Here is a 55,326-nt window from a genome sequence, read left to right as displayed (position 1 = left end):
TACCGGACCGACGACTTCGCGGAGGGACCCCCGACGGCCGTGGAGAACCCGGTCCCGCCCGCCCGCTTCGTGACGCCGGACGACCGCGAGACGGTCGGGGCGGAGGACGACGACTCCCTCGCGTGGGTGACCGGCGAGGACCTCGCGACCGGTGAGGCCGCCGCGCTCCCCGCGGAGTTCGTCCGGTTCCCGCCCCACGAGCGTCGCTTCCGCCCGTCGATCACGACGGGGCTCGGACTCGGCAACTCGGGCGTCGAGGCGGTGCTTTCCGGGCTCTACGAGACGGTCGAGCGCGACGCGACGATGATCGCGTGGTACTCGACGCTCGACCCGCTCGAACTCCGGATCGAGGGGGACGAGGACCCGGCCTTCGCGGAGCTCCGTGCGCGGGCGAACGCCGTGGACCTCTCGGTGACGCCGCTGCTCGTCACCGCCGACGTGGACGTGCCCGTGGTCGCGGTCGGCGTCCACCGCGAGGGCGACTGGCCGCGGTTCGCCGCCGGCTCCGCGGCGGATCTCGACCCGTACGCGGCCGCCCGCTCCGCGCTGTCGGAGGCGCTTCAGAACTGGATGGAACTGCGCGCGATGGGGCCCGATGCCGCCGCCGAGCAGGGCGCCGCGATCGGGGACCACGCCGACTACCCGGCGGAAACGCGCGCGTTCTTCGACGCGGACGCGGCGGTGCCGGCCGAGGGGCTCGGCGTCCCGGACGCGGCCGGAACCGCCGAACTCGACGCGGTGCTCGACAGACTCGCCGATGCGGACCTCGACGCCTACGCGGCGCGGACGACGACGCGGGACGTGGCGGCGCTCGGGTTCGAAGCCGTCCGCGCACTCGTGCCGGCCGCGCAGCCGCTGTTCACCGGTGACCCCTTCTTCGGAGAGCGGGCACGCGAGGTCCCCGCGTCGATGGGGTTCGAGCCCCGCCTCGATGCGCCGTACCACCCGTTCCCGTAGCGCCGCGTGGGGCGGACGTCGCCCCGCGGCACTCATCACGACCCGCTCGTCTCGACCGGGCTCACGCGTCGTCGCCGTGCTCCCCCTCCTCGTCTTCGGGCGGCTTCGCGGCCCGGTCGCGCTCCTCGGCGGTCTCCGCGACCGCCCGCCCGTCGGCGTCGACGCGCGCCACGCCGGAGGTGTCGTCGAAGACGAGATGGCGGTGGGGGTACGCCATCTCCACGTCGGCGTCCGCGGTTATCTCTCGGATGCGGATGTTGACAGTCGACTGGACCTTGTTCAGCTTGTAGGGCTTTTTCACCCAGTACCGGAGCCGGAGCAGGACGCCGTTGTCGCCGAACTCGTGGACCCGGCAGTCGGGGCTGGCGACGTAGCGCGCGGCGCCGATCCGGATGTCGGGCCCGCCGGAGACGACGGCCTCGCAGCCGCGAGCGGCGCGCTCGATCAGCCGCCGTGCCTCGGTCACGTCGGACTCGTAGGTGACGAGCACGTCGAGCGAGCGGCGGGTCCGCTCGTCCTCCGCGGAGTAGTTGGTCACGTCCCGCTCGCGGACGTTACCGTTCGGGATGACGAGGAAGGTGTTGTCGAGCGTGAGGATCTTCGTGTAGCGGATGGTGATGTCCTCGACGAACCCCATCGTGCCGTCGTCGAGTTCGATCAGGTCACCGATCTCGAACGGCTGGTCCCACAGGACGAAGAAGCCGCTGATGACGCTCCCGATGAGCGGCGCGAGGATCACGCCGGCCACGGCCGAGAACACGGCGGCCGACACGACGAGGCTCGGGAGCTGGACCCCCGCGATGGAGAACCCGGCCGCGGCCGCGCCGACGATGATCGCCACGCGGACGCCACGGAGCACGGTCTGGGCGACGCTCTGTCGCTCGAACCGCCGCGCGACCGGGCGGCCGATCAGCCGGATCGTCAGCTTCGAGACCCAGACGCCGAGCGCGAGGATGAGGAGCGCGATCCCGAGACGGACTCCCGGAACTGCGAGCCAGTCGGGGAGTCGGTCCCCGACCACGCCTCCGGCCTGTGCCAACGCGTCCATGCACCTCCCGCGTCCCCCACTCGAAAAAGCGTTTCCTCCGGCGGCGGGAGTCCGGCTCGCCTCGGACCGAACGGCTAAGAGCGCGCCTGCTGAACGTGCGTCCATGTCCGGGACGTTCCGCCAGTCGCCCGCGTTCGAGGTATCCCACGACTCCACACCGAGCGACGTGTTGCTGGCCGGCTTCTCAGCCTACGGGCTGGCCGGCCTGACCGCGGTCGACTATCTGGTCGACCATCTCGACCTCGAACCGACGGGTCACGTCCGCACGGAGGGGCTCCCGACGATCACGCCGTTCACGAACGGTGAGCCGAGACACCCGACGCGGCTGTTCTCGCGGCCCGACCTCGACGTGACGGTGCTCGTGGGCGAACTGTTCGTCCCAGTCCAGCTGGGCGAGGCGTTCGCGGACGCCGTCATCGACTGGACCGAGGCCGAGGGCGTCGAGGAGGTGGCCGTCCTCGCCGGCGTCCCCACAGCGCACGCGCCGGACGACCACCGCACCTTCTACGTCGCGACCGAGGACTACCGCGCCACTCGGTTGACGGACGGCGACGTGCCGCCGATGGGATCCGGGTTCCTCGACGGGACGAACGCGGCGCTCATCGAACGCGGCATCGAGTCGCCGCTCGGCGCAGCGGTGTACGTCACCCCGGTCCACGCGCAGGTCCCCGACGTCGAGGCGGCGGTACGGCTCGTGGAGACGGTCGAGACGGTGTACGACCTGGACGTGGACTCCGGTCCGTTGCGGGCGTTCGCCGCGGAGGTCGAACAGCACTACGCGGAACTCGCCGAGCGGATGGAGCGCAGGGAGTCGGACGCACCGGACGACCGGATGTACATGTAGGTCGGCGCCGGGGAACCGAACGGGAGCTGTCCGAGCTGACGAACCGGGTTTCGGAACCGGGTGCAACTCGGCTCATAGTAAATAACTTACGTCCCGGGCGGAATGAGGAAGACATGACCGACGACCTTCGCGGGACGCTCGAACGCGTCGGGGACCGCTTCAACCTCGGCGAGTACGAGATCGACGCGTACCTCGCGGTGCTGGAACACGGCGAACTCACCGCCAGCGAGATCGCCGACCGAACCGACATCCCGCAGCCGCGGGTGTACGACACCGTCCGGAGCCTCTCGGACCGCGGGCTGGTGGAGCTCCGCGAGTCGCGCCCGATGAAGATCGTCGCGGTCGATCCGGACGACGCGTTCGGCGAGATACAGACCTCCTTCGACCAGCTAGTCGACGAGTTGGAAGCCCGCTACACGGCCCCGGCCCGCGAGACGGAGGCCGTCTCCCTCGTGAAGTCGCGGTCCACGATCCTCCGGTATCTGGAGGAGGTCATCGAGTCTGCGGAGTACGAGCTGGCCGTCTCGCTCACGCCGGACTTGCTCCGGCGGTTCGAGGACCTGCTCGCGGCGAAGGTCGACGACGGCGTCAGCGTCGAACTGCTCGTGACGCCGGCCAAGCGCGCGCCGAACCCGGCCGAGTACGACTACCTCTCGGTGGCGACCATCGCGCGCGCTCGCCGCGGCATCACGACGCCGGTGCTGGCGGTCGGCGACGGCAGCTACTCGGTGTACGCGACGCAGGACGCGATCCGCGACGACCAGGAGCGGTACGGCGTCATCTTCAACCGCTCGGCGCTGGGGTTCCTCGTCTCCGGGTTCTTCGGGACGGTCCTGTGGACGACGGCGGAGACGCTGGCCGCGGACGGGAAGGACCGGCCGTTCCCCCGACGCTACGCGTCGATCCGCCGCGCGGTCAAGGACGTGCGCGAACTCGACGGCGACTTCTACGCCACGGTCGAGGGGCGAGACATCGAGTCGGGTGACCCCGTGACGGTGCAGGGCTCCGTCGTCGACGTGGCCTTCGAGGACTCCGAGGAGGTCGCGTCGCTGGTCGTCGAGACCGAGGCGGGCGAGCGCGTCGAGATCGGCGGGCGCGTCGCCGCGCTGGAGGACGTGGAGGGACAGGAGATCGTCATCGGTCGCGACGAGCCGGCGGCGCTGTAGCCGCCGCTCGCGGCCCGGCTTCAGCCCCCCGGTGCTGGCGCGACCGACTCGGGTGCCGAGATCCGGGAGTCCCGGCGGGACGAGTCGGCCTATTCGGACTGTGGGTGTCGACCGGCGCGACACCGCGAACGCCCGGGCGAGGCTGGTCCCGGCATCCGTCAAAAACCCTCGGACGGCGACGCGCGTCGTGTCGGCACCTGCAACCGCGCGTGCCGCCCGCTACGTTCTGCGCGCGGTCTCCTCCGCGACCCGCGGGAACAGCAGTGTCGCGACCAGGGCGAGGAGGAACGCCAGCACTCCGGCGAGGAGGGGAACGCCGACCGCGGACGCGACCCCGACCGCGCCGACCGTCGCGGCCAGGAGAACGGCGTTGTAGTAGCCGGCCCGCAGCGCGAGAAGGGCGGGGGCGTAGGTGACCCAACCGCGCGTTTCGGACGCGAGTGGCGGGACCCAGCCGCCCCGCAGGAGCGTCGCCGTCCCCGCCATCGTCGCCAGCGCCACCAGTCCCGCGAACTTGTAGCTGTACGTCCCCGTGGGCGGGAGGTCCATCAGAGAGACCAGCACGGGCAGCGAGAACACCGCCACGTCCGCGTACGCGGTCACGGCGTCGTGGAGCAGGAGCCCGACGGGGTCCTTCTCACCCCGCTCGGTCGTCCCGTACCCGCGCCAGCCGCGTCGCTCGCGGGACTCGGCGGCGTCCGTCGCGCGCCCCGGCGGGCCGTTCCGGCGAGAGGGAGCCATCGCTCGGGAGTCGGTTCGCCGGTGCTTAAAAATCACCCCCGTCACTCCGCGTCGGCACCCGTCACTCCGCGTCGGCCTCGGCCGCCCGTTCGGCCGCGGTCTCGCGGAACTCGTGGACGACGGTGTCGCAGTCGGCGCACGCGAGCACCAGCCGTCCGGGCTTGCGCTGCGTGGACCCGGGGCCGCCACAGCAGTTTCGGAGCGTCGTCTCGCGCACGTCGCCGCCGCAGACCGGACACGTCCCGAGGAGGGTCCGGAGCGGCTCCGCGGCGGGCACGCGAACCGACTCGGGGACGTCGCGCTCGGCGAGCGTCTCGATGGCCGCGACCTCCGCGATCGCGACCGCACGCGAGAGCCAGTTGTCGCGGTCGCCGTCGAGCAGGATCCGGTCGCCGTGCGCGCTCGCCGTCACGCCCGGGGGCGCGGCATCGCCCACCCGGTCCGCCAGCGCCGGGTCCGAGAGCGTCCGGACCTCCGCCATCCGGTCCGTCCAGTCCGCGCGGAACGTCTCCTCGAGCGCGATGTCGCCGTCGGCCGCCTCCACCAGCACGCCCGCATCGAACAGGGCGGCGAGGAGGTCCTCGGCGTCGGCGCCGTCCGCCAGCGAGTTCGAGTCGACGCCGTCGTCGGTCGCGTGGCCGAACTCCCACGGGAGGTACGCGGCGACCTTCGGGCCGAATTCGGGGGTGTAGGGCACGACGTAGCCCCGGAGATAGACGAGCGCGAGTCCGCCCGCCAGCACGAGGGGGCCGGCGAACGGGAACAGCCCGGAGACGAGCGCCGCCGCGAGGAGGACGGCGACGAGGTTGATGGCGGTACACGGCCAGCACCGGTTCGCCCCGGTGTGCTCGGGGCGCGCGAGCGCGGCGAGAGGGTTCACGGTCCCCCGTTCGTCCCCGCCCTCAAAAGCGTGTCCGAGCGGCGCGCCGCGAGGGGCCGGGCCGCAGTACGGCCCCGGAGCGGCGACCGCCGTCACTCCCGTGCGACCATCACCAGCCCGACCATCGAGAAGACGTCCTCGCCCACGCGGTCGTCGTCCGGGTCGGCGGCGTCGGCGACCGCGGTCGTCGTCCGGGCGTGGACCAGTCCGCGGTCCGCCGTCTCGGGAACCGTCTCGACGATCTCGGTGCGCGCCCGGAGGGTGTCGCCCGGTCGGACCGGCGCGTACCAGCGCAGTTCGTCGACGCCCTTCGCGCCGAGCGCGGCGGTCTCGGAGAGCAGGTCGTCGACGAGCAGCCGCATGGTCATCGCCGCGGTGTGCCAGCCGGAGGCGATGAGGCCGCCGTACATCGACGCCGCGGCCGCCTCCGGGTCGACGTGGATCGACTGGGGGTCGTACCGCTCAGCGAACTCACGGACCTCGGGTTCGTCCACCGTTCGGGTCCCGTGGTCGAACGTGTCGCCGACCGAGAACGTCGAGAAGGTGCGTGGCATGGTCGAACCCAGCGCGGGGCTCGGCTTATCTCCGGTGGTTCGGTCCGACTCAGGCGTCCGCGTCGCGCGGGACCCTGGCGTCGACGACCCGCCGCACCGCGTGCCGCTCCACCACGAGGAACCCGGCGAGGATGACGAGGAAGCCGACCATCGCCCGGCTCTCGATCAGGTGCCCGAGCACGAGCCAGCTGATGAGCGCCGCGGTTATCGGCTCGGCGTAGCCGACGAGGTGGAGCTGTGCGGGCCCGACCTCGTCGAGCAGCGCGAAGTAGATCAGGAAGGCGATGACGCCCGACAGCAGCGTCAGGTACGCCAGCGTCGTCACGGTGGTGGCGTTCCAGACGACCGCGGCCGGTGACTCGCCGCGGACGCCGGCGCCCGCGAACAGCACGACCGCGCCGACGACCATCGCCCAGCCCTGCATGGGGACGATCGAGAAGTCGTTGCGGAGCGGCCGCAACAGGACCGCGCCCAGCGCGAACGTCGCCGCCCCGGCCAGCACCAGCCCGGCGCCGAACAGCTCCGTCGAGCCGCCCGACAGCAGCGTTTCGAGGGAGGGGTCGGCGACGACGACGACCCCCACGACGCCGAGCAGGAAGCCGCCGAGCTCGACCGGCCCGAGCCGCTGGCTCGGGAGCAGCGCGGCGGCGAAGGCGGCGGTCAGCACCGGCGAGAGGCTCACCAGCACCGCCGCGACCGCGCCCGAGATGTGCAGCTCGCCGACGTACAGCAGCGCGTGGTACGCGGCGATGACCAGCGTGCCGGCGACCGCGACCGCGCCCCACTCGGTGCGGTCCCGCGGGATCCATCGGTCGGAGACGACCGCGGCGTACCCCAGCACGACGAGCCCCGCCAGCAGGTAGCGCACCCCCGCGAACAGCAGCGGAGGGAAGAAGTGCAGTCCGGCCTCGATGGCGACGAACGACCCGCCCCACAGCACGGCGAGCGTCAGAAACGCCGTGACCGACACGGCCGGATTTGAGAGGGAGAAATCTCGCGTCATTGGTTGTTCGTTCGAAATCCTCCGAGACTCTTAAGACTGACTCCAAGATCATCGGATTACCCGGATGAACGACCGGACATATGTTTCTGGTCCGAATCTACCGCCGAATTCTCCGCGGAGGTTGAACTCTGCTCCAAGTCTGTCGGGCGACAGATACATGCAGAACCGGGAACGACGTGGGTGTATGGACGAGCGCGACGTGCGACTGCTGAAGGCGATTTCGGACCTGGGGACCGGCAGCCCGGAGGCGCTCCACGAGGAGACGGACATTCCGGTGTCGACGATCCATTACCGGCTGAACAACCTCCGCGAGGCCGGCGTGATCGAGAACGACCTCTATGACCTCGACCACGAGAAACTGGGGCTCGGCGTCACCGTCATCGTCGAGGTGCTGGCCGACTACGAGGGCTCCTACGAGGAGTTCGCGGAGGAGTTGATGGCGGTCGAGGGCGTCACGCAGACCTTCTTCACGATGGGCGAGACGGACTTCATCGTGCTCGCGCGGCTCCCCTCCTCGGACGCCGTCGAGCGCCTGATCGGCGACTTCGAGGCGATCCCGGAGGTCGAGCGCACCAACTCGACGTTCGTCATCGCGACCGCGCAGGACGAGCCGCGAGCGCCCGCGACCTACGACCTCGAGTCGCTCGTCGCGGCGCTGACGGATTAGCCGAGGAACGAGTCGTCGCTCTCCTCCGTTCGCCGTTCGACGAGCAGCAGGCTCACCAGCCCGAGGATCAGGACCGCGTACGCGAGCGCCGCGAGCAGCGCGTCGAGCACCGTCGCGTACTCCGTCGTCCGGAAGATGATCGCCTTCCGGACCATCGCGATGACGCCGGTGTAGACGACGAGCCGGACCACCGTGCGCGTGGACCGCCCCTGCACGTACGCGACGACCGTCTCGTACACCTCGACGATGATCAGCAGCAGGAGCCCGGTCTCCACGAACCCGATGACGACGAGGGGGTCGGTTATCTCGCCGGTCGGGACCGCACGCGCGATCTGGATCGCGAGATCCACCACGCCGATCCCGAAGAGCAGCGCGAACACCGCGGCCGCGGCCAGTTCGACGAGGTGGACGAACCGGTCGGTCTCGGCGGCGAACCGGTCGGCGAGCGTCGCGTCGGCGCGCCTCGGGGAGGCGTCGCGGTCCTGGCCCGCCTCCGCGTCCTCCTCGTCGGCCGTCGGGTCGGTGTCTGAGCTCACGCGAACGGACCGGGATTCTCCCCCCGACTACTTACCTTCTGTCACGGGTGGCCGTCGGCAGCCTGCCGCCGACCTCGCGACGGCCGCCGGCCGAGCGCCCGGTCACGACCGCTTGCCGATCTCCTCGCGCAGCACCGCGGAGACGACCTCGCCGTCCGCCTTCCCGCGGAGCGCGCCCATCGCCTCGCCCATCAGGCCGGAGAAGGCGCCCATGCCCTCCGCCTCGACCTGCTCGGCGTTGCGCTCGACGACCTCGACGACCGCCTCGCGGACCGCCTCCTCGCTCACGCCCGCGAGGCCCGCCTCCTCGACGGCCGCCTCAGGGGACATGCCGGGGTTCTCCGCGAGCACCGTCAGCACCTCGTTGACGCCCTCCTTCGCGAGGTCGCCGTCCTCGACCAGCGCGAACAGGCCGAGGAACTGCTCGTCGGTCAGGTTCTCTACCGGGACGCCGTCCCGACGGAGCTCGGTCGTGGTGGACTCCAGCGTCGCGGCCGCGAAGGTCGGGTCGACGCCCGCCTCGACGGCCTCCTCGAACAGCGGGAACCGGTGCCCGAACGCGACCTGTTCGGCGAGGCCCTCGTCGAGCCCGAACTCCGCGACGTACCGCTCGGCCTTCTCGTCGAGCAGTTCCGGCGTCTCCACGTCGCTCGGGTCCGGCTCGACCGGCGGCACGTCGGTCTCGGGGTACATCCGCGCCGCGCCCGGCAGCGGGCGCAGGTAGCGAGTCGTGCCGTCCTCGTTGGCGCCGCGAGTCTCCTCCGGGACGCCCTCGACGGCCGACTCGGCGCGGTCCGCGGCCGCCTCGATGGCCAGGTCTGCGGTCTCGGGGTCGGCGGCGACGATGGCGACCGCGTCCCCCTCGCCGGCGCCGACCGCCTCGCGGAGATCCGCCACCTCGGCCGCCGTCACGCCGTAGGCCGGCAGCTCGTCGGTGTGGAAGATGCCGCCCGCGCCGTGGCGCTTCGCGTGGTCCGACAGCTCCGTGCCGAGCCGGCGGTCCGCCTGTATCTCGCGCCCCACGAGCCCGTCGAAGCCGTACAGCGGGACGGCGGTCACCTTGCCGCCGGAGTCGAGCGCGCCGCTGATCACGCCGGAGTCGGTGTCCGCGAAGACCGCGGTCACGTCCTGCACGTCGCCCACGGCGGCGTCGCGCTCGCGGAGTTCCTCGGCGATCTCGACGAGTTCGGCCTGCCGGCGGACCTCGCCGCGGACGATGTCCTCGATGCCCTGCAGGTCCTGGACGCCCTTCACCTCGACGCGGGCGCCCTCCGCGATGGAGACGTTCACGTCCTGCCGGATGGTGCCGAGTCCGCGCTTGACCGAGCCGGTCGAGCGGAGGAGCATCCCGATGCGCTCGGCGGCCTCCTTCGCCTGCGCGGGGCTCCGGATGTCCGGCCCGGTGCCGATCTCCACGAGGGGGACGCCGAGGCGGTCGAGCGAGTAGACGACGCCCTCGTCGGTCTCCTCGACGCGCTGGGCGGACTCCTCCTCAAGCATCAGGTCGACGACGGAGACGGGGCCCTCGCTCGTCGAGATCTCGCCGTGCTGTCCGACCAGCATCGTGCGCTGGAAGCCGGAGGTGTTCGACCCGTCGATGACGAGCTTCCGCATGACGTGCGCCTGGTCGACCACGGTGAGGTCCATCAGGTCCGCGATCTGGAGCGCGACCGAGAGCGCCTCCTCGTCGACGCGACGGGGCGGCTCGTCGTCCTCCTCCACGAGGCAGGTGGTGTCGTACGCGAGGTAGGTGAACTCGCGGTCGACGCGGCTCTCCTCGACGGCCGCCTGGTCGAGCTCCCCGAGTTCGCTCTTGGTCGGGTGGAGGTACCGCGTCAGCTCGCGGTCGGCCGCCTCCGGCTCGCGCTGCACGGTCGGGGAGTCACAGAAGAGCTTCGTCGCGGTGTCGAGCTGCTGGTGGATCTCCAGCCCGGCGACGAGGCCCAACTCCTCGTAATCGTAGTCGTGGTCGGTCATTGGGAGAGGTTCCGGCGCGCCGGGACAAAAAGGGTGGCAGTTCGAGGGATGCGGTGACCGGTCGCTGTACGTTGATGGTTGTGTGAACAAGCGTCCTGCTGCTTGAGACAGCAACACTTAGAAAGCCCTCGACCGCTCGCTGTACGCCGGCATTTGATCGGTCAAGCGCCTTGCTACGCTTGTTGCCAACATCCAGAAAGCCCTCGACCGCTCGAGCCCTCTCAGCGGGATATCTGCGCTCTCAGCACCGCCCGCGCAGATAGGGCCCGTCTGAGAGGGCGCGACCGGCCTCGCCCTTTCAGTCCGCCAGGGCGCGGTCTTTCGAATCAGTCGTCGCCGCGGATTGTTCGATGGGTCTCTACCTCGGCTGTCGAGGCAAGCGTGGCCTCACACCTCCCCAGCCTCAGCCGCCCGCGGCCTCCGCGTTGCTCCGGCCGCGGCCGGGCTTCCCTCGCGCGCGTCGAGGTCGCGCGCGCCAGACGTTGGACAGCCGGCGGGGCGATGCCCCGCGATCGGCGCGACAGAGCTGCACTCACGGCGGGAGTTCCGCCCCATCCGCGAAAAACGTCCGTCGGCGTGCGGTGCTGTGGCGGAGCGGTGCGGTTGGCGCGCGCCGCGGCGACCGCGAAGCGTGTCGCCGCGACCGCGCGAGGGAGACGGCGGCGCGGCCGCACTGCGGTGCGGTCTCGCGGCCGCGGCGCCGTCGAGGCTGGGGAGGGATGAGGCTGCGGTGCTGTGCGGTCGCAGTGCGGGGCGGTGGGTGGGACTGAAAGGGGCAGCCGGCTCGATCCGGCCCCGGCGCCTCAAGCACTCGCGCCGGGCGGTGTGGAGAGGCGCGAGCGCGCAGAGTGTGCGGCGGCCGGTCGAGCCGGCTGGGGCTTTCTGGGTGTTGCTGTCCCAAGCAGCATAAGCAGCAGAACCAGGTCAGTAGCGAGGAATGCCGGTTGGTACCCTCCGGAGGTTACCGCCCAGTGCGACGATATCTACATCCGAGACAGAAACGGTAGCATCTCCCACTGCTCCCAGAATCACTGATCGCGAGCTTCCGAACACGGATCGACCGGCGTAGAAGCGAAAACCGCCGTACGGAACCGCTTACTTCTCGCGCTGTGAGGAGTCGGTCGCGATCGGAGAAACACCCTTTCGGCGGGCGTCGAGCTCCGAGAGCCCGTAGACGAGGCCGACGAGCGCGAGCGCGCCCAGCGGGAGCCAGACGAACGGCGTGACGCCGGTGACCCCCCACGCGAGCAGGACGGCGATCGCGACGACGACGACGGTCACGGCGTAGTAGAGCTGCGTCCGCACGTGGTCGATCAGGTCCGCGCCCGTGAAGGTCGCCGAGAGGACGGTCGTGTCGGAGATGGGCGAGGTGTGGTCGCCGAAGATGGCGCCCGAGAAGACGGCGCCGACCACGGCCGCGACCATCGTGTGGTCGCCCGTCACCGACCACGCGACCGGGATGGCGACGGGGGTGATGATCCCCATCGCGCCCCACGAGGTGCCGGTCGAGAAGGCGACGAACGCGGCGAACAGCAGGACGACGACCGGGAGCACCGCGGCCGGGAAGCCCTCGCCGATGAAGCCCTCGACGTACTCGGCGGTGCCGAGCGCGGCGACGACCTCGCCGATGGACCACGCCAGCACCAGCACCGTCACCGCGGTGAGCATGATCCCGAAGCCGTCGATGGTGGCGTCCGTCGCCTCGCCGAAGTCGAGGATGTCGTAGGCCTTCCCGAGCGCGAAGCCGGACAGCACCATCGCGAAGGAGCCGTACACGAGCGCGCCGGCGTAGTCCGCGCCGGTCATCGCCTCCCAGAGCGCGCCGAGGGGGTCGGCCGCGAACCCGCCCGCGGTGAGGCCGCCGGTCCACAGCGCGGCGCCGAGCGTCACCGCGATCAGGACCGCGACCGGCGCGAAGAAGTTGACCAGCCGGGGGTTCTCGGCGTGGGGTTCGCCGAGGTCGTCTTTCACGTCCTGCATCGGCACCGCGTCCTCGCGGTTGACGGCGCCGGTCGTGTACGAGCGGTGCTCGGCGTCGAGCATCTCCCCGAAGTCGCGCCGCGACGCGACGACGATGAGCACCATGACGATGGCCAGGAGCGAGTAGGCGTTGAACGGGATCGAGCGCACGAACACCTCGAACGCGCTCGGGGCGTTCTCGACACCGAGGTTGCCGTACGCGTCCGAGATCAGCCCGATCTGGAACGCGACCCACGAGGAGATGCCCAGCGTCGCGACGGGCGCGGCCGTCGAGTCGACGATGTACGAGAGCTTCTCGCGGGAGACGCGCAACTCGTCGGAGACGTCCTTCATCGAGGAGCCGACGATGGCGGTGTTGGCGTAGTCGTCGAAGAACATGATCAGTCCCAGGACCCACGCCGCGAGGCCCGCCTTGCGCTGGGTGTCGAGGTGCTCGATCGCCCAGTCGCGGACGGCGTAGGAGCCGCCGAGGTTCCACACCATGGCGACGCCCGACCCGAGCAGCAGGGTGAAGACGATGATCGTCGCCTGGAAGCCGTCGTCCGCGATGATCGCCGCGACGATCCAGTCGAACGTCTGTACCACGCCGAGCCCGCCGGTGAAGATGACGGCGCCGGCCCAGACGCCGACGAACAGCGACGGGACGGCCTTGCGCGTGACGATTGCCAGTCCGATCGCCAGGAGCGGTGGAACCAGCGACAACGCGCCGAACGTTTCTGCTGCCATGCCCGTTCGGTTCCGGGGCCAGACGCTTAAGGGTGGCCTCACGAAACCGCGGCTTTCGGGGTCGAACGACCGCTCCGGTGAGGAGTTCTCGGCGGATGTGCTCGCTCGGCGGCGGTCCCTCGGCGAAACTCGGATATCGCCGAGAGGGCGCCACGAGCGGCGGATTCGGTCGCTATCCGAACGCACTTACGTCCCTGCGACCCAACCACACGCAATGTCCGTACGAGTCGGCATCCTCGGCGCAACCGGCGCCGTGGGCCAGCGATTCATCCAGCTGCTCGACGACCATCCGACCTTCGACCTCGCGGCCGTCACCGCGAGCGACGAGAGCGCCGGAAAGACCTACCGCGAGGCGGCCAAGTGGCGCGTCGACACGCCCATTCCCGAGGACGTGGGGAAGATGGAGGTCGGCGCGACCGACCCCGACGCGGTCCCCGACGACGTGGACCTGCTGTTCTCCTCGCTCCCCTCGGGCGTCGCTGCGGACGTCGAACCCGCGTTTCTGGAGGAGGGGTACGTCGTCTCCTCGAACTCCTCGAACGACCGCATGGCCGACGACGTTCCCCTCACCATCCCCGAGATCAACCCCGACCACCTCGATCTGATCGAGGTCCAGCGCGACGAGCGGGGCTGGGACGGCGCCCTCGTCAAGAACCCGAACTGCTCGACGATCACGATGGTCCCGACGCTCGCCGCGCTCGACGAGTTCGGCCTCGAGACGGTCAACGTCTCCACGCTGCAGGCAGTCTCCGGCGCGGGCTACTCGGGCGTCACCTCGATGGAGATCATCGACAACGCCATCCCGCACATCGGCGGCGAGGAGGACAAGATGGAGACGGAGTCCCGGAAGCTCCTCGGCGAGTTCGACGGCGCAGAGGTCGCGCTCCACGAGGCCGCCGTCTCCGCCTCCTGTAACCGCATCCCGACGCTCGACGGCCACCTGGAGAACGTGTTCGCGGAACTGGCCGAGGACCCGAGCGCGGGCGAGGTCCGCGAGGCGATGCGCTCCTTCGAGGGCCGCGGCGACCTCCACAGCTCGCCCGACCAGCTGATCCAGGTGTTCGGGCCCTCCGAGCCGGACCGCCCGCAGCCCCGCCTCGACCGCACTTACGCCGGCGGGATGGGCATCTCCGCCGGCGGCGTCGCCACGACCGCCGACGGCGTCCAGTACAACTGCCTCGCGCACAACACCGTCCGCGGCGCGGCCGGCGCCTCCCTGCTGAACGGCGAACTGCTCGTCGAAGAGGGCTGGGTCTGAGGCGGCCGACACCGCTCGGCGCGGGCGCTCCCCCTCGAGTCGAACCGACCGAAGAGAGAGCTCCGCACCGGCTGTAGGGTGGCCAACGGGGCGAGCGGGCGGACGGTCGTCTCGCCGATCGAGGACGAGCGAGGTGCCGGAGGTGCCGAAGTGCGCCGGCGATCGCTATCGGCGTTCCGGTGCCCCGAACGCCGACCGCTCGAAAAGCAGGGTGAGCAGTTTTCGCTCCGCGGTGCGGATGTGTTCGGCGAACGTCGCCGAGGAGATCCCCAGTTCGTCGGCCACCTCCTCGCCGCTACATTCGCGCGGCCACTCGTAGTACCCCGCCTCGAGGGCGGTCACGAGGACCTCGAACTGTCTGTCCGTGAGTCGCGTGCGGAGCACCTGCTGGACGCCCGACACGGTGAAAAGCGGCGTCACCGACTCCTTCCCGCGCTTTGCGGTCAGATCGGCCGCGGGAACGGCCGTGAGGAACGCCTCGATGACCGCGCCGGTGTCACGGCCGGCCGGGATGTCGGCGACGATGCGGCCCGTCCCGTCGGTGGCCTCCACCACCTGCGGGAGGGCGCCGAGCTCCGCGAGCCGGTGGGCGGGGCAGTTCCCCCGAACCTGAAACTCGAACAGCCCCCCGCGGTCGTACTCCGTGAGGAGACGCACCTCGGCCGTTTCGTGCTCCTCGGCGAGCGAAGCGATGCGCCCCGGATCCGCGTCGGTGACGCTGAAGTACTCCGTGTGCCCGCCCTCGCTGCGCGGCACCATCTTCGCGAGTTCGAACGTGCATTCCTCGACGGCCGACCCCCTGAGGAACGGGTAGCTCCCCTCGCGAAGCGAGAACTCGACCTCGGCGACGGGGGCGGCCGACCCCGGCTGGTCCGGTGTGGACATGGTTCTCGGAGGATTGGTCCATCAGCAGTATGACTTTTGCGTATGGGTGCCACGATCGCGGACCGATTCGCTCCTCGGAGCGTCAGTCACGGATCGGCGCGGCTACCGTCGGCGGACAGCGCGGCGGCGAGCTTCTGAATCGGGTGCGGCGGATGGTCCGCCCCCTCGCGGTCGCCCAACTGGGTGCGACAGGAGCCCCCGGGCGCCGTGACCGTGTCTCCGGGACTCTCCGCGACCTCGTCGAACAGCAGGCGGCCGATGGCCCGCGAGAGGTCGTAGTGCTCGCTCTCGTAGCCGAACGAGCCGGCCATGCCGCAACAGCCCGAGTCGAGGGGGTCGACCTCGTAGCCCGCCCGCCGGAGCACGCCGACCGCGTGGTGGTCCTTCTTGAGCGCCTTCTGGTTGCAGTGGCCGTGATACGTCAGCGTCTCCGCGGGCGCGTCGAAGGCGAGCCGCTCGTCGACACGGTGAACGTCGAGGTACTCCAGGACCCCGAAAGCGGCCTCCGAGACGACCGCACCGTCGCTCGCGGTCGCCTCGCCGACCGCCTCGGGGGTCAGCAGGTCGCGGTACTCGTCCTGGAACACGGCCGCGTCCGAGGGCTCGACGAAGACGACCGCCGCGCCCTCCCGGACACGGGGCGCGAGCGCCTCGACGTTCTCGACCGCGCGCTCGCGGGCCACGTCCAGAAAGCCGCCGGAGTAGGCCGCGCGCCCGGAGGGAGCCAGGTCTCCCGGAATCTCGACGCGCACGTTCGCGGCCTCGAGCACCGCCACCGCGGCCTTCCCCGCGGCGGGATAGCTGTAGGTCGTGTACGTGTCCGGGAACAGCAGGACGGTCGCGGCCGCGTCCGCCTCCGGGACCGCGGGGCCGCCCCGCGCCGCGAACCAGTCGCGCAGGCTCTCGCGGCGGAACGGCGGCAGGTCCCTGTCGGGAGCGACGCCGAGGACGCGGTCCATGAGCGCCCGCGCGCCGGGGACCTTCGCGGCCGCGTTCGAGAGGGGCGCGAGCCGACTCCCGAGCGCCGAGAGCCGGTCGATGTCGCGGAACAGTTTCTCGCGCAGGCCGGCGCCCGTCTCCTCGTGATGGTCGTGTTTCACCTCGGCTTTGAGCTTCGCGAGGTCGACGCCGGTCGGGCAGTCGCGCTTGCAGCCCTTGCAGCCGACACAGAGGTCCAGTACCTCCTCCTGAAACCGGTCCGAGTGGATCTCCCCCTCCGGGAGGTCGCCGCTTATCGCCGCGCGGAGCATGTTCGCGCGTCCCCGCGTCGACTGGACCTCCTCGCGGGAGGCTCGGAAGGTCGGACACATCGTCCCGCCGGACTCCCGCTCCCGGCAGGTGCCGCAGCCGTTACACAGCTCCACGAGGTGCGAGAAGCCGCCCTCCGCGGAGAAGTCGAGCGTCGTCGTCGGCTCGACGCTGCTGTAGGCGGGGCCGTAGCGCAGGTGCTCGCGCATGTCCGTGTCGGCGGCCGTCTCGGGGTAGCCCTCCGCCGCGGCCGTCTCGCCGTCGACGTAGACGACTTTCCCGGGATTCATGCGCCAGTCGGGGTCGAACGCCGACTTCAGGTCCTGGAACGCGCCCCACAGCGCCGGACCGTACATCTTGGGGTTGAACTCCGTGCGCGCGAGGCCGTCGCCGTGCTCCCCGGAGAAGGCGCCGTGGTGCTCCAGCACGAGGTCCGTCACCGCGTCCGCGATGTCGTGCATCGTCTCGACGCCCCGCTCCTCCTTCAGATTCAGAATGGGGCGGATGTGGAGCGTTCCGGAGCCGGCGTGCGCGAAGTACGCGGCGGAGGTGCCGTGGTCGGCCAGGACCTCCTCGAACTTGCCCACGTACTCGGCCAACTCCGCGGGCGGAACGGAGGCGTCCTCGATGAATGGGTACGGCTTCGGGTCGCCCCCCATGCTCATCAGGAGGGGGATGGCCGCCTTCCGGAGCTTCCAGAGGTCCGCCTGCGCGTCGGAGTCGTACGCCTCGATCACGTCGAAGGCGTCGCCCTCGTCCAGGAACGCCGCGGAGGTCTCCGCGACCGCGGCCGCGAAGTCGTCGACGCACTCGTCGTCGAACTCGACCATCAGCGCCGCCGCGGCGCGGTCGGGGATCGGCTCGGCGTACGCCGCGAACTCCTCGGAGCCGGCCGCGAGCGCGAACACCTCGTCGTCCATCAGCTCGACCGCGCTCACGGGGAACTCCAACGCTTCGGGGACCGCCCGCATCGCGTCGACGAGGTCGTCGAAGCAGTAGAGCGCGAGCGCCGTCTCCGCGGGCCGGCTCACCAGCGACAGCTCCGCCTCCACGACCACGCCGAGGGTCCCCTCCGCGCCGACGAACAGCTTCGAGAGGTTGAGGACCGCCTCGCCGTCCTCGTTCTCCCGCACGACCTTGTGGAGGTTGTAACCCGAGACGGAGCGCTTCAACTCGGGGTAGCGCGCCTCGATCTCCGCCTCGTGCTCCGCGACGAGTCCGCGGACGGTTTCGTAAATGGCCGCCTCGCGGTCGTCCTTCTCGACGATCGACTCGTACTCCGGCGAGTCGACGACCACGTCGCGGGTGTGGATCAGCGACCCGTCCGCGAGCACGACCCGGAGCTCCTCGGTGTAGGCGTCGGTGATGCCGTACCGCACCGAGTGCGCGCCCGTCGAGTTGTTCCCGATGCCGCCGCCGATCGTCGCCCGGCCGGAGGAGGCCGGGTCCGGCGCGAACTTCAGCCCGTGCTCGGCCAGCCTGTCGTCGAGGTGGTCCTGCACGACGCCGGGCTGGACGACCGCGCGGCGCTCCTCCGGTCGGACCTCCAGTATCTCGTCCATGTGGCGGCTCAGGTCGAGGACGACACAGCCCGGCCCGACCGCCTGGCCCGCGAGCGAGGAGCCCGTGCCGCGCGGCAGCACGGGGGCGTCGTGCTCGGCGGCGACCGCGACCGCCGCGCGCACGTCCGCGACCGAGCGCGGGCAGACCACGCCCGCGGGCCGCGCCCCGTAGACGCTCCCGTCGGTGGCGTACAGCACCTGCGCGTACTCGTCGAACGCCACCTCGCCGGCCACGCGCTCGCGGAGGTCGGCCGCCAGCGGGGCGTACTCCGGGTCGTCCGGCCGGTCGTGCCCCAGAGAGGCCGCGGAGACGGCGTCCGGGTCGATGGCCTCGGCGGCGTCCGACTCCGCGGCCCCGCGGGCGTCGTCAACTCCCATGAACGTTCGTGATGGTCGCCCGGCGATAAGCGTGTGGGTCGGTTCAACACCCGCGGGCACGGCGGGTGGCGGTCGGCCGTCCCACGCCGTGACGGACCCGGGACCGACTCGTCCGGGACAGGCTCGTCCGCGACCGCCCCGTCCGCGACCGACGCCCTTTTGCTCGCGAGCGTGGCAGAAGGCCGCATGCGACGCGCGCGCCTGCTGACGCCCGACGGGCCGGTTGAGGGACGCTACGAGGACGGGGTCGTGCACGCCGCGGACGGCGAGTACGCGGTCGGTCGCGACGGCCGGCTGCTCCCGCCCGCGAGTCCCTCGGCGTGCTACTGCGTCGGGCGCAACTACGCGGAGACGCTGGACCAGATGGAGTACGAGCGCCCGGAGGAGCCGGACTGGTTCATCAAGCCGCCGACGAGCCTCGCGGCCCACGGCGAGCGGATACGGTACCCCGACTGGACCGACGAGCTCACCTACGCCGGCGAGCTCGTCGCGGTGATCGACGAGCGGTGCCGGGACCTCGACCCGGAAGACGTGCCGGAGGTCGTCCGCGGCTACACGGTCATGAACGACCTCGACGCGCTCGATCAGGTGGGTCGCACCGCCAGAAAGGCGTTCGACGGTTCCGGCCCGCTCGGCCCGTGGATCGAGACCGATCTGGACCCCCGGAGCATCGACATGGAGACGTACGTCGGCGGCGAGAAGCGGCAGGAGGCCAACACGGAGTTGATGCTGTTCGACCCCTACGAGCTGATGGCGCACCTCTCCGAGCGCGTGACGTTCGAACCGGGCGACTGCGTGGCGTTCGGCAGCCCCGCGAACCCCGGCCTCGTGGAGCCGGGCGAGACCGTCTCGATCACCTACGAGGGCGTCGGGACGCTGGAGAACGAGGTCGTCGCGCCGGACCGCTGAAGACGTCCGGGCGAGTGCGGTGCTGTGGCGGTGCGATTGCGCTACGGTTGCGGTGCTGCCGCGGTGCTGTGCGGTCGGCGCGCGCCGCGGCGACCGCGAAGCGTGTCGCCGCGACCGCGCGAGGGAGGCCGCGGGCCGGCCGCACTGCGGTGCGGTTTCGCGGCCGGCCCGCGGCCGAGGTTGGGGAGGCGAGAGGCTGCGGTGCTGTGCGGTCGCGGTGCGGGGCTGTGGGTGGGACTGAAAGGGGCAGTCGGCTCGATCCCGCCCGGACGACGCAAGCACCGCAGCGGGCTGTGTGGAGAGCGAGGAGCGCAGCGAGGGTCCCGCGAGGAACGAGCGGGACGACGGCAGTCGCAGCCCGGCAGCCCGCCACCGCAGGCAGCCCGGACCGTCTGCCGGAACCCGGCGCGGTCGAGCCGGCTGGGGCTTTCTGGGTGTTGTTGCCCAGATCAGCAGGATCTACAGCAGAAGCAGATCAGTAGTAGGGAGAGTCGGCTGGGGCTTGCTAGGTGTTGTTGACCTGATCAGCAGGATCGACAACAGAACGGTCAACGGAAGATCGATCAGGATCGGCGCGAACGACTGCGAAAAATCCTCAATTAACCCGGTTCTCGATCTCGGCGTCCGCCGGCCCGCCGGCCGCGTCGAGTTCGCGGACGTTCGCCGCGAGGATGTCGCCGCAGCGCTCGAAGTAGTCGGGCGTGTGGCCGGCGTTGTGGGGGGTGATGGTCACGTCGTCGAGCCGCCAGAGGGGGTGGTCCTCCGGCAGCGGCTCCGGGTCGGTCACGTCGAGCGCGGCGCTCCCGATGGCGTTCGAGCGGAGCGCCGAGACGAGCGCGTCGGCGTCGACCACCTTCCCGCGCGCGACGTTGACGAGGACGGCGTCCGCGCGCATCGTCCGGAACACGTCGTCGTCGATCAGGCCCGCGGTCGCGTCCGTGAGGGGGCACGCGAGGACGACGTACGCCGCGTCCGCCACCGCCTCGTGGATCCGGTCGAAGCCGTACACCTCGTCGGTCGGGCCGCCCTTCTCCGGCGAGTAGCGCACGCCGACGGTGTGCACGTCGAACGGCTCCAGCCGGTCCACGAGGGTCTCGCCGATGGCGCCGAGGCCCACGACCGCGACGGTCGACCCGTACACCTCCGTCGTCGGGTAGCTGTTCCACTGCCGGTCGGCCTTCTGGTCCCACGCCCGCGGGAAGTCCCGGGCGTGAGCGATCATCGACCCGAGGGCGTACTCGGCGATGTTCGGGCCGTGGACGCCCGAGGCGTTCGTCACCGCGACGCCGCGCTCGTCGAACGCCTCGAGGTCGAGGTGGCCCGTGCCCGCGTAGACGCACGCGAACAGCTCCAGGTTCTCCGCGGCGTCGAGCAGCTCCGGCCCCATCGAGAAGCCGGTCGCGACGCGCGCGTTTCGGACCAGTTCGCGCTCCTCGGCGGGCGTCGTCGCCAGCGCCACCTCGTGGTCGGGCAGGCGCTCGCGGAGGGCCGCCGCGTAGTCCGACGCGTCGAGGCCGTGGATCTTCTGTCGCAGGACGACGACGTCCGGGTCCGTCTCGGTCATGCGCGTCCGTTCGCGGGGCACCCCCAAAAGGTTCGGTCACGCGGCAGGCCGGACCGGTCGCGGTCGCTGAGACCCGCTTTGCTCCCTCTCGATACTCCAGCGAAAGTCGCCGGTATCCGAGCGATTAGCGCGGTGGCGCGTCGATGCGCCGACATGACTCACGGCCACGACGACCCCGAGGCGGCGGTGCGCGCGTACTACGACCACGTCGACGCGGAGGCGTACGAGGACCTGTTCGCGCTGTTCGCCGAGGACGTGGTCTACGAGCGCCCCGGACAGGGCGCCATCGAGGGGATGGAAGCGTTCCGCGAGTTCTACTTCGAGGGGCGGCCGCTGGAGGACGGGCGCCACGAGGTCCGGCGCGTCGTCGCGGACGGCGACGGCCTCGACGGGACGACCGTGGCGGTCCGCGGGACCTTCTCCGGCGTGCAGGACGGCGAGACGGTGTCGTTCGGCTTCGCGGACTTCCACGAGTTCGAGGACGGCCTGATCGCTCGTCGGGACACCTACACCGACCGCGACGAGGTGTGAGCATACGCCGCGGACGCGATGGGAGTCAGCTACGGCCGTCCGTTCGATCAACGATCGTGGCGGCGCGGTCGGCGCGCGCGAGCAACGCGCGCGAGGTCGCCGGCGCGCTACTGCACGCCGGCTGCTCGAAAATCTCCGATTTTCGGTGGAGGTCGCGGGCCGGCCGCCTGCTGTGCGGTGCCGTTCCGCGGCCGGCCCGTGGCCGAGGCTGGGGAGGTACGAGGCTGCTGTGCGGGGCGGTGCGGGGCGGGGCGGTGCGGGGCGGGGCGGTGCGGGGCGGTCGCGGTGCTGGGTGAGACTTTCTGAGTGTTGCTGGCCCGATTAGCGAGGTCTGCAGCAGAACAGTTTCTGTATCAGGGAGAGCCGGCAGGGGCTTTCCGGACGGTGCCGCCCCCAGCAGCATGAATCTGTGACAGAAACAGAACACGCGCCGTATCGGGAGCCGGCTGGGCGCTCGAGATGTCGCGTCCGAGCGCGGCCGGCTACTCGTGGTCCAGCGAGACGCCCTCGGCGAGCTGTTGTTCGAGCGTGCCCCGCTCCCAGTCGCGGACGCCCTCGCCCTCCACCTCCGAGCGGATCTTCTCCTCCAAGAGGTTGACGGCGACGGTGTTGGCGCCCTCCGGGATGATCAGGTCCGCGTGCTTCTTCGTCGGCTCGATGAACTGCTCGTGCATCGGCTTCACCGTCGAGAGGTACTGGTCGATGACGCCCTCCAGGTCGCGGCCGCGCTCGACCACGTCCCGCTGGATGCGGCGGAGGATCCGCACGTCCGCGTCCGTCTCGACGTACAGGCGGAGGTCGAGCATGTCGTTGACGGCCTCGTCGTACAGCGCGAGGATCCCCTCCAGCACGATCACGTCCGTCGGCTCGACCGTGATCCGCTCCGGCTTGCGGTTGTGGATCTCGAAGTCGTACTGGGGCATCTCCACGGACTGGCCCTCCAGAAGCGTTTCCAACTGCTCGCGCAGCAGGTCCCACTCGAACGCCGACGGGTGGTCGTAGTTGACGTCCGCGCGCTCCTCGTAGTCGAGGTGCGAGAGGTCCTCGTAGTAGTTGTCGATGGGGATCCGGGTGACGGAGTCGTCGACGTTCTCCGTGACGAGCCGGGCGACCGTCGTCTTGCCCGCGCCCGTCCCCCCGGCGATCCCGATCACGAACGACGGGATGGTCATGAACGCCTCTCGGAGAGGCCGAGGCTTGAAGCCTCTCTTTCGCGTTCGGCGGCGGCCGAGGAACTTGGCTCGCCGCGTTGATAACTGTAGTGGAGGCAAGTTTTACACCCTCCCGTCCGTCTCCCCGACTATGCAAGACGGTACCACTGTCCGCGACGTGATGCACAGGGCGTTCCTGGGCGTCAGCGAGTCCGACACGCTCGGCGACGCGGCCGAGCTGATGTTGGCGGAGGGGGCCGACTGCCTGGTCGTCGTCCGCGGCGGCGAGCCGGTCGGCTGCCTCTCCCCGCGGGACGCCCTCGGCGCGATCCTCGACGGCGCCGACCCCGGGGAGACGACGGTCGACGAGGTGATGGCGCCGCCGGCGCCGACCGTCCCCGCGGACAGCCGCATCGCTGCCGCCGAGGAGCGCCTCGTCGCGGAGGGGTCGAGTCGACTGGTCGTCACCCGGGACGGGGAGGCGGTCGGGATCCTCACGGAGCGCGACGTGCTCGCGGCCGGGACCACGCATCCGTCCGCCGGGGCCGAGCACGCCGTGCGGGGAAGTGCCGCCGACGTGGGGGCCGCCGAGGAGGCGGCGGTCGACGCCGAGAGCGCGGACGCGCCCACCGCGGAGGCGACCCAGAGCATCTGTGAAGTCTGCGGCACGCTGACGGCCGAGCTCTCGCCGTCGAACGGGCAGATGCTGTGTCCGGACTGTCAGGAGGTGTGACGGGACCGGACGAGGCGGGGGCGGGAACTCGGCGGCGGCGCGATGGTCGCGCGGCAGTTTTATATCCCCCTGCGTTATTTCTTGCCACATGGTACGTGGTATCCAACGGCGCGACTTCTTGAAAGGTGCAGCGACCGCAGGTGCGGTGGGCCTCGCCGGCTGTACGGGTGGCGGCGGTGGCGGACCGACGATCCGCTACGGCGTGTTGATGCCGGAAACCGGCGACCTCGGCAGTCTCGGGACGACGATGCGGGACGGCGGCCGGCTCCCGGCCCGGCAGATCGAAGACGAGATCGATTACTCGCTCGACGTCCAGACGGAGGACACGGAGACGAATCCGCAGGCGGGGATCTCCAGCGCCCAGTCGCTCGTCGACTCCGGCTATCCGGCCGTCGTCGGCCCGGCGGCGTCGAACGTCAACCTGCAGGTGACTCGCGAAGTGTTCATCCCGAACGAGACGGTCGGCATCTCGCCGTCGTCGACCGCGCCCGCGGTGACGGACCTGGAGGACGACGACTACATCTTCCGGACCTGTCCGAGCGACGCGCTCCAGGGGCCGGTGATGGCGCAGGTCGTCGTCGACGAGTTCGACGCGAGCACGGCCGCGACGCTGTACCTCAACGACAACTACGGACAGGCGCTCGAGGAGTCGTTCGTCAACGCCTTCGAGTCGGAACACGACGGCCAGGTTCCGAACCGGGTCTCCTTCGAGCCGGAGCAGTCCTCGTACGCCTCCCAGCTCGGCACGGCGCTCAACGACAATCCCGACGTGCTGATGGTCGTCGGCTTCCCGCAGTCCGGGATCACGCTGTTCCGCGACTACTACAGCAACTACGCGAGCGACTACGGCGGGTCGATCATCGTGCCGGACGGTCTGATCGACTCCTCGCTGCCCGAGGAGGTCGGCAACGACATGGAGGACGTGTGGGGGACCGCGCCGAGCGCGGCCGGCCCCGGCGCGGACTTCTTCGCCAACCTCTACGAGGAGGAGTGGGGCAACAGCCCGGAGGTGTTCAACGCGCAGTCGTACGACGCGGCCGCGGTGGCCATCCTCGCCAGCGTCGCCGCCGACGCCGACCAACCGGACGGCACCGCGATCCGCGACAACCTCCGGACCGTCGCCAACCCGGACGGCACCGAGGTCGGCCCGTCAGAGTTGGCCGACGCCGTGAGCATGGTCGCCGACGGCGAGTCGGTCAACTACGTCGGCGCGTCCTCCCCGGTCGACTTCGACGACAACGGCGACATGCGCGCGGTCAGCTACGACGTGTCTCGGTACCTGGACGGCGGCCTCGAGGTCCAGCGGACCATCGAGTTCGAGAACTGAAGCGCCGCGCCGTCACACTCGACTTTTTCGACGACTCACGCCACGAGCGGCGCGTTTCGGGGTCGACAGTCCTCCTGGATCAGGGATATTTGCGCCGACGCAGGAGGGGGTTCGCGCGTGACAGAAGGACGGCGACGTGACAGAAGGACGGCGGCGTAGGACGGCAACGTGACAGAAGGACGGCGGCGTAGGACGGCGGCGTAGGACGGCAACGTGACAGAAGGACCGAGACGGGGACGGCTATCCGCCGAGGAACTGCTGGCGCACGTCGTCGTCCGCGAGCAGGCGGTCGCCGGTGTCGGTGTAGCTGTTCTCGCCCTGCGCGAGCACGTAACCGCGGTCGCAGCGCCGGAGCGCCGCCTTCGCGTTCTGTTCGACCATCAGGATCGCCGTCCCGTCGTCGTTGATGCGGTCGATGCGGTCGAACATGTCCTGGACGAGGTCGGGGGCCAGTCCCGCGGAGGGCTCGTCGAGCAACAGGAGGTCGGGGTCCAACATCAGCGCCCGGCCCATCGCGACCATCTGTCGCTGGCCACCGGACATCGTGCCGGCCTTCTGGTCGGAGCGCTCTCGCAGCACCGGGAAGCGGTCGTAGATCTCCTCGATCCGCTCCTCGGGCACCTCGTCGAGGATGTACGCGCCCATCTCCAGGTTCTCCCTGACGGTGAGCCCGTCGAAGACGTTCTCGTTTTGCGGGACGTAGCTGATCCCCTCGTGGATGATCTCCTCGGGCGCGCGCTCGTGGATCTCGGTACCGTTGAAGGTGATCGTCCCGCCCATGTACGTCGTCAGCCCGAAGACGGACTTCATCACGGTCGACTTGCCGGCGCCGTTCGGGCCGACGATGGTGACGTACTCGCCGTCGCCCACGTCCAGGTCCACGTCGGTCAGGATCTGGAGGTCGCCGTAGCCGGCGTCGAGGTCGCGCACCTGCAACAGCACGTCGTCGGGGACGTTCGCGAGCGGGTCGCTCTCGGCGTCCACGTCGCGGTCGGGAGCGCCGCCGCCTTCCGACGCCTCGCCCGACGAGGCGGCCGCGTCCCCGACGGAGGCTTCGCCGCCCTCCGCGTCAGGGATGACCCCTGCGGGGGCGTCCTCGGGGGCGCTCATAGCTCGTCCTCCCCGAGGTAGGCCTCGACGACGCGTTCGTTCGACCGGATCTCCTCGGGCGGTCCCTCCGCGAGGACGGACCCCTGATGCATGACGATGACGTGTTCGCAGTTCTCCATGATGACGTCCATGTCGTGTTCCACGAGCAGGAACGTGTACCCCTGCTCGCGCAGCTCGTGGATGCGGTCGAGCAGCTTCTCCTCCAGCGTTGGGTTGACGCCCGCGAGCGGTTCGTCGAGCAGCAGCATGTCGGGGTCGGTCATCATCGCGCGGGCCATCTCCAGCAGCTTCCGCTGGCCCCCCGACAGCGTCCCCGCCTCCTGGTGGGCGAGGTGGTCGATCTCGAAGAAGTCCAGCGTCTCCCAGACGCGCTCGCGGATCTCCGCCTCCTGTTCGATCACGTCGCCGCGCGCGACCGGCGTCACCGACTTCCAGAGCTGTTCGCCGACCTGTCCCCTCGGCGCGAGCATCAGGTTCTCCAGCACGGTCATCTCCGCGAGCTCGCGGGCGATCTGGAACGTCCGGACGAGCCCGCGGTTGGCGATCGCGTCGGGGCGGAGCCCCGTGATCTCCTCGCCCTGGAACTGGACGGTGCCCGAATCGGGGGTGTGCGCCCCCGCGATGCAGTTGAACGTCGTCGACTTGCCGGCGCCGTTCGGCCCGATCAGGCCGGTGATCGTCCCGGCTTCCACCTCGAAGCTGGCGTCGTCGACCGCGACGATCCCGCCGAACGTCTTTCGCAGGTTGCGAACGCGAAGCGGGATCTCCGCGGGCACCGAGGCGGCCTGTTGCTCGACGGGCGAGTCCTGCGTTTCGGGCTCGTCGGGCGCCTCCACGTCCGCGTCCTCGGGCACGTTCGTCTCGGGTTCACTCATCGGTCTCACCCCCCGATCCCGAGCGGTGCAGGTCCACGGCCGCGGCCGTCTCCGTCCGGTGGCCGAGCACTCCCTCGGGGCGGTGCTGCATCAGCAGCACTAGCACGACGCCGAGCAGGATGAAGCGGAACGCCGAGATATTTCCGACCGTGTACGCCAAAAGCGGCATCGGGTCGAGCGACCCGAGCGGCGCGACGGCGGCCGGGAACGTCCCCGGCGACCCGCCGAGTTCCAGCGCGTTACCGAGGATGCTGCCGATCGTCCGCGGCCCCTCGAACAGCAGGCCGACGAACAGGATCGAGCCGACGACGCTTCCGGTGTTCGACCCGGAGCCGCCGACGATCACCGCGACGAACACGTAGAACGTCACGATCGGTCGGAAGGAGTTCGGGCTGACGAACCCCTGTGACCCCTGCCAGAGGATGCCGCCGAGCCCCATCAGCGCACAGCCCAGCATGAACACCTTGATCTTGAACCAGCGCGTGTCCTTGCCGAGCGACTGCGCGACGAGTTCGTCCTCGCGGATCGCCTTCAGCACGCGGCCGAACGGCGAGTTACCGACCCGCCGCAGCAGCCAGTAGACGAGGACGACGAAGACGGCCATCACCACGACCCACGCCGCGCGCCGAACGACCGAGGTCTGGACCAGCGGGAACGTCATGTCGAGCGGTCCGCCGGCCGCGAACAGCGCGTCCGTGGGCGTGTCCGGCAGGTCGAGACCGCTGCCGCCGCCGGTCCCGAAGCCGAACGTGGCGACGGTCCAACTCGACAGCGTCGCGGAGTTGAGCGTCAGCCGGATGATCTCCGAGAGCCCGAGCGTCACGATGGCGAGGTAGTCCGCACGCAGGCGGAGCGCCGGCAGCGCGGCGAGCAGGCCGACGACCGCGGCGAGCGCCATCCCGCCGACGACGCCGATCGGTAGCGGGAGCCCGAGTCCCATCCCGGAGACCGCATCCGGAGAGGTGGACAGGAGCGCCATGCCGTAGACGCCCATCGCCATGAACCCGGCCACGCCGATGTTGAACAGGCCGGTGTATCCCCAGTGGAGGTTCAACGCGAGCGCGAGCGTGGAGTAGGCCGCGAACAGGAACGTGAGCCGGACCCACGTGGACACGAGCGCGTTCACCGTGCGCGGGCCGACCCCTTCGGAGGCGATCGTCAACACGAAGAACAGGAGGTACATCGCGAGCATCGTCGCGCCGACGATCCGCAGGTCGGACTCCTGGAGGGCGCCCACGACGGCATCCGTCACCGTCGCCGGCTCCTCCCCCTCGGCGGGGCCGCCGCCGTCCGCGGCCGGGTCACCCCCGGCGTCGGTGGCGGCGCTCATGCGGTCGTCACCCCCCCGAACAGCCCCTCGGGCCGGTACAGCAGCACGAGGATCATGATGACGAACGCGGCGGCCGCGTTGAAGTCCGAGGAGATCCAGATCAGCGAGACCTCGTGGACGAGCCCGATGACGAGCCCGCCCGCGATGGCGCCGTAGATGGACCCGATCCCGCCGAGGATCACCGCGGCGAAGATGAACAGCAGGAGGAACCAGCCGAGGTTGAACTCGATGGTGCCGCGCTCGAGCACGTAGAGGTAGCCGGAAACCCCCGCGAGCGCGCCGCCGAGCACCCACGTCGCGGTGACGACGCGCTCGGTCGGGATCCCCGTCACCAGCGCGAGGTCCTTATTGTCGGCCATCGCGCGCATCGCCTTGCCGAGTTTGGTCCGCTGGAGCAGGAAGTGGGTCCCCAGCATCAACCCGATCGCGACGATCACGAGGGTTATCTCGTGGAGGTCGATGCTCACGCCGTAGAAGGGAACCCCGACCCCCTCCGTCGCGGTGACGCCCCGGTTGCGCGCCCCGTAGACGAACTGGATCGAGTACCGGAGCGCCAGCGCGACCCCGATGCTGGCGATCAGGAGCGGGATCCCCCCGCGGTCGCGCATCGGCTTGTAGACGATCCGGTCGGCCGCCACCGTGACGAGCACCGTCGCGACCGCCGCCACGATCACGCCCACCAGGATCGCGACGGGGGCCTGAACGACCGAGGCGCCGATGGCGTTCGGTCCCGCGCCGCTCCCGGCCCGGACCGACAGCAGGTGACCGGCGCTGGACCCGCCCCAGCCCGCGATCAGGAGCGCGGCGCCCCAGCCGGTGAACGCCCCCGTCGTCACCAGGTCGCCGTGTGAGAAGTTCGCGAAGTTGAGAATGCTGTACGTCATCGAGAGCCCGATCCCGGCCAGCCCGAAGATGAGCCCGACGACGATCCCGTTCCAGACGAGCCCGCCGAACCGGAGCGCCGACAGCGATCCGCCGAACGAGCGCTGGGCCGTGATCGGGACCTCGACGCCGGCGAGGCGAGCGAGGAGGTCCGCCAGCAGCACCAGCCCGGCGACCCCCGCGAGGAACAGAAACGGTTTCCCGCGGACGGCCGCCCGCCCGCGTTGTAGTGATTCATTGACACCCATGCGTGATAGTCACACGAAAAGGAACGGGCCTACCTAAATAACCCTTCGCTCCGCCGGTCGCGGTTCCGTCGGCGACTGCGGGCGAAACGGGGTGGGGGGGATCGGCCGGCTGAGCGTCAGGTCCAAATGCGGGCCCGCCGAACGACCCGAACATGGAGATCCTCCCCGCGACGACGGACGACGTCGACGCGGTCGCCGACCTCTGGGTGGACCTCGCGGCGGACCAGCGGGCGCACGGCTCGCACCTGCTCGCCGCCGCGAACCGCGAGGCCGTTCGTGAGACGGTCGCGCGGCGGGCCGTCGTCGACGTGCTGCTCGTGGCGCGGGCGTCGGACGCGGACGACGTCGACGGGAGCGAAGGGCGGGTCGCCTCCGAAAGCGGCGAGGGACCGATCCGCGGGTTCGTCTCGGCCGCGGTCGAGTCGGGGACCTACGAGCAGGACGTGACGCGGGGCGTCATCGACAACCTCTACGTCGAGCCCGACGCCCGCGACCGCGGCGTCGGCGGCGACCTGCTCGCGGCGGCGGAGGCTGCGCTCCTCGACGCCGGCGTCGATGCCGTCGCGCTGGAGGTGATGGCCGACAACGCGGCCGCCCGCCGCTTCTACGAGCGCCACGGCTACGAACCGCACCGCGTGGAGGTAGAAAAGCGATCGATCGAGAACGGCGGCCGTGAGGGGGGCGGACGTGGAGAAAACGGCCGGGACGTCGCCGCGGACGGCGACCGCTGACCGGTGGACGACGCGCGGCGGGTCGGCGTGGGACCGCCCGACCCGGAAGCGATACTGACTCAAAGGAGGCCCGCCAAGCCGGGGACGCGCCAGAGGAGCATGGGCGGTTCATGCACTCGACTTGTAATCGAGACTTCCGGGGTTCAAATCCCTGCTCTGGCTCTCTTCCTTCGGTTAAGTGTCCAATCGTTCCCAAGAGGTCCGTCTAAAGCGCGATGCGAACGCCATCAGTAGCAGCAGCGCGATACTTCAACCCCGGCAGAGTTCGTCTGAAACAAGCTCGGCCTCCGTGAGCCGCTCGCGTCGCGTGACGCTTCAACCCCACAAGGGTTCGTCTGAAACTGCCGCCGTCCGGACTCGACGGGTCAGAGGTCCGCGGCTTCAACCCCACAAGGGTTCGTCTGAAACACCTCGTGCCCAGCAACATCGACATGACCGCGGTCGCTTCAACCCCACAAGGGTTCGTCTGAAACCCTAAGCGCATCCCGCTTGAGTGTGTCAGCGAGGCCGCTTCAACCCCACAAGGGTTCGTCTGAAACCGGTGGTCGGAGAGTCATCTTGAGGACGGTAACGTGCTTCAACCCCACAAGGGTTCGTCTGAAACCGGGAGCTCGAACTCTGGGACATGCACGCCATCAAGCTTCAACCCCACAAGGGTTCGTCTGAAACATACGTCAGGTATGCCCAGCGACACCGACCAGGACGAGCTTCAACCCCACAAGGGTTCGTCTGAAACTTGACATCGGGCTGGTCGCCGTAGATACTCTCGTCAGCTTCAACCCCACAAGGGTTCGTCTGAAACGGGTTGGAGCGGTTCGTCCGCGAGGCCGCGCTCGAGGCTTCAACCCCACAAGGGTTCGTCTGAAACGAGACGCGCAGTCGGCTAGTGTGAATACTGACACGGGCTTCAACCCCACAAGGGTTCGTCTGAAACGCGCCGCACCGACGACAGCGGTAGCCGTCGCGACGGCTTCAACCCCACAAGGGTTCGTCTGAAACTCGTAGGGGTTCGGCCGCGGGGAGAGCGTAAAGCGGCTTCAACCCCACAAGGGTTCGTCTGAAACAGCCAACCGTCGCCCGCACTAACCCACGCACGCGCTTGCTTCAACCCCACAAGGGTTCGTCTGAAACGACGATCGCGGAGGTCCTCGAGGAGCGAGGGGTCACGGCTTCAACCCCACAAGGGTTCGTCTGAAACGCGACGGGACGCACTCGGGCGTAGGCGGTCCGAGGTGCTTCAACCCCACAAGGGTTCGTCTGAAACGATGCTGGTCGGTGTCGTCATCATCGGGGCGATACTCGGCTTCAATCCCACAAGGGTTCGTCTGAAACCTGACGGGTTGACCTCCTCACCGACCTCGAGCTCGGCTTCAACCCCACAAGGGTTCGTCTGAAACGCGACCTTCAGCCCCGCCATCGGCGTCGACGACCCGCTTCAACCCCACAAGGGTTCGTCTGAAACCGCCGTCTGCCGACGGATAAACCCGAGCGCGGACTGGCTTCAACCCCACAAGGGTTCGTCTGAAACGGATACCCCGTGTGAACTTCTCCAGCTTGAATCAGGCTTCAACCCCACAAGGGTTCGTCTGAAACATTCCGTTCCATCGCGATGCCTGACACGACATGGCGCTTCAACCCCACAAGGGTTCGTCTGAAACTGATGACGGATGTGACACTTGACGCGATGATGTTGCTTCAACCCCACAAGGGTTCGTCTGAAACCGTCCCGGATGCTGGATAGATCCTGCGGGACGATCAGCTTCAACCCCACAAGGGTTCGTCTGAAACTTTGGCATCTAGATCAGCCCTCCAAGGCCGGGGACGCTTCAACCCCACAAGGGTTCGTCTGAAACCTTCGTCGAGAATCCGGGTCGGTGGATCCGCGAAGCTTCAACCCCACAAGGGTTCGTCTGAAACGGCGCCCGCGCTTCGACTTCGAGTTCGACGAGCGGAAGCTTCAACCCCACAAGGGTTCGTCTGAAACGGGTCGTCTGGACCGTCGCCGCGAAGCTCGGCCTGCTTCAACCCCACAAGGGTTCGTCTGAAACCCCCAGGACCGTGTACAGGCGCGGCCTCTCGGCCGCCGCTTCAACCCCACAAGGGTTCGTCTGAAACTCGACACCGCTCCCGCGACTGCTCCGCCGCCCGACGTGAGCGCGCTTCAACCCCACAAGGGTTCGTCTGAAACCCGTCAGCGACCACCGCGGGCTCGTCGGGAGAACTAGCTTCAACCCCACAAGGGTTCGTCTGAAACGCTCGGGATCGAATGGACCGAGGTCGGATGTCACGAGCTTCAACCCCACAAGGGTTCGTCTGAAACCGTGCCGAATATGCGGCAGCCACCCAGGTAACGTGACCGTTTCCGGATGAATCTTTCCGTCGACCCTCGATAGTCCCTGAACCCCCGGGGGGTCGACAAGCGCTCGGCGGTCGGAGCCACGTCGGCCGCGTCGGCCGTGCTGATCGACTGCGTCGCGGCCGGCATCGAGAGAAGTCCGTCTCAGTGGCTCATCGCCGCGCCCAGTCGAGCAGCCGCTCGTAGAACGGCTCCGAGGCGAGCGCCTCCGCGTCGCCGACGAGCGTGAGCGCCTTCTTCGCCCGCGTGAGCGCGACGTTCATCCGCCGGTGGTCCTCGAATATCGGCCCGTCGAGGTCGCCGGTCGCGACGAGCGAGATCACGATCACCTCCTTCGAGGAGCCTTGGAAGCGGTCGACCGTGTCGACGGTTGCGTCCGTCCGGCGGCCGATCTCCGCGACCTGCGCGCGGAACGGGGCGATGACGCCGATGTCCTCGACGTCGACGCCGGCGTCGACGTACGCGTCGACGACGCCCGCGACGCGCTCCGCCTCGCGGACGTTCCTGTTCCCGTCCCGGTCGCCGTCGGGATCGACGAAGTTGACCCCGCCGCGGAGCGCCGGCGGGAGGTCGGCGGCGTCGGCGCCCAGGTCCGCGAGCGACTGGCCCGCGACCGCCGGCGTGGCGGGCCTGAGGTCGCCGTCGTAGAACTCCGCGGAGGCGAACGACTGGATGCGCTGACTCATGCGGTACTGCCGGTCGAGCATGACGCCCGCCTCGGGGTGATCCTCGATGAGCCGCTGAAACAGCGAGCGCTGCAGGTCGTTCTCCGCACGGACGACCGGCGGTAACTGCTTGTGGTCGCCCACGAGCACGAACCGCTCCGCGAGGTTCGTCGCCGCGAGCGTCCCCGGCTCGGTGAGCTGCGAGGCCTCGTCGACGACCGCGACGTCGAACGCCTGCTCGCGCATCACGCGGGAGCCGCAGGCCGCGGTCGTGGCCGCGACGACCGGCGCGTCGCCGAGCTCGCCGGCCTTCTCGCCGGGGTCGCCACGGCGCACCAGCCGCACGTCCTGCATGTCGCCGCGGACGCCCTGCTGGCTACCCACCCTGACGACGTCCTCGAACCCCTGATCGCGGAGGGCCTCGAGCGCGTTGTCGACCGCGCGGTTGGTGAACGCCGCCAGCAGGACGCGCTCGCCGGCGTCCACGAGCGCGCGGATCGTCCGCGCGATGGTGTAGGTCTTGCCGGTCCCCGGCGGGCCGTGGACGAGCGCGAAGTCCTCCGCGTCGACCGCGCGCGCCACGGCCTCGTCCTGCGCCTCGTTGTTGTCGATGAAGGGGTCGCGGTCGGCGGGCGCCGCGGAGAACTCGGGGTCTCGGCGCCCGAACAGCACGTCCTTCCGGCGCTCGTCGCCTTTCAGCACCGCGTCGTGGAGCGCGGTCAGCGATCGGTCGACCGAGATCTCGGAGGGGTAGACGTCGATCCGCCGCAGTTCGACCGGTTCGTCGGTCTCCACGACCACCTCGTCCTCGCCGAGGCTCGTGATCCGGCCGAGCTCCGCGTGGCCCGCGACGGGGTCGCCGTCGGAGGCGAGCGCCACGTCGCCCTCGCGGAGCTTCGAGACCGCGTCGCCGGGCGTTCCGGCGCGGAGCCGCCAGCGCCCGCCCTCGATCTCGGTCTGCCCGCGGGGGTCGAGGTCGATCAGCGCGCGGTCGTCCTCGGCGCGCTCGGCGGCGGTCTGCTCCCAGAGCTTCCTGTACTCGGCGTGGGTCTCGCGGCGCTCCTCCTCCAGCGCACGGTAGAACCGCGAGAGGTACGCGCGCTCCTCCTCGGGCAGGGGCTCGCCGATCTGGCCGGCCTTCGACTCCTGGTTCAGCCGGCCGGAGACGACCATGCAGGTGTCCTGCTCGAAGCAGTACTGACACTTGGCGTCCGCCTCGTAGCCGGTCGGGATGCCGGCCTCGGGGTCCGGGTCGTTGAGCGTCCGCCACTCCATCGCCGCGAGTTCGTTGCGCGTGCGGACGACGAACTTCAGAAGCCCCGTCCCGACCGAGAACTCCTTTGCCGGCGAGAGGTCGCCGGTCTCCTCGTTCCTGTCCAGCGCGGTGTTCTTGGTGTACAGCAGCGTCCCGGTGTCGGGCGTCTCACCGCGGTCGGCCAACATCAGCGCGTAGCAGGCCGCCTGCATCTTGTCGTGGAACCGCGGTTCGCGCTTGGTGTTCTTCCCCGTCTTCAGCTCCACGGGCGCGCCGCGCCGGAGCGCGTCCGCGCGGCCCTTCAGCCCGAACGTCGGCGAGATGAGCGTGTACTCAGAGCGCCACGTGTCCGTCTCCGTCAGCGTCCCCTGTTCGAGCCACCCCTCCACGGCGGCCGCGTTCCGGCGCACCTCGTCTTCCACCTCCGTCGGCTCGTAGCCGAGCAGGCCGAGTTCGAGGCCGGCTTCCTCGACGCGGTCCGCGACCGCCTCGTCGAGGTCGACGCCGCGCAGCAGGTCGCCGAACACCTCGTGGACGACGGTCCCCTTCACGACGGGGTAGTTCAGCGGGATCCCCGAGAGCTTGTTCAGGTAGTACATCCGCGGACACTGCACCCACGAGCGGACGCCCGTCACGTCCACGAGGAAGTCCGGTTCGAGGACGACCCACGACTCCTCCGAGGTGGTGTATCCCGCCTCGTCGCCGAAGTCGTCCTCCTCGGGGTCAGTCACCAGCAGCTCCATCCCGACCTCGGCGTGTTCGCCGGTGTGGGTCCACTTGCCCCACAGCGTCACCCGCACGGGGTCGCCGGCGCCCTCGTCGGGGCGCACGCGGAGCTCGCAGACCTCGCGGTCGCCGTACTGGGTCGAGACGGTGCGCACGTCGCCGACGTCCACGATGGGGCCCCGAAGCGTCACGGAGGGAGCCAGACGCCGGCCGCGAAAAACGCTGTCGGTGGCGGGACCGTGGGGGTGCGTCCGGACCCCGGCGGCCGCGCGCCGACACGGGGTCCGACGCCGCCCTACACCTCGTAAGCCGTCTCGCCGACGACCTCGCGGAACTCGCCGCGGCCGACCGACCGCTCCGGGTCGAACTCCAGAACGCGGACCGCGACGAGGCCGTCGAGGGCCTCGGGGTCGAAGTCCTCGACGCGCAACTCGGTGTCGCCGATGAACGCGATCCCCTCGCCGCTGGCGGGGTCGTACTCGGTGACGAAGACGCGCACCGTCGCGCCCGGCTCCAGCGAGGGGGTGTTGGTCCGGAACGACCAGCCCTTCAGGTACTTCTCGAACAGGCTCATGCGCGAGCCACCTCCTCGCTCTCGCGGTCGGGAACGTACTCGAGGCCGAAGCCGGTGAGCGCGGCGACGACGAACACCGCCACGAGCACCCAGCCGTGGAAGACGAACGGCCACACCTCGGCGGGGTTGACGAGCATCCCCTGGTCGATCCAGTCGAACGTGTCGGGCAGTCCCGTCATCGTGGTGTAGCCCGCGAGGACGCCGCCGGACCACGGGAAGATGTAGCCGAGCGCCGCCGTCTGTGCGTCGAGGATGTTCGCGCGGCGGTAGCCGTTGATGTTGAACCGCTCACCGATCTTGGCGATGTACGGCCCGATGGCGATCTCCGCGGCGGTGTTGATCGTGATCGCCGCGTTGACCAGCGCCGCGACGCCGACCATCGTCAGCTCGGCGCGGCGGACGGTCGTCGCGAGGTGCTCGATCGACCAGTCCAGCATCGCCTCGAACGCGCCGCCCTCGATCATGATCTGGGCGGCCGCGATGATGAGGAGGACGAGGATCGAGAGCGCGAAGAAGCCGGCCGCGCCGGCGTAGATGGACCCGCCGACGCCGGCGTTGCTCGGGTCGGAGACGATCTCGACGATCGGCAGTCCGCCGAGCAGGTCGGCGGCGGGCGCGTCGGCGGGCGCGCGGAACAGCAGGATGTCCGCGGCCGAGGAGAGGCCGAGCAGGAGGTTCAGCGCCGCGGCGACGATGATCCCCCACGAGATGGCCTCGATGATGTGCCGGCCCGCGACCGCGGTCGCGATGACGACCCCGACCGAGAGCAGGTGGACCAAGGCGAGCGGGCGCGCGCCCTCCAGCAGCACCTGCCGGGGGTCGCCCGCGACCTCGATGCCCGGCATGAGCGAGCTCGCGACCACGTACGCCGGGAGCGCGATCCCGGCGGCGACGATCGCGTACTTGAACCGCGAGGCGACGACGCCGCCGATGTCGGCGTCCTGCGTCACCGCGGAGACGATCGTCGTGTCCGAGACCGGCGCGAGGTTGTCGCCGAAGATGGCGCCCGAGAGGATCGCGCCGAACGTCAGTACGGGGCTGGCGCCCAGCAGGACGCCCGCCGGGAAGAACAGGCCGACGAACGCGACGGCGGTGCCGTAGCCCGTGCCGATGCCCGTCGCGAGGACGGCCGCGAGCACGAACGTCACGGCGGGGAAGACGGTCGGCCCGACGCCGAGCAGGTCGGCGATCCAGACCAGTCCGCCGACGAAGCCGCCGGCCTGCAGCGTCTCCGTGAACATCCCCGCCCACATCCACGCCACGATGGCGGTGGCGGCGACGCGCTGGGTCATGCCGTCGAAGATGGTGTTCGCGTACCCGGTCCACGAGCCCTTCACGAGGAACATCCCGGCGATGAGGCCGAGCAACATGCCGGCCACGAGCCCGGTGGTGTCGGAGACGCGCAGCAGCGCCGTCTGGACGACCGCCCAGACGATGAAGAAGGCGATGGGGAACGCGCTCGCGCCCCGCCCGCCGTAGAACTCCATCGCCGGCCCGTCGTCCGCGTCCGACCCGCCGAACTCCGTCGCGGGACCCTCGTCGGTTGCGGAATCTGCCATTGCTACGGGTTCCGTCCAGCCTCGGATAACAAAACCTCCGCGATCCTTGCCGCTTCCAGTCAGCGGGGCGGGAGGTCCGTCCGGCCCCGATAAATGCATTTATGTGCATATTTCTGTCCCCTATGACGGTGGGTTTAGACACGATCCCGTGCTCTTTTATCCGCGGCGGCGCGACGGGGAGGTATGACCGAGATCATCGACGGCGACGCCGTCGCGGGCGAACTCCGCGCGGAGATCGCCGACCGCGTCGACGACCTCGCGGCCGCGGGCGTCGAACCGGGGCTCGCCACCGTGCTGATGAGCGACGACCCCGCGAGCGAGACGTACGTCTCGATGAAGCAGCGCGACTGCGAGGAGGTCGGCATCGAGGGGATCCACGTCGAGGTCGACCCCGAGGCGCCCGCCGAGGAGCTGTACGCCACCATCGACGAGTTGAACGCCGACGAGTCGGTCCACGGCATCCTCGTCCAGCTCCCGGTCCCCGACCACGTCGACAAGCGGGAGGTGCTGCGCCGGATCCGCCCCGAGAAGGACGTGGACGGCTTCCACCCCGAGAACGTCGGTCGGCTCGTCGCCGGGAACGCCCGGTTCAAGCCCTGCACACCGCACGGCGTCCAGAAGCTGCTGGAGGCGTACGACGTGGAGACCGAGGGCGCCGACGCGGTCGTGGTCGGCCGCTCGGACATCGTCGGCAAGCCGATGGCGAACCTCCTGCTCCAGAAGGCGCCGCAGGGGAACGCGACGGTGACGGTCTGTCACTCCCGGACCGAGGACCTCGACGCGAAGCTCGCGACCGCCGACGTCGTCGTCGCGGCCGCCGGACTCCCCGAATTTATCGACGGCGACCAGCTCAAGGCGGGCGCGACGGTGATCGACGTGGGGATCAACCGCGTCGACGCCGACACGGAGAAGGGGTACGAGCTGGTCGGCGACGTGGACTACGACTCCGCGAAGGCTGTCGCCGGGAAGATCACGCCGGTCCCCGGCGGCGTCGGCCCGATGACGCGCGCGATGCTCCTGTACAACACGGTCAAGGCCGCCAGCGAGCAGCGCGGCGTCGACGTGACCCTTCCCTGATCGGCTGGTCGCGGCGGGCATTTCTGTCGGCTGTGTCGGGGGCGCGCTCAGAGCCGTCTCAGAACTCGAGCGCGATCGCCCGGCCGTCGCTCGCCAGCAGGACGACCTCCCGGTCCCCGTCGTCGTTCAGGTCCACCAGGAGGGGCCGAACCGTGACCGTCGCGTCGAGGACGCCGCGGGCGAGGACCCCGCCGTCGCGGTTCATCGCGACGACGGACCCCGCCTCGGTGACCGCGACCGTCTCGGGCGTGTCGTCGCCGGTGACGTCGCCGGTCGCGGGGGGTGCGACGGGGGCGTCCCCGCCGAACTGCTGTTTCCAGACCACCTCGCCGTCGAGCAAGTCGACCGCCCAGACGGCGCCGGTGCCGCCGACCGCGACCCGGCCGGCGTCCGTCCCTCCGGGAGCGATCGACGTGCCCTGCAGGCGCGCGTCGAACCGGGTACTCCCGTCGACCGTCTCGATCGTGGCGATCGATCCCTCCTCGGTCCCGACGGCGAGCACCGCGCCACGCCGCGTCTCCGCGGCCGTCCACGCCGTCGGCGTGCCGTTCCTCGGCGCGGTCCAGACCCGCTCGCCCGCGCCGTCGAAGCGGACGTACGACCCGTCCTCGGCGCCGGCGGAGACGACGACCGCGGGGTCAGCGGCGCTCGTCGCCCCGCCGTCGTCGGAGAACGACCCCACGAGCGGCGGCAGTCCGACCGGACCGTCCACCTCGCGCGTCCACGCCGTCTCCCCGTCGGCCTCGAGCACGCGGAGCGTCCCGGCCGCGGTCCCGACCGCGACCTCGTTCGCGCCGTCGCCCGTCACGTCGCCGACCGCCGGCGGAGCGATGGACGGGGCGGCCAACTCGGCCGCGAAGAGCGACGCCCCGTCGGCCGCGGCGAACGCCCGGACCCCCGGCTCCGCGGTCGTCAGAACGAACGCCTGCTCGCCGCCGACCGTTCCGGCCGTCACGCCGCCGATCGGCGCTCCGGCGGTCTCCCCGTCGGCGTCACAGGCAGCCGTCGGCAGGGACGCGTTCCAGGCGGACTCGCCCGCACCGTCGACGACGCGGAGCGTACAGGCGTCGCCCTCCGCGACGAGCGGGAGCGCGATCCGGACCTCCCCGCCGGTCGTCGCCACGGCCGACTCGTGGGCCGTGACGGCGTCGTCGGTCGGCTCGGTCTCCCAGAGGACGGTCGGTTCGGTCGCGCCGCCGTCGGCCCCCACGAACGCGAAGACCGCGGTTCCCACGCCGGCCACGACGGCGGCACCGATCACGAGCGACGCGAACAGGATGCGGCGATCCATTGCCCGCAATTGGGGAACGGCGGGCAAACCCTTGTCGGACCGTTCCGGGCCTCGGGAATTCGGCGCTGCTCGACGGGCGGGCGCGGCGTCGAACGTCCCCCCGGATCAGGCGTGCTCGGCGAGAAACGCGTCGATGCGTTCCCAGGTGAGCGTCGTCCGGGCGCCGCGTTCGCGCGCCGCGAGCGCACCGGCGGCGTTGGCGATCCCGAGCGCGTACGGCAGGTCGGCGTCGCGGAGATGAGGGGCTTCGGTGCCGGGGATCCCGCGTGGGCGGTCGGCGTCCGTTTCCGACGCGGTCTCCGCGGTGCGTCCGCCGACGCCTCCCTCGACGGAGCGACCGCCGTCGACCTCGCGTTCCGGCTCGTGGTTCCGCGCGGACTCGAAGCAGGCGCCGAGGAAGCCGGCGGCGAACGCGTCGCCCGCGCCGGTCGTGTCCACCACGTCCACGTCGTAGGCGGGTGCGTGCACGCGTTCGCCGCCGGGGAGCCGGACCTCCGCCCCGCCAGCGCCGAGTTTGACGACGAGCGCGGTCGACTCGGGGGCTTCGGGGTCGAGCGTCCCCGTCCGTCCGAGCGCGGCCGCCTCGCGGTCGTTGACGAACAGCAGGTCGCTCGCCGCGATGGCGTCCGCGTAGGCCCGGTTCCCCACCTGTCGCCCCGGATCGAAGCTGACCGGGACGCCCCGCTCGTGCGCGAGCGCCGCCAGGTCGCTCGCGGAGGCGGCGTTCTGTCCCGTGAGGTGGAGGTGGTCGCTCCCGGCGAGGTCGTCGGGGTCGAGGTCGGCCGCGCCGAACGCCTCGTTTGCTCCCTCGTTGGCGAGCACCATCACCTCGCCCGTCTCGTCGACGATGAGGTACTTGACCGAGGTGGCGCGGTCGTTCGCCACCATCACGTTCCCGGGGTCGACGCCCGCGCGGTCCAGTTCCTGGAGCGCGAGCGCGCCGGAGTCGTCTCCGCCCACGCTCCCGAACAGCAGCGTCTCGGCGTTGAGTCCGGTCAGCCCGACCGCAACGTTGGCGGCGCTTCCCCCGCCGGCCTGCTGGAGGTGGTCGATCCGCTGCTCGCCGTCCGGCTCGGGAAGCCGGGCGACCTGCATCGTCACGTCCCAGTTGATGTGGCCGGCACAGAGGACGGACGGGGGGTCGCGGTCGGCGCCGCCCCGGCCCGCTGTGGGTCCCGCGTCGGCCTCGCTCTCGGCGTCCCCGTCGGCGTCCTCGTCGGCGGCGTCGCTCACGTCTCGGCCCACGGCTCCGTCGCCCCCTCGCCGAACAGCTCGCGCATCAGCGTGACGATGCTCTCGGGCGGGAACTGGCCGCTCTCGGTGACGATGGCGTCCATGTACCGCGGCGGCGTCACGTCGAAGGCGGGGTTCTCGACGGTTACCTCGCCGATGGCCTCGCGGGCGTCCTCGCCGATCACCTCGGCCTCGTCGCGCATCTCGATCTCGACGGTGTGGCCCGCCAGCGTCTCCGGGTGGAGCTTGATCGTCTGGGCGGCGGTCATGATCGGGACGCCGCGCTCGCGGGCGTTGACGGCCAGCCCGGAGGTGCCGATCTTGTTGATCACGGAGCCGTCGGCGGCGATGGAGTCGGCCCCCACGAGCACGTGGTCGACCTCGTCGAGGTACCGACGGGCCGCGGAGTCGACGATCAGGGTGACCGGGACGCCCATCTCCCGGAGCGCCTCCGCCGTGATGTGGCCCTGGTTGCGCGGCCGCGTCTCCTTGACGATCGCCGAGATCTCCTTGCCCTGCTCGAGGGCCGCCTCCACGCACGAGAGCGCGTCCGTGGAGTGGCAGTGGGTCATGATCGTGTCGCCGTCCTGGAGGCGGTTGGCGCCGATCTGGCCGAGGTCGTCCTGCGCGGCGTCGAGGCGGTCGTCGAACGCCGCCGCAGCGTCCAGGACGTTCTCGCGGACGGTCGCGACGTCGGCGCCGTCCATCCGGCGGAGCACGTAGCGCAACGCGTTCGGCAGCGACACCGCGGTCGGGCGGGTCTCGTGGAGCCGACGCCCCGCGGCGCGCATCGTCTCGCGGAACTCGTCGGCGTCGTCGGCGTCCGTCGCGCGAGCCTGTGCCGCCAGCGCGTCGGCGGCCGCGCCCGCGATGGTGGCCGCGCCGCGGACCTCCATCGAGGCGATCGCCTCGGCGGTCTCCGCCACCTCCGGCGCGAGGTCGTGGTCGGTCATGCCCTCGAGGTTCTCGCCGCGGGTACAAATGGTTGGCCTCCGCGACCGGGCGAGGGAGCCCGTCGAGCCGGCCCCCGAGGACGCCACGGCGTGACCGCGGACGCAGGGCTTTACCCCCCAGCGAGCGAACCGACGGGCATGAAAGTCCGCGGCGAGCGCGAGTGCAAGGAGTGCGGCGCACGGTGGTCCTACTACGAGACGGGCGACACCGCCTGCCCGGAGTGCGGGAGCCTCCTGAGCGTCGGCGTCGGCGACCGGACGCTTCACACCGACGCGCCCGCGGAGCTGGACTTGACCCCCCACCGCGAGCGCTTCGGGGACGCCGCGGGGACGCTCCCCGCGGAGGGGGTCAGCGACCTGAAGCGCGACCTGCGGGAGTACCTCAGCCGGCGGGGGTTCGTCCGCGGCGGGGACCTCCTGCCGCTCGACGACGGCGTGCTCGCGGCCCGCGAACTGCTGCAGGCCGTCGACATCTACGACCGGCTCCGGGACCCGACCGACGACGACCGGACGTACCTGCTCGACCTGCTCGCGGGCGCCGACGACGGCGAGCGGCCCGCCCCCGAGGCCGTGCCGCCGAACATGCACGCCGCGCGGGGACTCGCGGTCGCGAACGCGGTCGCGGACTACCGCGACGACCTCCGGACCTACCTCGACGAGTATCCGGACGCCGAGGCGCGCGAGGCGCTCGGGTCGCTCCGCGAGCGCGTCAAGCGCGTCGAGTCGCTGCAGGGCGACGTGGAGCCCCGGGACGCGGAGGAACTCGTCCGCGCCGCCAACGAGGTCGGGACGTATCTCCGGGAGAACGACGAGGGCGCGCTGGCCGACGCCCGCGCGCGCCTCTCGGACCTGGAGCTGTAGGCGACCTCGCGGGCGGCCGAGGCCGGCGCCGCCGGCGGCGTCACGGACCGCGAGCCGTCACGCCTCGCGGCGGCCGAGGTACTCGTTGACGAGCGTCGGAACGAGGACGCCCACGCCGAGGAGAACGGCGAGAGTCGCCCACGACGGCGGGTCGGTCACGGCGTTCAGCGCGAACAGAAGGAGCACGGCCAGCACGATGCAGGCGGCGATCACGCGGTTCTCGCGGGAGACCATATCCGGCGTTCCGCGGCCGACAGAATAGGCGTTTCGCCCCGGAAGGCCACGGGGCGACCGGGAGGGGAGGTCGGCGTCCGCGCCGGCCTACTCGACGACGACGGCGCCCTTCATCCCCGACGCGCGGTGGGGCGTGCAGGCGTACTTGTGGACGCCCGACTCCTCGAACGTCTGCTCGAAGGTGTAGCCCTCCTCGCTGCTCAGATCGGACTCGAAGGAGTCGTCCTCAGCGGCGACGTTGTGCTCGCCACCCTCGCCGGTCCACTCCCAGACGACCGTCGTCCCGGCAGCCACCTGGATCGCCGGCGGTTCGAACTGGAGGCCGTTGCCGGCCCCGACCGCGACCGTCACCTCGTCCGCGTCGGTGTAGTCGAGCGTCGACTCGTAGTTGCCGACGTCGTCGAACCAGCCGTCGTAGCTCGGCTCCTCGTCGACCGGCTCGGGGCCGTCGTCGCCCCCGCCTCCGCCACCGGAGCCGTCCTCGGTCCCTCCTCCGCCGCCCCCGCCGGAACAGCCGGCCAGTGACACGCCGAGTGCGGTCGCGCCCGCGGCACGCAGCACCGTTCGTCGGTCGTACTGAGTCATACACGAACACGTTCGAGTTCGGGACTGATAAGCAAAAAACCGGCTCCCCGGGGCCGAGAATCGGGAACGGCCTTATGTCCGAGCGTCCCGAACTCGCCCCCAGCCTCATCCCCGATCCGACGGACGTAACGCAGATGATTTATGCCTCTCGACAGGAAATCGCGGGTATGGTGCGGGACCCGTCGCGTCGAGAGGAGCCGCCGCCGCCGAGCGACGTACTGGACGTGTTGAGCGACGACGCCGCACAGCGCATCATCGCCGCGCTCGAGGAGCCGATGACCGCGAGCCAGATCTCGGAGGAGTGCGACATCCCGCTGTCGACCACCTACCGGAAGCTGGACGCGATGACGGACGCGGATCTGCTGAACGAATCGACCGAGATACGGCGGGACGGCCAACACACGACGCGGTACGCGGTCGCGTTCGAGTCCGTCACCGTCGGACTGACCGACGACAGGGACCTGGTCGTCGAGTTCGAACGTCCGGAGGGCGGCGCCGACGAGCGGCTCGCGCACCTCTGGTCACAGGTCCGGGAGGAAACCTGAGATGATGTACGAGTCACTGCTGTTGATCGTCGCGAAGACCGCCATCCTGCTTCTGGGTGGGAGTATCACCTACTACGCGCTCCGGGCGTACGGCCGGACTGGTGACCCCTCGCTGCGGGCCCTCGGCGCAGGGTTCGGCGTCGTCACCTTCGGCGCGCTCGTCGGCGGGATCCTCCACCAGATCATCGGCGTCGAAGTGAGCGTCGGCGTGGCCATCGACAGCGCGCTCACCGCCGTCGGCTTCGCGGTGATCTTCTACTCGCTGTACATGGAGTGACCGCGGCGGGAACCGGCGGCCGGAACGCTCACTCCTCGCGACCGGTCAACTCGTCGAGTCGCTCGAAGTACTCCTCTCGCGGCACCTGATAGGCATCGCGGTAGTCCACTTGCCCCTCGTCGAACCGTGACGCCGCCGCCAGTGCGCCCGCGACCGCGTCCCCGCGGTCGTCGTACGTCTCCGCGAGCGCCTCGATTTCGGGTTCCAGGAAGAGGACGACGTGCCACTCGTCGGTCTCGTACTGGCCCGCGCCCGGGCGTCGCTTTCTGGAGCCGTTCGTGAGATAAATGGTCGGGAGACACGCGGCCGGGAACGCGTCCTCGGTGAACACGTCGGGCCGGTACGCGAGGATGACGCGCCCCTCGGACTCCTCGTTCCAGACGCGCCAGCCGCCGGGCGGCTCCGGGAAGCTCATACCCCGCGTTCGAGGCCGGGACTTGAAAGCGTCGCGCTCGTCGGCGGCCGACGGCGGCGCTCTCCACGCCCGTCGTTCGCCGCAGTCACCCCTCGCCGCGGTCCAGCCGCCATACCGCCCCCAGCACCGCGCTGATGAGCAGAAACGCGACCAGCGAGAGCCGGGGGATGGTGAACACGAAGAACCCTTCCCAGAGGACCGCGGAGCACGCGCCGCCGACCCCGCAGGAGACGCCGGGCGATAGCTGGAGGAACGCGTGGTACGCCGCGATCCCGATGCCGAGCGTCGACAGCGGGATCGCCGTCCGCCAGACCCCGGACCGCCCCTCGAGGGCCGCCACGCCGAGCACGACCACCAGCGGGTACATCAGGATGCGCTGGTACCAGCAGAACTCGCAGGGGACCAGCCCCAGCACCTCGCTGAAGTAGAGGCTCCCGGCGGTGGCGACCGCCGCGATGGCGGTCGCGGCCGCGAGCAGCGCTCTCGCGGGCGTGGCGGAGTTCGCGGACGTGTCGGAGACGGAAGGGAGGAACCGGGCGCGTGACACACCAGCCGGTAGCGAGGCAGTGCATAAATATCGTTCTGCCGCGGTCGGGGGGACCGCAGGACGGGAGCGGTGACGACAGGACAGGAACGGTGGCACGGACGGCGCCGCAACTCGCCGGTCAGCGGCGACAGAAGTGCTCGCTAGGGGATTTGAACCCCTGTCATCGGCTCGAAAGGCCGATATGATTGGCCGGGCTACACCAAGCGAGCGATTACCCTCTCGCGTCTCGACGGAGGGAGCATGGATATATAAATCCAGTCAATTCAACTCGTCGTACCCCTCAGGGATGTCGGTTTCGAGAGAGGGTTCGAAGGAGAGGTCGCCGTGTTCGGCCCGAGCGTGACACCGTTTGCAGAGCACGACGAGATTGCCCTGTACGTGTGCATCGCTGAGTTGATGGGTGTCCGATCGGTCGAAAAGCCGGACCGGAACGATGTGGTGGACCTCGAGTCGGTATTCGTCCCCATCGTGCCCGCAGTTGGCGCAAGCGGACGTCCGCGACCGGGCCTCGCGACGTGCCCGCGTCCAGCCGGGTCCGTATCTGAGGGTCCCTCCGCCTCGCCACATCGGGTTCGAGCGACCCGACCGCGACTCGCTCATTTTCTGCCGCGTCGACTCGGGAAGCTGACGACCCGAGAGCGCCTCGCCGATCTTCTCGCGCGTCGAACGTGTGAGCGTCCGCCCGCGCTGGCCCTCCGCGAGTCGTTTCCGTTCATCCTCGGAGAACTCTCGCCCCGCCATTGTCTCCGCGATTCGTCGTCTCACGTCGTCGTCGCGACTCGTCCCGTACAGCGGGTGGTCCTCACCGACGAGATCCCTCGTCTCTATCCCCCGCCTCTCCATCCACTTTCGGACCGTCCGAGCGGACACGCCGCACTCGTCCGCAATTTCGGCCTGTGTCCACCCCTCCCGGTGATACTTCAGCTCGAGCCACCAACCGCTCCGATACCGTTTCGCCATCGTCGACGTCTCCACCGCCCTGAGTAAAAAAAGCCGAACCGCGGACCGGAACTACTTCCCCTCGAACTCCGGTTCGCCGTCGCCCATGAACGCCGTGACGCCCTCCATCAGGTCGTCCGTGTTCATCAGGTGGCCGAACGCCTGGGACTCCACCTGGAGGCCGGCCTCGGCGTCGGTCCGGCCGGCGTGCATCGCGCGCTTGGTGTACTTCTGTGCGATCGGCGGGCCCGCGGCGAGGTCCTCGGCGAGTTCGACCGCGCGGTCCGCCAGCTCCTCGTTCCCGACGACCTCGTTGAGGAAGCCGTACTCCTCCAGCGTCTCCGCCTCGTAGCGGTCGGCGGTGAAGATGATCTCCTTGGCGCGCCCCTCGCCGACGATGCGGGCGAGCCGCTGGGTGCCGCCCCAGCCGGGCAGGAGGCCGAGGTTGTGCTCCGGCTGGCCGAGCTCGGAGCGCGCGGAGGCGACCCGGAAGTCCGCGCAGGTCGCGAGCTCCATGCCGCCGCCGAGACAGTAGCCGTCGATGCCCGCGACGACCGGCTTGTCCGACTCCTCCAGCTTGCCGAACGTCTCCTGGCCCTTCCGGGAGAGCTCGACCGCGGAGATGGGGTCGGCGCCGCCGGCCGCCATGCTCTGTACGTCGGCGCCCGCGGAGAACGCGCGGTCGCCGGCGCCCGTGAGCAGGATCGCCCGCACGTCGTCGTCCGCGTCGAGCGCGTCGATGGCGTCCGCGAGCTCGTCGAGCAGCTCGGCGCTTATCGTGTTCATCCGGTGCGGGCGGTCGAGCGTGATCCGGCCGACGCGGTCCTCGACGCTCACCTCGAGCGTGTCGTAGTCCGCCCCGTCGGGACCGTTCCCGTCCGCGTCGTCCGCGCCGTAGAAGCCGCCCGCGGCCGCGGCCTCGCGGAGGTAGTCGACGGCCTCGTAGCGCGCCTCGCCGGTCGCCTCGTGGAGCTCGTCGAGGGTGTCGACGAGCCCGTCGAGCCCCGCGCTGTCGGCCAGCTTCGCCGGCCCGTCCGGGAACCCGGCGCCGAGCATCACCGCGCGGTCGATCGCCTCGGCGTCGGCCACGTCGTTCGCGATCAGGCCCGCGACCTCGTTGGCCATGACCGCGAGCAGGCGGTCGCGCACGTCGTCGCGCGCGGCGTCCGTCGGGATGTCGACGCCGCCGTTCTCGTAGTCGTAGAACCCCTTGCCGGCCTTCTTGCCGAGCTCGTCCTTCTCGACCTTCTCGACGAGCAGGGGACACGGGCGATAGGCCTCGCCCAACTCCGAGTGCATGTAGTCGAGGACGTGATAGCCGACGTCGATCCCGACCTGGTCCGCGAGCTCGAACGAGCCCATCGGGAGGCCCATCTCGAACTTGGTCGTGGAGTCGACCTGCTCGATGGTGGCGTCGCCGGACTCGACGATCCACGCCGCCTCGTTCATCAGCGGAACCAGGATGCGGTTGACGATGAAGCCGGGGCTGTCCTTCCGGACCCTGACGGGCGTCTTGCCCATCTCCTCGGCGAGGTCCTCGATCAGGTCGAGCACCGCGTCGTCGGTGTGTGCGCCGGAGATGACCTCGACGAGCTGCATCCGGACCGGCGGGTTGAAGAAGTGCATCCCGCAGAACTGCGCGGGCCGGTCGGTGACCTCAGAGAGCTCCGTGATCGAGAGGCTGGAAGTGTTCGTGGCGAAGACCGCCTCGTCGGGCGCGTACTGTTCGATCTCCGCGTACACGTCCTTCTTGATCTCCATCTTCTCGGGGACGGCCTCGATCACCACGTCGGCGTCCGCGACCGCCTCCTCCACGTCGACCAGCGGCGTGACGCGGTCGAGCGCGGCCTCCGCGTCGGCCGACGAGATCTGGTCCTTCTCGGCGAGTTTGTCGAGCGACCACTCGATCTGCTCGTAGCCGTTCTCCACGAACTCCTCCTTGATGTCGCGCATCACGACCTCGTAGCCCGCGAGCGCGGCGACTTCGGCGATACCGTGGCCCATGTTTCCGGCGCCGAGGACGGTGACCCGCTCGACGTCTTCGATCTCCATGTGCGGGCGGTCGGCGGCGCCGCGGTTCAACGTTTCCCTTTTTGAAACGAACAACGATGAAGAAGTTTCTTCTCGTGGCCGGACGGCCGCGAAAGGGGTTTGAGCGTCGCTCCCCGAATTCCGACCGTGACGACCGACGATCCGGACTCGGCGGAGGCGCTCGACCCCGACGTGGCCGCGACGCTGCGGAGCGACGAGACGCTGGCGCCGCTGGTGGACAGACACGGCCCGCTGTCGGTCGAACCGGCGGCGGACCCGTTCCGGCGGCTCTTCGTCTCGATCATCAACCAACAGCTCTCGACGGCCTCCGCGGACGCGATCCGGGACCGCGCGTTCGCCCTGCTGGACGACGAGGTGACGCCGGCCGCGGTGCTGTCGGCCGACGAGGACGCGCTCCGCGAGGCGGGGCTCAGCGGGACGAAGGTCGACTATCTCCGATCGGCGGCCGCGGCGTTCGAGGGCGAGGACGGCCTCTCGCGCGACCGGTTGACGGGGCTCTCGGACGGCGAGGTTCGCGAGGAGTTGACCGCGATCCGCGGCGTGGGCGCGTGGACCGCGGACATGTTCCTGATCTTCGTCCTCGGGCGCGAGGACGTGCTGCCGCTGGGCGACCTGGCGGTGCGGAAGGGGATCGAGCAGGTGTACGCGGACGGCGCGGAGCTCTCGCGGGCGGAGATGCGGGAGATCGGCGACCGGTGGCGCCCCTACCGGAGCTACGGGACGCGGTACATCTGGGCGGCCTACGAGAACTGACCGGAGGCCCCGACAGCGGTTCGGGCGTGGCGAACAGCCGGCGCTTCGGTCGCCCGCGGATCCGGGAGTCCGCGACCGTCAGACTCCGCGGCGGTGCGCCGGACGCCCGCCGAGTTCGCCGCGGAGCGCGTCGTCAGGTCACGGGACGGGTGGCGCGGTATCGGACAAAAAGGCTCGCGCGGTGCTCCGCGAACGGTCGAACGCCGGGACCTACTCCTCGATGTACCGCTTCACTTCCTTCTCCTCCTGTGCGTCCGCGTCGGCGCGGCGACGCACGTCGACGCGGTAGTTCTCGAGGATGTCGCGGCCGAGGAGGAGCGGGTAGTCCATGTGGCTCCGGTCCTCGACGCTCGCGGTGACGGTGTGCTGGTTGCCGCCGATGCCGATGACCAGGTCGACGACCGGCCGCGCCTTGCCGGACTTCACGCTGCCGGACTTCACGCGCGTCATGCTCTTGATCGGGCCGGCGCCGATCTCGGCCGCCAGCTTCGTGTCGATGCTGGTCCGAGTCGCGCCGGTGTCGGACTTCGCCAGCGCCTGCGTGGAGCCGGAGGTCCCCGTGACGACGACCTCCTCGATGTAGCCGATCATCGGGAGCTCGTCCGGGGTCGCCTTCGGCTCCGGCGCCGAGGCAGGACGGGAGTCGTCGAGCTGTCCGGCGATCCGCTCGACGTCCTCGTCGTCGACCTCGCCGCCGACTCGCTCGATGGCGTGTTTGGCGATGTACGGCGCCGGGCTCCGACCCGTTGCCTTGAACAGCCCCTTGAACCCCGCGGTCGGGTTCACCTCCAGCACGTACCAGCCGTCGTACCCCTCCACGAGGTCGACGCCGGCGTAGTCGAGTTCCATCACCTCGGCCGCGTAGAGCGCGGTCTCGGCCGCCTCCTCGGGCATGTCGTCGGTCGCGTCCTCGACGGCGCCGCCGAGCGCGACGTTCGTCCGCCAGTCGCCCTCGGGCGCGTAGCGGTACATGGCGCCGACGATCTCGTCGCCGACCGTGTACACTCGGAGGTCGCGGTGTTTCTCCGAGTCGCGCTCGATCAGCCTCTGGAGGAACGCCTGCCGGTTGCCGACCTTCGGGTTAACGCGTTCGGTGAGGTCCACCTTCCACGTGCCGCCGCCGTGGGTGCCGATGGCCGTCTTGTAGACGCCCACGTCGCCGAACCGCTCGCGGTCCTCGTTGAGCCGGTCGTTCGAGAGCGCGAGCAGGGCGTCGGGAACGCGGATGTTCCAGTCGGCGAGCGTCGCCGCGGTCGCGAACTTGTGAACCGCCCCCAGCACGCTCTCGGGCTCGTTGAGCATCGGCAGAATGCGCTCGAACGTCGAGGCCAGCCCGAGCAGTTCCGCTGGCTGTTCGGTGTTCGACAGCAGCAGCCGGTTGGCGACGACGTCGACATCCGGCTCGACCGTCACCTCGCCGTCTTCGACCGAAATCGCGGCGTTCTCCTGTCTGAGCCACACCGGCTCGTGACCGAGGTCCTCGACCGCGTTGAGGATCGCCTTCGTCTCCTTGCTGTTGTGCAGCGACAGCACACCCACCCGCACCGGATCTGTCGTCATACGTGGTCGTCGGACGGGACGGTAAAAACTCCTCAGTTATTCCCTCGGATCGCGGAAACGATCGGCCGCGGCCGCACCGCCGGTCGGCCCCCGAGAGACCGGTCGGCCGAACCGTCGGACTCCGTCCGCTCAGACCGCCGAGAGGCCGCCGTCGACGACCAGCTCCGTGCCGGTCACGTAATCGGCCTCGTCGCTCAGCAGGTAACAGACCGCCCGCGCCACGTCCGCGGGGTCGCCGAACCGCTCCGCGGGGATCTCGCCCTCGTAGCGTTCCTCGCGCTCGGCGCCGACGGTGGGCACGTCCTCGGTGGTCATCGCGGTCTCGATCACGCCCGGTCGGACCGCGTTGACCCGGATCTCGGGGGCGAAGGCGTCGGCCATCGACTTCGTGAAGTTCGAGACGGCGGCCTTCGCGCCGTCGTAGACGGGGTGGTCGGCGTTGCCGTGGCCGGCGGCGACGCTGGAGACGTTGACGATCGCCCCCGCGTCCATGTGGCGGGCGGCCGCCTGGCCGCCGAAGAAGGTCCCCTTGGCGTTGACGTCCATCATCGCGTCGTAGTCGGCCTCGTCGACCGCCGCGTACGCCTCGCGCCGGAAGATGCCGGCGTTGTTGACGAAGCCGTCCAGCCCGCCGAACCGGTCCGCGGCCGCGGCGGCCCGGTCCAGGTCCGCGGGGACGGTCACGTCGCACTCCACGAACGCGGCGTCGCGGTCGGTCTCCGCGGGAACCCGCTCGTGCGTGGGGGTCCCGTCGAGCCGCGGTTCCTCGCGCACGTCCGCCACGACCACGTCCGCGCCCCGCTCGGCGGCGTGCAGACAGGTCGCGCGGCCGATGCCCGACGCCCCGCCGGTGACGACGACCGTTCGGTCCGTGAGGTCGATCATACCGACGCTTGGGCCGGTCGCTCCCTCAAAGTCACGGCCGGGCGGATCGGGGTCGCTGGCGCCGACCGCCGCGGTCCCGCGGTCGCCATATATATCCCCGCGGCCGTGCTCCGAGCGAGCATGAGCGACGACGGGTCCTTCACCTACAACGGCGGTGCGGTCGCGCCGGGTGAGACCCAGAACCTGCGATACGGCATCAGCGAGACGTACCTCGGCGACCCCGTCCGGATCCCCGTGACGATCATCAACGGCGAGCGCGACGGGCCGACCGCGTTTCTGTCGGCGGCCGCCCACGGGGACGAGCTGAACGGCATCGAGGTCGTCCGGGAGGTGGCCCACGAGTGGGACCTCTCGGAGCTGGCGGGGACCATCGTCTGTCTCCCCGTGCTCAACGTGCCGGGCTTCCTGGCCCAGCAGCGCTACCTGCCCGTCTACGACCGCGACCTGAACCGGTCGTTCCCGGGACGTGCGGGGTCGACGAGCTCCAAGCGGATGGCCCACCAGATATTCACGAACTTCGTCGAGCCGTGCGACCTCGGCATCGACTTCCACACGTCCACGCGCGGTCGGACGAACATGCTCCACGTCCGCGCGGACATGGCCGACGAGGACGTCCACCGGCTCGGGATGGCGTTCGGATCGAACGTCGTGATCGACAGCGAGGGCCCCTCGGGGACGCTCCGCGGGGAGGCGACCGCGGCCGGGATCCCCACGATAACCGTCGAGATGGGCGAGGCCCACCGGTTCCAGCGCGGCCTGATCGACGCGGCGCTCGCGGGCGTCGAGTCCGCCTTCGCGGAGTACGGCCTGCTGGAGCAGTCGTCGGTCCGGTGGCCGGGGTGGCGCACGATCATCGCCGGCTCGGACGAGAAGACGTGGATCCGCGCGGACGCGGGCGGCATCGTGGACATGCACTACGACTCCGGCGCGCTGGTCCGCGAGGGCGACCGCATCGCCACGATCACCAACCCGTTCAAGGACGACAACGAGCCGGTGGCCGCGCCGTTCACGGGACTGCTGGTCGGCGTGCTGGAGAACCCCGTCGTCTATCCGGGCAACCCCCTCTGTCACCTCGTCGAGCTGGACGAGCCGACCCGCCGCGTGGTCGAGGCCGAACAGGCGCCCGCGGACGCCCGCGGCGCATAGGCGACGGCGCGGCGACGGTGCCGACCCGGTCGGACCGCGCGCCACACGCCGTGTTAGAAACTACTAAACCACCGCGGGACCGACCCGCATACGGCATGAGTCAGTCGTACAATCGAGGCCTCATCGAGGACTTCGGCCGGTGGCGGGAGTTCTCAGCGGGGATGTGGGCCTGGATCTTCCACAAGTTCACCGGCTGGGTGCTTGTGGGCTATCTGTTCACCCATATTGCCGTGTTGAGTACCGCGATCCCGGCGGCGGGGGCCGAGGAAGCAGTGCTGACGGCGGGCGAGGACGTCTACACGCAGACGATCGTCACGCTGGAGGACCTGCTCCTCGTTCGGATCCTCGAGGTCGGGCTGCTCGCGGTGGCCGTGTTCCACATCCTGAACGGGACGCGGCTCCTGCTCGTGGACCTCGGCATCGGGCTGGAATCGCAAGACAAGAGCTTCTACGCGTCGCTGATCCTGACGGGAGCGATCACCGTCGCGTCAGTGCCGACGTTCATCGCGGGGGCCTTCTGAGATGGCCGAACGCTACTCCTCGTTCACGCCGGGCGGGACCTCGTGGCTCCTCCAGCGGATCACGGCCGCGTTCCTGATCGGCGTGTTGGCGTTCCACTTCTTCCTGCTCCACTTCGTCCACCACGCGGACGAGGTGTCGTTCCTGATGAGCGCCGGCCGCATGGAGACGTGGAGCTACTACTCGCTGATGGTGCTGTTCCTGATCACGGCGACGTTCCACGGCGTCAACGGCGTCTACAACGCGCTGATCAATCAGGGCCTGTCGGGCACCAAACGCACCGCGGTCAAGTGGACGCTGATCGCCGCGAGCGTCCTCCTGATCGCACAGGGGATCCGCACCGCGAACGCGTGGGCCGGAATCGGGATCTACTGACATGAGTACGGACGCACCACAGACCACGGACGAGACGAGCGAAACGAGCACGGAGGACGCGCCGGCCGAGGCGCCCTCCGCCGGCGACCGCCGCCGCGCCGAGAAGCAGGAGCGCGCGGCCGAACGCGCACAGGCGGACGCCGAGGCGGAGGCGGCCGCGGAGGCCGACGAGAACACGGTCCACCTCAAGGTCTTCCGGTACGACCCCGAGGTGGAGGGCAAACAGGAGCCCCGCTTCGACGACTTTCACGTCCCCTACGAGAAGGGGATGACCGTCCTCGACGCGCTGATGTACGCGCGGGACACCTACGACTCCTCGCTCACCTTCCGGCACTCCTGCCGGCAGGCGATCTGCGGCTCCGACGCCCTGTTCGTGGACGGTTCTCAGCGCCTGGGCTGTAAGACCCAGCTGTCGGACTTGGATATGGAGACGCCGATCCGGATCGAGCCGCTGCCGCACGCGGACGTCGTGAAGGACCTGGTCGTCGACATGGAGCACTTCTACGAGCAGATGGAGGCGGTCGAGCCGTACTTCCAGACCGACGACCTTCCCGACGAGGAACTGGAGGAACAGCGACAGAGCCGGGAGAACCGCGAGAAGGTGAAGATGTCCACGCGCTGTATCTGGTGTAGCGCGTGTATGTCCTCCTGTAACATCGCGGCCGGAGACAACGAGTACCTCGGGCCGGCGGCGATCAACAAGGCGTACCGCTTCGCGATGGACGAACGGGAGGGCGAGGAGATGAAACAGAAGCGGCTGGAGATCCTCGAACAGGAACACGGCGTCTGGCGCTGTCAGACCCAGTTCTCCTGCACGAACGTCTGCCCGAAGGACATCCCGCTCACCGAGCACATCCAGGAGCTCAAGCGGGAGGCCGTCAAGAACAACCTCAAGTTCTGGTAACCACACGATCACACATGCACGAACACGACGTCATCGTCGTCGGCGCGGGCGGCGCCGGCCTCCGCGCGGCCATCGCCGCACAGGAGGCGGGGGCCGACGTGGCCATCGTCACGAAGCTCCATCCGGTCCGGTCCCACACCGGGGCCGCGGAGGGCGGCATCAACGCCGCGCTCCGGGACGGGGACGACTGGACGGACCACGCCTACGACACCATGAAGGGGTCCGACTACCTCGGGGACGCCCCCGCGGTCGAGACCCTCTGTAAGGACAGCCCGAAGGAGACGATCCAGCTCGAACACTGGGGGATGGCCTTCTCGCGCGAGGAGGACGGCCGCGTCTCCCAGCGACCGTTCGGCGGTCTCTCGTTCCCGCGGACGACGTACGCGGGCGCCGAGACCGGCCACCAACTGCTCCACACGATGTACGAGCAGGTAGTCAAACGCGGCGTCACCGTCTACGACGAGTGGCACGTGATGAACCTCGCGGTCACCGACGAGGAGCGCCCGTCGGACCGGAGCTGTCACGGCGTCGTCGCCTACGACATCAAGACCGGCTCCGTGGAGGGCTTCCGCGCGAACGACGGGGTCATCCTCGCGACCGGCGGGCTGGGGCAGGTGTTCGACCACACCACCAACGCGGTCGCCAACACCGGCGACGGCGTCGCGATGGCCTACCGCGCGGGCGTCCCCATGGAGGACATGGAGTTCATCCAGTTCCACCCGACGACGCTCCCCTCCACGGGCGTCCTCATCTCCGAGGGGGTCCGCGGCGAGGGCGGCATCCTCTACAACGACGAGGGCGAGCGGTTCATGTTCGAGCACGGCTACGCCAACAACGACGGCGAGCTCGCCTCCCGCGACGTTGTCTCCCGCGCCGAGCTGACGGAGGTCAACGAGGGCCGCGGCATCGAGGACGAGTACGTCCACCTCGACATGCGCCACCTCGGCGAGGAGCGCATCCTCGACCGGCTGGAGAACATCCTCCACCTCGCGGAGGACTTCGAGGGCGCCGACGGGCTGGAAGAGCCGATGCCGGTCAAGCCCGGCCAGCACTACGCGATGGGCGGCGTCGAGACCGACGAGAACGGCGAGACGTGCATCGACGGGCTCTACGCGGCCGGCGAGTGCGCCTGCGTCTCCGTCCACGGCGGCAACCGCCTCGGCGGCAACGCGCTGCCGGAGCTCATCGTCTTCGGACGGCGCGCCGGGCAACACGCGGCCGGCGACGACCTCGGCGAGC

At 70.1% G+C, this 55,326-nt stretch carries 50 protein-coding genes, 2 tRNA genes and 1 CRISPR repeat array (2 of these 53 cut by a window edge); of the genes, 21 read left to right on the top strand and 31 right to left on the bottom strand.

The features are described 5' to 3' along the window. A protein-coding gene (locus ACQE3L_RS09835) for a YcaO-like family protein (RefSeq protein WP_426963597.1) crosses the window boundary here: on the top strand, positions 1-957 show its 3' portion. 750 nt of this gene lie to the left of the window's left edge; 957 of the gene's 1,707 nt are visible here — the last part of the coding sequence; the start codon falls outside the window, past its left edge; the stop codon is at positions 955-957. A 61-nt stretch (positions 958-1,018) separates the two neighbouring features. Here the strand turns inward: ACQE3L_RS09835 and ACQE3L_RS09830 are convergent, their stop codons facing one another. Then, a complete protein-coding gene (locus ACQE3L_RS09830) occupies positions 1,019-2,005 on the bottom strand; it encodes a mechanosensitive ion channel family protein (RefSeq protein ID WP_426963596.1) in 987 nt (328 codons plus the stop codon). 103 nt (positions 2,006-2,108) lie between these two features. On the opposite strand from ACQE3L_RS09830, the gene ACQE3L_RS09825 reads away from it, so the two are divergent. Together ACQE3L_RS09825 and trmB are read left to right on the top strand one after the other, a co-directional pair. Next, positions 2,109-2,849 (top strand): proteasome assembly chaperone family protein, encoded by a 741-nt coding sequence (locus ACQE3L_RS09825; protein ID WP_426963595.1) that lies wholly within the window; start codon positions 2,109-2,111, stop codon positions 2,847-2,849. Positions 2,850-2,962: 113 nt separating this feature from the next. Next, complete coding sequence (gene trmB / locus ACQE3L_RS09820; protein ID WP_426963594.1) at positions 2,963-4,015, top strand: HTH-type sugar sensing transcriptional regulator TrmB; 1,053 nt, start codon at positions 2,963-2,965, stop codon at positions 4,013-4,015. Between the two features lie 219 nt (positions 4,016-4,234). Here the strand turns inward: trmB and ACQE3L_RS09815 are convergent, their stop codons facing one another. The 4 genes from ACQE3L_RS09815 to ACQE3L_RS09800 all read right to left on the bottom strand — a co-directional run bounded on the left by ACQE3L_RS09815 (position 4,235) and on the right by ACQE3L_RS09800 (position 7,193). After that, entirely contained in the window at positions 4,235-4,756 is a 522-nt protein-coding gene (locus ACQE3L_RS09815; protein ID WP_426963593.1) for a DUF8215 family protein, read from the bottom strand. 61 nt (positions 4,757-4,817) lie between these two features. After that, positions 4,818-5,636, bottom strand: coding sequence for a DUF8054 domain-containing protein (locus tag ACQE3L_RS09810; protein ID WP_426963592.1), 819 nt, complete (start codon positions 5,634-5,636; stop codon positions 4,818-4,820). 92 nt (positions 5,637-5,728) lie between these two features. Continuing rightward, positions 5,729-6,190, bottom strand: coding sequence for a MaoC/PaaZ C-terminal domain-containing protein (locus ACQE3L_RS09805; RefSeq protein ID WP_426963591.1), 462 nt, complete (start codon positions 6,188-6,190; stop codon positions 5,729-5,731). Positions 6,191-6,239: 49 nt separating this feature from the next. Continuing rightward, complete coding sequence (locus ACQE3L_RS09800; RefSeq protein WP_426963590.1) at positions 6,240-7,193, bottom strand: DMT family transporter; 954 nt, start codon at positions 7,191-7,193, stop codon at positions 6,240-6,242. A 184-nt stretch (positions 7,194-7,377) separates the two neighbouring features. Between ACQE3L_RS09800 and ACQE3L_RS09795 the strand changes: the two genes are divergently transcribed. Next, on the top strand, positions 7,378-7,860 hold the full coding sequence (locus ACQE3L_RS09795; protein WP_426963589.1) for an Lrp/AsnC family transcriptional regulator: 483 nt from the start codon (positions 7,378-7,380) through the stop codon (positions 7,858-7,860). Here the strand turns inward: ACQE3L_RS09795 and ACQE3L_RS09790 are convergent. The 3 genes from ACQE3L_RS09790 to ACQE3L_RS09780 form a co-directional block, all read right to left on the bottom strand. Next, positions 7,857-8,396, bottom strand: a complete 540-nt coding sequence (locus ACQE3L_RS09790; RefSeq protein WP_426963588.1) for a phosphate-starvation-inducible PsiE family protein — start codon at positions 8,394-8,396, stop codon at positions 7,857-7,859. The genes ACQE3L_RS09795 and ACQE3L_RS09790 overlap by 4 nt on opposite strands. Before the next feature lie 102 nt (positions 8,397-8,498). Beyond that, on the bottom strand, positions 8,499-10,373 hold the full coding sequence (gene gatE, locus ACQE3L_RS09785; protein ID WP_426963587.1) for a Glu-tRNA(Gln) amidotransferase subunit GatE: 1,875 nt from the start codon (positions 10,371-10,373) through the stop codon (positions 8,499-8,501). Positions 10,374-11,468: 1,095 nt separating this feature from the next. Continuing rightward, positions 11,469-13,079 carry a DUF401 family protein gene (locus tag ACQE3L_RS09780; protein WP_426963586.1) on the bottom strand — a complete coding sequence of 537 codons (1,611 nt, stop codon included), beginning with the start codon at positions 13,077-13,079 and terminating at the stop codon, positions 11,469-11,471. A 214-nt stretch (positions 13,080-13,293) separates the two neighbouring features. On the opposite strand from ACQE3L_RS09780, the gene asd reads away from it, so the two are divergent. After that, on the top strand, positions 13,294-14,337 hold the full coding sequence (asd, locus tag ACQE3L_RS09775) for an aspartate-semialdehyde dehydrogenase (protein WP_426963585.1): 1,044 nt from the start codon (positions 13,294-13,296) through the stop codon (positions 14,335-14,337). Between the two features lie 165 nt (positions 14,338-14,502). Here asd and ACQE3L_RS09770 read toward each other — a convergent pair whose 3' ends face one another. Continuing rightward, positions 14,503-15,222 carry a helix-turn-helix domain-containing protein gene (locus ACQE3L_RS09770; protein WP_426963584.1) on the bottom strand — a complete coding sequence of 240 codons (720 nt, stop codon included), beginning with the start codon at positions 15,220-15,222 and terminating at the stop codon, positions 14,503-14,505. A gap of 86 nt (positions 15,223-15,308) precedes the next feature. Next, positions 15,309-18,410, bottom strand: coding sequence for an FAD-binding and (Fe-S)-binding domain-containing protein (locus tag ACQE3L_RS09765; protein WP_426963583.1), 3,102 nt, complete (start codon positions 18,408-18,410; stop codon positions 15,309-15,311). 186 nt (positions 18,411-18,596) lie between these two features. Here ACQE3L_RS09765 and ACQE3L_RS09760 point away from each other — a divergent pair, with 186 nt between their 5' ends. Continuing rightward, on the top strand, positions 18,597-19,319 hold the full coding sequence (locus ACQE3L_RS09760) for a fumarylacetoacetate hydrolase family protein (RefSeq protein WP_426963582.1): 723 nt from the start codon (positions 18,597-18,599) through the stop codon (positions 19,317-19,319). Between the two features lie 595 nt (positions 19,320-19,914). Here the strand turns inward: ACQE3L_RS09760 and ACQE3L_RS09755 are convergent. After that, complete coding sequence (locus tag ACQE3L_RS09755) at positions 19,915-20,883, bottom strand: D-2-hydroxyacid dehydrogenase (protein WP_426963580.1); 969 nt, start codon at positions 20,881-20,883, stop codon at positions 19,915-19,917. 153 nt (positions 20,884-21,036) lie between these two features. On the opposite strand from ACQE3L_RS09755, the gene ACQE3L_RS09750 reads away from it, so the two are divergent. After that, positions 21,037-21,414 (top strand): nuclear transport factor 2 family protein, encoded by a 378-nt coding sequence (locus tag ACQE3L_RS09750; protein ID WP_426963579.1) that lies wholly within the window; start codon positions 21,037-21,039, stop codon positions 21,412-21,414. A gap of 482 nt (positions 21,415-21,896) precedes the next feature. Here the strand turns inward: ACQE3L_RS09750 and udk are convergent, their stop codons facing one another. Beyond that, entirely contained in the window at positions 21,897-22,586 is a 690-nt protein-coding gene (udk, locus tag ACQE3L_RS09745) for a uridine kinase (protein WP_426963578.1), read from the bottom strand. Positions 22,587-22,716: 130 nt separating this feature from the next. Between udk and ACQE3L_RS09740 the strand changes: the two genes are divergently transcribed. After that, entirely contained in the window at positions 22,717-23,298 is a 582-nt protein-coding gene (locus ACQE3L_RS09740) for a CBS domain-containing protein (RefSeq protein WP_426963577.1), read from the top strand. Positions 23,299-23,386: 88 nt separating this feature from the next. Further along, positions 23,387-24,625: an ABC transporter substrate-binding protein gene (locus ACQE3L_RS09735; RefSeq protein WP_426963576.1), complete on the top strand. Its 1,239-nt coding sequence runs from the start codon at positions 23,387-23,389 to the stop codon at positions 24,623-24,625. Between the two features lie 240 nt (positions 24,626-24,865). Here the strand turns inward: ACQE3L_RS09735 and ACQE3L_RS09730 are convergent, their stop codons facing one another. The 4 genes from ACQE3L_RS09730 to ACQE3L_RS09715 are packed head-to-tail and all read right to left on the bottom strand — an operon-like array spanning position 24,866 to position 29,070. Beyond that, positions 24,866-25,735: an ABC transporter ATP-binding protein gene (locus ACQE3L_RS09730; RefSeq protein WP_426963575.1), complete on the bottom strand. Its 870-nt coding sequence runs from the start codon at positions 25,733-25,735 to the stop codon at positions 24,866-24,868. Then, on the bottom strand, positions 25,732-26,610 hold the full coding sequence (locus ACQE3L_RS09725) for an ABC transporter ATP-binding protein (RefSeq protein ID WP_426963574.1): 879 nt from the start codon (positions 26,608-26,610) through the stop codon (positions 25,732-25,734). Before ACQE3L_RS09725 ends, ACQE3L_RS09730 begins: the two co-directional genes overlap by 4 nt. Then, the gene (locus ACQE3L_RS09720; protein WP_426963573.1) at positions 26,603-27,940 is read right to left on the bottom strand and encodes a branched-chain amino acid ABC transporter permease; all 1,338 of its coding nucleotides are present in this window, start codon (positions 27,938-27,940) and stop codon (positions 26,603-26,605) included. The genes ACQE3L_RS09725 and ACQE3L_RS09720 overlap by 8 nt, the downstream gene beginning before the upstream one ends. Further along, complete coding sequence (locus ACQE3L_RS09715) at positions 27,937-29,070, bottom strand: branched-chain amino acid ABC transporter permease (RefSeq protein ID WP_426963572.1); 1,134 nt, start codon at positions 29,068-29,070, stop codon at positions 27,937-27,939. Before ACQE3L_RS09715 ends, ACQE3L_RS09720 begins: the two co-directional genes overlap by 4 nt. Before the next feature lie 152 nt (positions 29,071-29,222). Here ACQE3L_RS09715 and ACQE3L_RS09710 point away from each other — a divergent pair, with 152 nt between their 5' ends. Continuing rightward, on the top strand, positions 29,223-29,801 hold the full coding sequence (locus ACQE3L_RS09710) for a GNAT family N-acetyltransferase (protein ID WP_426963571.1): 579 nt from the start codon (positions 29,223-29,225) through the stop codon (positions 29,799-29,801). 88 nt (positions 29,802-29,889) lie between these two features. After that, positions 29,890-29,963: transfer RNA gene (locus ACQE3L_RS09705), tRNA-Thr, on the top strand. A gap of 84 nt (positions 29,964-30,047) precedes the next feature. Further along, a CRISPR array of direct repeats spans positions 30,048-32,121; the repeat unit is 30 nt; unit sequence GCTTCAACCCCACAAGGGTTCGTCTGAAAC. 188 nt (positions 32,122-32,309) lie between these two features. On the opposite strand, the gene ACQE3L_RS09700 is transcribed toward ACQE3L_RS09705, so the two are convergent. The 3 genes from ACQE3L_RS09700 to ACQE3L_RS09690 form a co-directional block, all read right to left on the bottom strand. Further along, entirely contained in the window at positions 32,310-34,994 is a 2,685-nt protein-coding gene (locus tag ACQE3L_RS09700) for an AAA domain-containing protein (RefSeq protein ID WP_426963570.1), read from the bottom strand. 104 nt (positions 34,995-35,098) lie between these two features. Then, positions 35,099-35,377: a DUF7513 family protein gene (locus ACQE3L_RS09695; protein ID WP_426963568.1), complete on the bottom strand. Its 279-nt coding sequence runs from the start codon at positions 35,375-35,377 to the stop codon at positions 35,099-35,101. Then, complete coding sequence (locus ACQE3L_RS09690) at positions 35,374-36,936, bottom strand: Na+/H+ antiporter NhaC family protein (RefSeq protein ID WP_426963567.1); 1,563 nt, start codon at positions 36,934-36,936, stop codon at positions 35,374-35,376. The genes ACQE3L_RS09695 and ACQE3L_RS09690 overlap by 4 nt, the downstream gene beginning before the upstream one ends. Before the next feature lie 183 nt (positions 36,937-37,119). Here ACQE3L_RS09690 and ACQE3L_RS09685 point away from each other — a divergent pair, with 183 nt between their 5' ends. Next, positions 37,120-38,013 (top strand): tetrahydrofolate dehydrogenase/cyclohydrolase catalytic domain-containing protein, encoded by an 894-nt coding sequence (locus ACQE3L_RS09685; RefSeq protein ID WP_426963565.1) that lies wholly within the window; start codon positions 37,120-37,122, stop codon positions 38,011-38,013. 58 nt (positions 38,014-38,071) lie between these two features. Here ACQE3L_RS09685 and ACQE3L_RS09680 read toward each other — a convergent pair whose 3' ends face one another. The 3 genes from ACQE3L_RS09680 to ACQE3L_RS09670 all read right to left on the bottom strand — a co-directional run bounded on the left by ACQE3L_RS09680 (position 38,072) and on the right by ACQE3L_RS09670 (position 41,490). After that, positions 38,072-39,304 carry an outer membrane protein assembly factor BamB family protein gene (locus tag ACQE3L_RS09680; protein WP_426963564.1) on the bottom strand — a complete coding sequence of 411 codons (1,233 nt, stop codon included), beginning with the start codon at positions 39,302-39,304 and terminating at the stop codon, positions 38,072-38,074. Between the two features lie 105 nt (positions 39,305-39,409). After that, positions 39,410-40,537, bottom strand: coding sequence for an ATP-dependent ribose-1-phosphate kinase (locus ACQE3L_RS09675; protein WP_426963563.1), 1,128 nt, complete (start codon positions 40,535-40,537; stop codon positions 39,410-39,412). Further along, a complete protein-coding gene (locus tag ACQE3L_RS09670; protein WP_426963562.1) occupies positions 40,534-41,490 on the bottom strand; it encodes a ribose 1,5-bisphosphate isomerase in 957 nt (318 codons plus the stop codon). The genes ACQE3L_RS09675 and ACQE3L_RS09670 overlap by 4 nt, the downstream gene beginning before the upstream one ends. Before the next feature lie 138 nt (positions 41,491-41,628). Between ACQE3L_RS09670 and ACQE3L_RS09665 the strand changes: the two genes are divergently transcribed. Further along, a complete protein-coding gene (locus ACQE3L_RS09665; RefSeq protein ID WP_426963561.1) occupies positions 41,629-42,351 on the top strand; it encodes a DUF7117 family protein in 723 nt (240 codons plus the stop codon). Positions 42,352-42,408: 57 nt separating this feature from the next. Here ACQE3L_RS09665 and ACQE3L_RS09660 read toward each other — a convergent pair whose 3' ends face one another. Together ACQE3L_RS09660 and ACQE3L_RS09655 are read right to left on the bottom strand one after the other, a co-directional pair. After that, positions 42,409-42,585, bottom strand: a complete 177-nt coding sequence (locus ACQE3L_RS09660) for a DUF7987 family protein (RefSeq protein ID WP_426963560.1) — start codon at positions 42,583-42,585, stop codon at positions 42,409-42,411. Positions 42,586-42,672: 87 nt separating this feature from the next. After that, positions 42,673-43,170 carry a halocyanin domain-containing protein gene (locus ACQE3L_RS09655; protein WP_426963559.1) on the bottom strand — a complete coding sequence of 166 codons (498 nt, stop codon included), beginning with the start codon at positions 43,168-43,170 and terminating at the stop codon, positions 42,673-42,675. A 167-nt stretch (positions 43,171-43,337) separates the two neighbouring features. Between ACQE3L_RS09655 and ACQE3L_RS09650 the strand changes: the two genes are divergently transcribed. Together ACQE3L_RS09650 and ACQE3L_RS09645 are read left to right on the top strand one after the other, a co-directional pair. Continuing rightward, positions 43,338-43,715 carry a helix-turn-helix domain-containing protein gene (locus ACQE3L_RS09650; protein WP_426963558.1) on the top strand — a complete coding sequence of 126 codons (378 nt, stop codon included), beginning with the start codon at positions 43,338-43,340 and terminating at the stop codon, positions 43,713-43,715. 1 nt (position 43,716) lies between these two features. Continuing rightward, positions 43,717-43,992, top strand: a complete 276-nt coding sequence (locus tag ACQE3L_RS09645) for a DUF7521 family protein (RefSeq protein WP_426963557.1) — start codon at positions 43,717-43,719, stop codon at positions 43,990-43,992. A gap of 28 nt (positions 43,993-44,020) precedes the next feature. On the opposite strand, the gene ACQE3L_RS09640 is transcribed toward ACQE3L_RS09645, so the two are convergent. The 5 genes from ACQE3L_RS09640 to ACQE3L_RS09620 all read right to left on the bottom strand — a co-directional run bounded on the left by ACQE3L_RS09640 (position 44,021) and on the right by ACQE3L_RS09620 (position 47,945). Next, positions 44,021-44,407, bottom strand: a complete 387-nt coding sequence (locus tag ACQE3L_RS09640; RefSeq protein ID WP_426963556.1) for a DUF5820 family protein — start codon at positions 44,405-44,407, stop codon at positions 44,021-44,023. 85 nt (positions 44,408-44,492) lie between these two features. Beyond that, positions 44,493-44,885, bottom strand: coding sequence for a disulfide bond formation protein B (locus ACQE3L_RS09635; RefSeq protein ID WP_426963606.1), 393 nt, complete (start codon positions 44,883-44,885; stop codon positions 44,493-44,495). Positions 44,886-45,088: 203 nt separating this feature from the next. Further along, positions 45,089-45,163, bottom strand: a tRNA-Glu gene (locus tag ACQE3L_RS09630). A 49-nt stretch (positions 45,164-45,212) separates the two neighbouring features. Continuing rightward, on the bottom strand, positions 45,213-45,914 hold the full coding sequence (locus tag ACQE3L_RS09625; RefSeq protein ID WP_058366541.1) for an NUMOD3 domain-containing DNA-binding protein: 702 nt from the start codon (positions 45,912-45,914) through the stop codon (positions 45,213-45,215). A 51-nt stretch (positions 45,915-45,965) separates the two neighbouring features. Continuing rightward, positions 45,966-47,945: a 3-hydroxyacyl-CoA dehydrogenase/enoyl-CoA hydratase family protein gene (locus ACQE3L_RS09620; RefSeq protein ID WP_426963555.1), complete on the bottom strand. Its 1,980-nt coding sequence runs from the start codon at positions 47,943-47,945 to the stop codon at positions 45,966-45,968. A gap of 126 nt (positions 47,946-48,071) precedes the next feature. On the opposite strand from ACQE3L_RS09620, the gene ACQE3L_RS09615 reads away from it, so the two are divergent. Then, complete coding sequence (locus tag ACQE3L_RS09615) at positions 48,072-48,698, top strand: DNA-3-methyladenine glycosylase family protein (protein ID WP_426963554.1); 627 nt, start codon at positions 48,072-48,074, stop codon at positions 48,696-48,698. 210 nt (positions 48,699-48,908) lie between these two features. Here ACQE3L_RS09615 and ACQE3L_RS09610 read toward each other — a convergent pair whose 3' ends face one another. Together ACQE3L_RS09610 and ACQE3L_RS09605 are read right to left on the bottom strand one after the other, a co-directional pair. Next, complete coding sequence (locus ACQE3L_RS09610) at positions 48,909-50,258, bottom strand: putative ATP-dependent zinc protease (protein ID WP_426963553.1); 1,350 nt, start codon at positions 50,256-50,258, stop codon at positions 48,909-48,911. Between the two features lie 129 nt (positions 50,259-50,387). Next, a complete protein-coding gene (locus ACQE3L_RS09605) occupies positions 50,388-51,143 on the bottom strand; it encodes an SDR family NAD(P)-dependent oxidoreductase (protein WP_426963552.1) in 756 nt (251 codons plus the stop codon). Between the two features lie 120 nt (positions 51,144-51,263). Between ACQE3L_RS09605 and ACQE3L_RS09600 the strand changes: the two genes are divergently transcribed. The 5 genes from ACQE3L_RS09600 to ACQE3L_RS09580 form a co-directional block, all read left to right on the top strand. Next, positions 51,264-52,289: a succinylglutamate desuccinylase/aspartoacylase family protein gene (locus tag ACQE3L_RS09600; protein WP_426963551.1), complete on the top strand. Its 1,026-nt coding sequence runs from the start codon at positions 51,264-51,266 to the stop codon at positions 52,287-52,289. Between the two features lie 95 nt (positions 52,290-52,384). Continuing rightward, positions 52,385-52,810, top strand: a complete 426-nt coding sequence (sdhC, locus tag ACQE3L_RS09595) for a succinate dehydrogenase, cytochrome b556 subunit (RefSeq protein WP_058366052.1) — start codon at positions 52,385-52,387, stop codon at positions 52,808-52,810. Position 52,811: 1 nt separating this feature from the next. Further along, positions 52,812-53,183, top strand: coding sequence for a succinate dehydrogenase/fumarate reductase transmembrane subunit (locus tag ACQE3L_RS09590; protein ID WP_426963550.1), 372 nt, complete (start codon positions 52,812-52,814; stop codon positions 53,181-53,183). A 1-nt stretch (position 53,184) separates the two neighbouring features. Further along, complete coding sequence (locus ACQE3L_RS09585; RefSeq protein WP_426963548.1) at positions 53,185-54,087, top strand: succinate dehydrogenase/fumarate reductase iron-sulfur subunit; 903 nt, start codon at positions 53,185-53,187, stop codon at positions 54,085-54,087. A gap of 14 nt (positions 54,088-54,101) precedes the next feature. Further along, positions 54,102-55,326, top strand: partial view of an FAD-binding protein gene (locus tag ACQE3L_RS09580; protein WP_426963547.1) — the 5' portion only. 608 nt of this gene lie beyond the right edge of the window; the window shows 1,225 of its 1,833 coding nt (coding positions 1-1,225); its start codon is at positions 54,102-54,104; the stop codon falls past the right edge of the window.

Origin of the sequence: Haloparvum alkalitolerans (genome assembly GCF_050122995.1) — an archaeon.
Classification (GTDB): Archaea; Halobacteriota; Halobacteria; order Halobacteriales; family Haloferacaceae; genus Haloparvum; species Haloparvum alkalitolerans.
The sequence above is the reverse complement of the archived record's forward strand: the minus strand, read 5'-3'. Positions and strand labels throughout refer to the sequence as shown.

Excerpts from the sequence above, each read along its gene's own strand:
- ACQE3L_RS09680 (WP_426963564.1), bottom strand. The coding sequence starts at position 39,304 with ATGGATCGCCGCATCCTGTTCGCGTCGCTCGTGATCGGTGCCGCCGTC.
- ACQE3L_RS09670 (WP_426963562.1), bottom strand. The coding sequence starts at position 41,490 with ATGACCGACCACGACCTCGCGCCGGAGGTGGCGGAGACCGCCGAGGCG.
- ACQE3L_RS09665 (WP_426963561.1), top strand. The coding sequence starts at position 41,629 with ATGAAAGTCCGCGGCGAGCGCGAGTGCAAGGAGTGCGGCGCACGGTGG.
- ACQE3L_RS09660 (WP_426963560.1), bottom strand. The coding sequence starts at position 42,585 with ATGGTCTCCCGCGAGAACCGCGTGATCGCCGCCTGCATCGTGCTGGCC.
- ACQE3L_RS09625 (WP_058366541.1), bottom strand. The coding sequence starts at position 45,914 with ATGGCGAAACGGTATCGGAGCGGTTGGTGGCTCGAGCTGAAGTATCAC.
- ACQE3L_RS09780 (WP_426963586.1), bottom strand. The coding sequence starts at position 13,079 with ATGGCAGCAGAAACGTTCGGCGCGTTGTCGCTGGTTCCACCGCTCCTG.
- ACQE3L_RS09750 (WP_426963579.1), top strand. The coding sequence starts at position 21,037 with ATGACTCACGGCCACGACGACCCCGAGGCGGCGGTGCGCGCGTACTAC.
- ACQE3L_RS09825 (WP_426963595.1), top strand. The coding sequence starts at position 2,109 with ATGTCCGGGACGTTCCGCCAGTCGCCCGCGTTCGAGGTATCCCACGAC.
- ACQE3L_RS09695 (WP_426963568.1), bottom strand. The coding sequence starts at position 35,377 with ATGAGCCTGTTCGAGAAGTACCTGAAGGGCTGGTCGTTCCGGACCAAC.
- ACQE3L_RS09710 (WP_426963571.1), top strand. The coding sequence starts at position 29,223 with ATGGAGATCCTCCCCGCGACGACGGACGACGTCGACGCGGTCGCCGAC.
- ACQE3L_RS09655 (WP_426963559.1), bottom strand. The coding sequence starts at position 43,170 with ATGACTCAGTACGACCGACGAACGGTGCTGCGTGCCGCGGGCGCGACC.
- ACQE3L_RS09610 (WP_426963553.1), bottom strand. The coding sequence starts at position 50,258 with ATGACGACAGATCCGGTGCGGGTGGGTGTGCTGTCGCTGCACAACAGC.
- ACQE3L_RS09735 (WP_426963576.1), top strand. The coding sequence starts at position 23,387 with ATGGTACGTGGTATCCAACGGCGCGACTTCTTGAAAGGTGCAGCGACC.
- ACQE3L_RS09720 (WP_426963573.1), bottom strand. The coding sequence starts at position 27,940 with ATGAGCGCCGCCACCGACGCCGGGGGTGACCCGGCCGCGGACGGCGGC.
- ACQE3L_RS09815 (WP_426963593.1), bottom strand. The coding sequence starts at position 4,756 with ATGGCTCCCTCTCGCCGGAACGGCCCGCCGGGGCGCGCGACGGACGCC.
- trmB (WP_426963594.1), top strand. The coding sequence starts at position 2,963 with ATGACCGACGACCTTCGCGGGACGCTCGAACGCGTCGGGGACCGCTTC.
- ACQE3L_RS09620 (WP_426963555.1), bottom strand. The coding sequence starts at position 47,945 with ATGGAGATCGAAGACGTCGAGCGGGTCACCGTCCTCGGCGCCGGAAAC.
- ACQE3L_RS09690 (WP_426963567.1), bottom strand. The coding sequence starts at position 36,936 with ATGGCAGATTCCGCAACCGACGAGGGTCCCGCGACGGAGTTCGGCGGG.
- ACQE3L_RS09725 (WP_426963574.1), bottom strand. The coding sequence starts at position 26,610 with ATGAGTGAACCCGAGACGAACGTGCCCGAGGACGCGGACGTGGAGGCG.
- asd (WP_426963585.1), top strand. The coding sequence starts at position 13,294 with ATGTCCGTACGAGTCGGCATCCTCGGCGCAACCGGCGCCGTGGGCCAG.
- ACQE3L_RS09805 (WP_426963591.1), bottom strand. The coding sequence starts at position 6,190 with ATGCCACGCACCTTCTCGACGTTCTCGGTCGGCGACACGTTCGACCAC.
- ACQE3L_RS09770 (WP_426963584.1), bottom strand. The coding sequence starts at position 15,222 with ATGTCCACACCGGACCAGCCGGGGTCGGCCGCCCCCGTCGCCGAGGTC.
- ACQE3L_RS09800 (WP_426963590.1), bottom strand. The coding sequence starts at position 7,193 with ATGACGCGAGATTTCTCCCTCTCAAATCCGGCCGTGTCGGTCACGGCG.
- ACQE3L_RS09605 (WP_426963552.1), bottom strand. The coding sequence starts at position 51,143 with ATGATCGACCTCACGGACCGAACGGTCGTCGTCACCGGCGGGGCGTCG.
- ACQE3L_RS09585 (WP_426963548.1), top strand. The coding sequence starts at position 53,185 with ATGAGTACGGACGCACCACAGACCACGGACGAGACGAGCGAAACGAGC.
- ACQE3L_RS09740 (WP_426963577.1), top strand. The coding sequence starts at position 22,717 with ATGCAAGACGGTACCACTGTCCGCGACGTGATGCACAGGGCGTTCCTG.
- ACQE3L_RS09715 (WP_426963572.1), bottom strand. The coding sequence starts at position 29,070 with ATGGGTGTCAATGAATCACTACAACGCGGGCGGGCGGCCGTCCGCGGG.
- ACQE3L_RS09590 (WP_426963550.1), top strand. The coding sequence starts at position 52,812 with ATGGCCGAACGCTACTCCTCGTTCACGCCGGGCGGGACCTCGTGGCTC.
- ACQE3L_RS09765 (WP_426963583.1), bottom strand. The coding sequence starts at position 18,410 with ATGGGAGTTGACGACGCCCGCGGGGCCGCGGAGTCGGACGCCGCCGAG.
- gatE (WP_426963587.1), bottom strand. The coding sequence starts at position 10,373 with ATGACCGACCACGACTACGATTACGAGGAGTTGGGCCTCGTCGCCGGG.
- ACQE3L_RS09645 (WP_426963557.1), top strand. The coding sequence starts at position 43,717 with ATGATGTACGAGTCACTGCTGTTGATCGTCGCGAAGACCGCCATCCTG.
- udk (WP_426963578.1), bottom strand. The coding sequence starts at position 22,586 with ATGACCATCCCGTCGTTCGTGATCGGGATCGCCGGGGGGACGGGCGCG.
- sdhC (WP_058366052.1), top strand. The coding sequence starts at position 52,385 with ATGAGTCAGTCGTACAATCGAGGCCTCATCGAGGACTTCGGCCGGTGG.
- ACQE3L_RS09640 (WP_426963556.1), bottom strand. The coding sequence starts at position 44,407 with ATGAGCTTCCCGGAGCCGCCCGGCGGCTGGCGCGTCTGGAACGAGGAG.
- ACQE3L_RS09730 (WP_426963575.1), bottom strand. The coding sequence starts at position 25,735 with ATGAGCGCCCCCGAGGACGCCCCCGCAGGGGTCATCCCTGACGCGGAG.
- ACQE3L_RS09600 (WP_426963551.1), top strand. The coding sequence starts at position 51,264 with ATGAGCGACGACGGGTCCTTCACCTACAACGGCGGTGCGGTCGCGCCG.
- ACQE3L_RS09650 (WP_426963558.1), top strand. The coding sequence starts at position 43,338 with ATGGTGCGGGACCCGTCGCGTCGAGAGGAGCCGCCGCCGCCGAGCGAC.
- ACQE3L_RS09685 (WP_426963565.1), top strand. The coding sequence starts at position 37,120 with ATGACCGAGATCATCGACGGCGACGCCGTCGCGGGCGAACTCCGCGCG.
- ACQE3L_RS09830 (WP_426963596.1), bottom strand. The coding sequence starts at position 2,005 with ATGGACGCGTTGGCACAGGCCGGAGGCGTGGTCGGGGACCGACTCCCC.
- ACQE3L_RS09795 (WP_426963589.1), top strand. The coding sequence starts at position 7,378 with ATGGACGAGCGCGACGTGCGACTGCTGAAGGCGATTTCGGACCTGGGG.
- ACQE3L_RS09760 (WP_426963582.1), top strand. The coding sequence starts at position 18,597 with ATGCGACGCGCGCGCCTGCTGACGCCCGACGGGCCGGTTGAGGGACGC.
- ACQE3L_RS09755 (WP_426963580.1), bottom strand. The coding sequence starts at position 20,883 with ATGACCGAGACGGACCCGGACGTCGTCGTCCTGCGACAGAAGATCCAC.